Origin of the sequence: Faecalibacterium sp. An121 (assembly GCF_002160915.1) — a bacterium.
GTDB classification, from domain to species: domain Bacteria; phylum Bacillota; class Clostridia; order Oscillospirales; family Ruminococcaceae; genus Faecalibacterium; species Faecalibacterium avium.
Genome location: NZ_NFLM01000018.1, coordinates 1 through 51,221, shown reverse-complemented (window position 1 = coordinate 51,221; position 51,221 = coordinate 1). Strand labels below are relative to the sequence as shown.

At 63.2% G+C, this 51,221-nt stretch carries 50 protein-coding genes; 32 read left to right on the top strand and 18 right to left on the bottom strand.

The features are described 5' to 3' along the window. The first annotated feature begins 847 nt into the window (after nucleotides 1–847). From B5E66_RS09990 to B5E66_RS09975, 4 genes are all read left to right on the top strand, one after another. Nucleotides 848–1,480 (top strand): LexA family protein, encoded by a 633-nt coding sequence (locus tag B5E66_RS09990; RefSeq protein ID WP_087232323.1) that lies wholly within the window; start codon nucleotides 848–850, stop codon nucleotides 1,478–1,480. A 24-nt stretch (nucleotides 1,481–1,504) separates the two neighbouring features. Further along, nucleotides 1,505–2,863: a putative DNA modification/repair radical SAM protein gene (locus B5E66_RS09985; RefSeq protein ID WP_087232320.1), complete on the top strand. Its 1,359-nt coding sequence runs from the start codon at nucleotides 1,505–1,507 to the stop codon at nucleotides 2,861–2,863. Next, complete coding sequence (locus B5E66_RS09980; RefSeq protein ID WP_087232317.1) at nucleotides 2,842–3,609, top strand: TIGR03915 family putative DNA repair protein; 768 nt, start codon at nucleotides 2,842–2,844, stop codon at nucleotides 3,607–3,609. Before B5E66_RS09985 ends, B5E66_RS09980 begins: the two co-directional genes overlap by 22 nt. Nucleotides 3,610–3,675: 66 nt before the next feature. Then, on the top strand, nucleotides 3,676–4,920 hold the full coding sequence (locus B5E66_RS09975) for an aminoacetone oxidase family FAD-binding enzyme (RefSeq protein WP_087232314.1): 1,245 nt from the start codon (nucleotides 3,676–3,678) through the stop codon (nucleotides 4,918–4,920). 88 nt (nucleotides 4,921–5,008) lie between these two features. Here B5E66_RS09975 and tatC read toward each other — a convergent pair whose 3' ends face one another. From tatC to B5E66_RS09955, 4 genes are all read right to left on the bottom strand, one after another. Further along, nucleotides 5,009–5,815 carry a twin-arginine translocase subunit TatC gene (gene tatC, locus B5E66_RS09970; RefSeq protein WP_087232312.1) on the bottom strand — a complete coding sequence of 269 codons (807 nt, stop codon included), beginning with the start codon at nucleotides 5,813–5,815 and terminating at the stop codon, nucleotides 5,009–5,011. Nucleotides 5,816–5,818: 3 nt separating this feature from the next. Beyond that, nucleotides 5,819–6,022, bottom strand: a complete 204-nt coding sequence (locus tag B5E66_RS09965) for a Sec-independent protein translocase subunit TatA/TatB (protein WP_087232308.1) — start codon at nucleotides 6,020–6,022, stop codon at nucleotides 5,819–5,821. A gap of 99 nt (nucleotides 6,023–6,121) precedes the next feature. Continuing rightward, the gene (locus tag B5E66_RS09960; RefSeq protein WP_087232306.1) at nucleotides 6,122–6,658 is read right to left on the bottom strand and encodes a Sec-independent protein translocase subunit TatA/TatB; all 537 of its coding nucleotides are present in this window, start codon (nucleotides 6,656–6,658) and stop codon (nucleotides 6,122–6,124) included. A gap of 492 nt (nucleotides 6,659–7,150) precedes the next feature. Further along, on the bottom strand, nucleotides 7,151–8,209 hold the full coding sequence (locus tag B5E66_RS09955) for a PTS transporter subunit IIC (protein WP_087232303.1): 1,059 nt from the start codon (nucleotides 8,207–8,209) through the stop codon (nucleotides 7,151–7,153). Nucleotides 8,210–8,584: 375 nt separating this feature from the next. On the opposite strand from B5E66_RS09955, the gene B5E66_RS09950 reads away from it, so the two are divergent. Next, a complete protein-coding gene (locus B5E66_RS09950; protein WP_242958149.1) occupies nucleotides 8,585–9,961 on the top strand; it encodes a GH25 family lysozyme in 1,377 nt (458 codons plus the stop codon). A 20-nt stretch (nucleotides 9,962–9,981) separates the two neighbouring features. Continuing rightward, nucleotides 9,982–10,821: an HAD family hydrolase gene (locus B5E66_RS09945; RefSeq protein ID WP_087232297.1), complete on the top strand. Its 840-nt coding sequence runs from the start codon at nucleotides 9,982–9,984 to the stop codon at nucleotides 10,819–10,821. Between the two features lie 108 nt (nucleotides 10,822–10,929). Here B5E66_RS09945 and B5E66_RS09940 read toward each other — a convergent pair whose 3' ends face one another. From B5E66_RS09940 to B5E66_RS09915, 6 genes are all read right to left on the bottom strand, one after another. After that, nucleotides 10,930–11,631, bottom strand: a complete 702-nt coding sequence (locus B5E66_RS09940) for an ABC transporter ATP-binding protein (protein WP_342395001.1) — start codon at nucleotides 11,629–11,631, stop codon at nucleotides 10,930–10,932. 15 nt (nucleotides 11,632–11,646) lie between these two features. Continuing rightward, the gene (locus tag B5E66_RS09935; protein ID WP_087232291.1) at nucleotides 11,647–12,486 is read right to left on the bottom strand and encodes an ABC transporter ATP-binding protein; all 840 of its coding nucleotides are present in this window, start codon (nucleotides 12,484–12,486) and stop codon (nucleotides 11,647–11,649) included. After that, nucleotides 12,479–13,471 (bottom strand): branched-chain amino acid ABC transporter permease, encoded by a 993-nt coding sequence (locus B5E66_RS09930; protein WP_087232332.1) that lies wholly within the window; start codon nucleotides 13,469–13,471, stop codon nucleotides 12,479–12,481. The genes B5E66_RS09935 and B5E66_RS09930 overlap by 8 nt, the downstream gene beginning before the upstream one ends. A gap of 49 nt (nucleotides 13,472–13,520) precedes the next feature. Next, a complete protein-coding gene (locus tag B5E66_RS09925; RefSeq protein WP_087232288.1) occupies nucleotides 13,521–14,399 on the bottom strand; it encodes a branched-chain amino acid ABC transporter permease in 879 nt (292 codons plus the stop codon). 283 nt (nucleotides 14,400–14,682) lie between these two features. Beyond that, complete coding sequence (locus B5E66_RS09920; protein ID WP_087232285.1) at nucleotides 14,683–15,909, bottom strand: ABC transporter substrate-binding protein; 1,227 nt, start codon at nucleotides 15,907–15,909, stop codon at nucleotides 14,683–14,685. Nucleotides 15,910–16,144: 235 nt separating this feature from the next. Next, nucleotides 16,145–17,542, bottom strand: a complete 1,398-nt coding sequence (locus B5E66_RS09915) for an MATE family efflux transporter (RefSeq protein WP_087232282.1) — start codon at nucleotides 17,540–17,542, stop codon at nucleotides 16,145–16,147. A gap of 140 nt (nucleotides 17,543–17,682) precedes the next feature. Between B5E66_RS09915 and B5E66_RS09910 the strand changes: the two genes are divergently transcribed. Next, nucleotides 17,683–18,579, top strand: coding sequence for a LysR family transcriptional regulator (locus B5E66_RS09910; protein WP_087232279.1), 897 nt, complete (start codon nucleotides 17,683–17,685; stop codon nucleotides 18,577–18,579). A gap of 53 nt (nucleotides 18,580–18,632) precedes the next feature. Here the strand turns inward: B5E66_RS09910 and B5E66_RS09905 are convergent, their stop codons facing one another. Further along, on the bottom strand, nucleotides 18,633–19,211 hold the full coding sequence (locus tag B5E66_RS09905) for a hypothetical protein (RefSeq protein ID WP_087232276.1): 579 nt from the start codon (nucleotides 19,209–19,211) through the stop codon (nucleotides 18,633–18,635). Between the two features lie 97 nt (nucleotides 19,212–19,308). Here B5E66_RS09905 and B5E66_RS09900 point away from each other — a divergent pair, with 97 nt between their 5' ends. Further along, nucleotides 19,309–19,872 (top strand): biotin transporter BioY, encoded by a 564-nt coding sequence (locus B5E66_RS09900; protein ID WP_242958148.1) that lies wholly within the window; start codon nucleotides 19,309–19,311, stop codon nucleotides 19,870–19,872. A gap of 45 nt (nucleotides 19,873–19,917) precedes the next feature. Here the strand turns inward: B5E66_RS09900 and argF are convergent, their stop codons facing one another. Together argF and B5E66_RS09890 are read right to left on the bottom strand one after the other, a co-directional pair. Continuing rightward, nucleotides 19,918–20,916 carry an ornithine carbamoyltransferase gene (argF, locus tag B5E66_RS09895; RefSeq protein WP_087232273.1) on the bottom strand — a complete coding sequence of 333 codons (999 nt, stop codon included), beginning with the start codon at nucleotides 20,914–20,916 and terminating at the stop codon, nucleotides 19,918–19,920. A 100-nt stretch (nucleotides 20,917–21,016) separates the two neighbouring features. Then, on the bottom strand, nucleotides 21,017–21,496 hold the full coding sequence (locus B5E66_RS09890; protein WP_087232270.1) for a deoxycytidylate deaminase: 480 nt from the start codon (nucleotides 21,494–21,496) through the stop codon (nucleotides 21,017–21,019). A 327-nt stretch (nucleotides 21,497–21,823) separates the two neighbouring features. On the opposite strand from B5E66_RS09890, the gene B5E66_RS09885 reads away from it, so the two are divergent. The 3 genes from B5E66_RS09885 (at nucleotide 21,824) to lysS (ending at nucleotide 26,793) form a co-directional block, all read left to right on the top strand. Further along, nucleotides 21,824–23,908 (top strand): elongation factor G, encoded by a 2,085-nt coding sequence (locus B5E66_RS09885; RefSeq protein ID WP_087232267.1) that lies wholly within the window; start codon nucleotides 21,824–21,826, stop codon nucleotides 23,906–23,908. Between the two features lie 396 nt (nucleotides 23,909–24,304). Further along, on the top strand, nucleotides 24,305–24,787 hold the full coding sequence (gene greA, locus B5E66_RS09880) for a transcription elongation factor GreA (protein ID WP_087232264.1): 483 nt from the start codon (nucleotides 24,305–24,307) through the stop codon (nucleotides 24,785–24,787). Between the two features lie 20 nt (nucleotides 24,788–24,807). Then, entirely contained in the window at nucleotides 24,808–26,793 is a 1,986-nt protein-coding gene (gene lysS, locus B5E66_RS09875; protein ID WP_087232260.1) for a lysine--tRNA ligase, read from the top strand. Nucleotides 26,794–26,864: 71 nt separating this feature from the next. Here lysS and B5E66_RS09870 read toward each other — a convergent pair whose 3' ends face one another. Further along, on the bottom strand, nucleotides 26,865–27,383 hold the full coding sequence (locus B5E66_RS09870; protein WP_087232257.1) for a GNAT family N-acetyltransferase: 519 nt from the start codon (nucleotides 27,381–27,383) through the stop codon (nucleotides 26,865–26,867). Nucleotides 27,384–27,878: 495 nt separating this feature from the next. Here B5E66_RS09870 and B5E66_RS09865 point away from each other — a divergent pair, with 495 nt between their 5' ends. The 7 genes from B5E66_RS09865 to B5E66_RS09835 all read left to right on the top strand — a co-directional run bounded on the left by B5E66_RS09865 (nucleotide 27,879) and on the right by B5E66_RS09835 (nucleotide 37,092). Beyond that, nucleotides 27,879–29,096, top strand: a complete 1,218-nt coding sequence (locus tag B5E66_RS09865; protein WP_087232254.1) for an ABC transporter substrate-binding protein — start codon at nucleotides 27,879–27,881, stop codon at nucleotides 29,094–29,096. A gap of 90 nt (nucleotides 29,097–29,186) precedes the next feature. Continuing rightward, nucleotides 29,187–30,062 carry a branched-chain amino acid ABC transporter permease gene (locus B5E66_RS09860; protein ID WP_087232251.1) on the top strand — a complete coding sequence of 292 codons (876 nt, stop codon included), beginning with the start codon at nucleotides 29,187–29,189 and terminating at the stop codon, nucleotides 30,060–30,062. 10 nt (nucleotides 30,063–30,072) lie between these two features. After that, nucleotides 30,073–31,467, top strand: coding sequence for a branched-chain amino acid ABC transporter permease (locus tag B5E66_RS09855; protein ID WP_087232248.1), 1,395 nt, complete (start codon nucleotides 30,073–30,075; stop codon nucleotides 31,465–31,467). Then, nucleotides 31,464–32,318, top strand: a complete 855-nt coding sequence (locus B5E66_RS09850) for an ABC transporter ATP-binding protein (protein ID WP_087232245.1) — start codon at nucleotides 31,464–31,466, stop codon at nucleotides 32,316–32,318. Before B5E66_RS09855 ends, B5E66_RS09850 begins: the two co-directional genes overlap by 4 nt. Beyond that, a complete protein-coding gene (locus B5E66_RS09845) occupies nucleotides 32,305–33,012 on the top strand; it encodes an ABC transporter ATP-binding protein (protein WP_087232242.1) in 708 nt (235 codons plus the stop codon). The genes B5E66_RS09850 and B5E66_RS09845 overlap by 14 nt, the downstream gene beginning before the upstream one ends. Before the next feature lie 173 nt (nucleotides 33,013–33,185). After that, nucleotides 33,186–34,658 (top strand): glutamate--tRNA ligase, encoded by a 1,473-nt coding sequence (gltX, locus tag B5E66_RS09840; protein WP_087232239.1) that lies wholly within the window; start codon nucleotides 33,186–33,188, stop codon nucleotides 34,656–34,658. A gap of 181 nt (nucleotides 34,659–34,839) precedes the next feature. Then, nucleotides 34,840–37,092, top strand: a complete 2,253-nt coding sequence (locus tag B5E66_RS09835) for a PP2C family protein-serine/threonine phosphatase (RefSeq protein WP_087232236.1) — start codon at nucleotides 34,840–34,842, stop codon at nucleotides 37,090–37,092. Between the two features lie 135 nt (nucleotides 37,093–37,227). Here the strand turns inward: B5E66_RS09835 and B5E66_RS13525 are convergent, their stop codons facing one another. Continuing rightward, the gene (locus tag B5E66_RS13525; protein ID WP_255396640.1) at nucleotides 37,228–37,356 is read right to left on the bottom strand and encodes a hypothetical protein; all 129 of its coding nucleotides are present in this window, start codon (nucleotides 37,354–37,356) and stop codon (nucleotides 37,228–37,230) included. Between the two features lie 306 nt (nucleotides 37,357–37,662). Here B5E66_RS13525 and B5E66_RS09830 point away from each other — a divergent pair, with 306 nt between their 5' ends. The 7 genes from B5E66_RS09830 (at nucleotide 37,663) to B5E66_RS09800 (ending at nucleotide 43,875) form a co-directional block, all read left to right on the top strand. Further along, nucleotides 37,663–38,985: an RnfABCDGE type electron transport complex subunit C gene (locus tag B5E66_RS09830; protein ID WP_087232233.1), complete on the top strand. Its 1,323-nt coding sequence runs from the start codon at nucleotides 37,663–37,665 to the stop codon at nucleotides 38,983–38,985. A 2-nt stretch (nucleotides 38,986–38,987) separates the two neighbouring features. After that, complete coding sequence (locus tag B5E66_RS09825) at nucleotides 38,988–39,950, top strand: RnfABCDGE type electron transport complex subunit D (protein WP_087232230.1); 963 nt, start codon at nucleotides 38,988–38,990, stop codon at nucleotides 39,948–39,950. After that, nucleotides 39,947–40,510 (top strand): FMN-binding protein, encoded by a 564-nt coding sequence (locus B5E66_RS09820; RefSeq protein ID WP_087232227.1) that lies wholly within the window; start codon nucleotides 39,947–39,949, stop codon nucleotides 40,508–40,510. Before B5E66_RS09825 ends, B5E66_RS09820 begins: the two co-directional genes overlap by 4 nt. A 15-nt stretch (nucleotides 40,511–40,525) precedes the next feature. Beyond that, nucleotides 40,526–41,203 carry an electron transport complex subunit RsxE gene (gene rsxE / locus B5E66_RS09815; protein WP_087232223.1) on the top strand — a complete coding sequence of 226 codons (678 nt, stop codon included), beginning with the start codon at nucleotides 40,526–40,528 and terminating at the stop codon, nucleotides 41,201–41,203. Then, nucleotides 41,200–41,832, top strand: a complete 633-nt coding sequence (locus B5E66_RS09810; protein ID WP_087232220.1) for an electron transport complex protein RnfA — start codon at nucleotides 41,200–41,202, stop codon at nucleotides 41,830–41,832. The genes rsxE and B5E66_RS09810 overlap by 4 nt, the downstream gene beginning before the upstream one ends. A 16-nt stretch (nucleotides 41,833–41,848) precedes the next feature. Further along, a complete protein-coding gene (locus B5E66_RS09805; protein WP_087232217.1) occupies nucleotides 41,849–42,649 on the top strand; it encodes an RnfABCDGE type electron transport complex subunit B in 801 nt (266 codons plus the stop codon). A 77-nt stretch (nucleotides 42,650–42,726) separates the two neighbouring features. After that, a complete protein-coding gene (locus B5E66_RS09800) occupies nucleotides 42,727–43,875 on the top strand; it encodes an MFS transporter (protein ID WP_087232214.1) in 1,149 nt (382 codons plus the stop codon). On the opposite strand, the gene B5E66_RS09795 is transcribed toward B5E66_RS09800, so the two are convergent. After that, the gene (locus tag B5E66_RS09795; RefSeq protein ID WP_087232211.1) at nucleotides 43,872–44,513 is read right to left on the bottom strand and encodes an epoxyqueuosine reductase QueH; all 642 of its coding nucleotides are present in this window, start codon (nucleotides 44,511–44,513) and stop codon (nucleotides 43,872–43,874) included. The genes B5E66_RS09800 and B5E66_RS09795 overlap by 4 nt on opposite strands. Before the next feature lie 66 nt (nucleotides 44,514–44,579). Between B5E66_RS09795 and B5E66_RS09790 the strand changes: the two genes are divergently transcribed. The 6 genes from B5E66_RS09790 (at nucleotide 44,580) to B5E66_RS09765 (ending at nucleotide 49,908) form a co-directional block, all read left to right on the top strand. Then, a complete protein-coding gene (locus tag B5E66_RS09790) occupies nucleotides 44,580–44,804 on the top strand; it encodes a DUF896 domain-containing protein (protein WP_087232208.1) in 225 nt (74 codons plus the stop codon). Nucleotides 44,805–44,968: 164 nt separating this feature from the next. Continuing rightward, on the top strand, nucleotides 44,969–46,261 hold the full coding sequence (locus B5E66_RS09785; RefSeq protein ID WP_087232205.1) for an adenylosuccinate synthase: 1,293 nt from the start codon (nucleotides 44,969–44,971) through the stop codon (nucleotides 46,259–46,261). A gap of 37 nt (nucleotides 46,262–46,298) precedes the next feature. Continuing rightward, nucleotides 46,299–47,201, top strand: a complete 903-nt coding sequence (locus B5E66_RS09780) for a DegV family protein (RefSeq protein WP_087232202.1) — start codon at nucleotides 46,299–46,301, stop codon at nucleotides 47,199–47,201. A gap of 222 nt (nucleotides 47,202–47,423) precedes the next feature. Continuing rightward, the gene (locus tag B5E66_RS09775) at nucleotides 47,424–48,323 is read left to right on the top strand and encodes a transporter substrate-binding domain-containing protein (protein WP_087232199.1); all 900 of its coding nucleotides are present in this window, start codon (nucleotides 47,424–47,426) and stop codon (nucleotides 48,321–48,323) included. Between the two features lie 27 nt (nucleotides 48,324–48,350). After that, the gene (locus B5E66_RS09770) at nucleotides 48,351–49,175 is read left to right on the top strand and encodes an amino acid ABC transporter permease (RefSeq protein ID WP_087232195.1); all 825 of its coding nucleotides are present in this window, start codon (nucleotides 48,351–48,353) and stop codon (nucleotides 49,173–49,175) included. Beyond that, on the top strand, nucleotides 49,168–49,908 hold the full coding sequence (locus B5E66_RS09765; protein ID WP_087232192.1) for an amino acid ABC transporter ATP-binding protein: 741 nt from the start codon (nucleotides 49,168–49,170) through the stop codon (nucleotides 49,906–49,908). The genes B5E66_RS09770 and B5E66_RS09765 overlap by 8 nt, the downstream gene beginning before the upstream one ends. A 69-nt stretch (nucleotides 49,909–49,977) precedes the next feature. Here B5E66_RS09765 and B5E66_RS09760 read toward each other — a convergent pair whose 3' ends face one another. Next, nucleotides 49,978–50,313 carry a winged helix-turn-helix transcriptional regulator gene (locus B5E66_RS09760; RefSeq protein WP_087232189.1) on the bottom strand — a complete coding sequence of 112 codons (336 nt, stop codon included), beginning with the start codon at nucleotides 50,311–50,313 and terminating at the stop codon, nucleotides 49,978–49,980. Nucleotides 50,314–50,439: 126 nt separating this feature from the next. Here B5E66_RS09760 and B5E66_RS09755 point away from each other — a divergent pair, with 126 nt between their 5' ends. Then, nucleotides 50,440–51,012: a flavin reductase family protein gene (locus tag B5E66_RS09755; RefSeq protein ID WP_087232186.1), complete on the top strand. Its 573-nt coding sequence runs from the start codon at nucleotides 50,440–50,442 to the stop codon at nucleotides 51,010–51,012. Here B5E66_RS09755 and B5E66_RS13240 read toward each other — a convergent pair. After that, on the bottom strand, nucleotides 50,999–51,221 hold a 223-nt coding region (locus B5E66_RS13240; RefSeq protein ID WP_206393063.1), incomplete at its 5' end, for a hypothetical protein. The two genes, B5E66_RS09755 and B5E66_RS13240, sit on opposite strands and share 14 nt — an antisense overlap.

The window sequence follows — 51,221 nt, the reverse complement described above, 5'->3', positions numbered from 1 at the left end:
AACACCCATCCGATGTGGCGGCAAAGAGGAATAGAACCATATTCCTTCTGTTGTTGATCGCACCAAAACAAAAGAACTTTTGCGTCACGAAAGATAGGGTCCCTCTGCGGGGGCTGGCCGTTTGGCCGGCCCTCGCATTGTTTTTGCACTCTGACTAAAATTTGCGGACGATATTTGGTGCTCTGCACAAACTTTGGCCTGGGACACAGGAATGGCTTGCAAAATACGGGAAAATCTGTATCATGATAGATGTATACAAGCTGATGGGCTGTTTTGCCCTGTCCAAAAATTCTGTTTCTCCTGGAAGCAGGTAAAAACACAAACCCCGCCCCTTTCCGGCCAAGCCGGAGAGAGGCGGGGCGTTTTATTAAGAAGCCGCCTGCAAAGGGTCTTGGCTGCCAGTGGCGGAGCGGGGGGCCGGCTGGACTGGCTGTCTGGCTTTCGGGCGGACCGATGCCGGGCGGCGGGCGGAATGTTCTGCACGCTGCTCCATGGCCCATGCCGCACGGATGGCCTGCACCCCTCCGTAACAGAGAGCACAAGCCAAAGGCAAAGAAATGCTGCCTTCCGCAAAAGCGCCCAGGGCCAGCATCATGCCCAGGCCAATGGTCAGAACGAGGGATTTCCAAAACAGGCACTTCATATCGTTGGGACCTCCTCCAGGTGGTTTCACAACCGAAAAGACAACCGCAGGTTGTTTGCTTGCCTCCATGATAAACCAAAATTTGGTGGATGTCAAGAGGAAATACAACTTTTTTTCTCATTTTCGATGAAATACACTTTACAGAAACACTTTTTGGTTGTATAATGGAAATAACAAAAACCGGTTGTAAAGGGGCGTTCCGATATGTCATTTTCTGAGCTGTTGAAGCAGTGCCGCAAGCAGCATGGCATCAGCCAGGCCGAGCTGGCCAGCCGCCTGGGGGTCACCCAGCAGGCCGTAGGCAAGTGGGAGAGCGGCAAATCCTCTCCCGACCCGGCCACGGTGGCGCAGATCGCGGAGATCCTGGGCACCACGGCGGACTATCTGCTGGGGCTGTACCGCCCCACCGCCGATCTGACCGAGACCGAGAGCCGTTTTTTTGGCGGCTATGCCGAGAGCCTGATCCCGGTGATCGGCACCGTCAAGGCCGGCTATGGCGCGCTGGCCTTTGAGGAGGACTACGGGAAAGAATACGCGCGGGTCAAGGACCCGGCCAATTACTTTTATCTGGTGGTGCGGGGAGATAGCATGGAACCCCGCATCCAGGACGGCGATCTGGCCCTGGTCCACCGTCAGGATACCCTGGAGAGCGGGGACCTGGGGGTCATCATTTACGGCGATGAGGGCGAAGGCACCCTCAAGCGTTATATCCAGCGGGGAAACAGCGTGGTGCTCCAGCCGTTCAACCCCAATTACAGCGAGCTGGTCATCAAAGGCGAGGACCTGAACCGGCTCCACATCGCGGGGCGCGTGGTGGAGACCAAGACCAAGTGGTGAGCGCCCCCGGGAGGGCATTTTGGGATGGAACAGTCGGTGATGGAAAAGCTGACCATATTGGCCGACAGTGCGAAATATGATGTGGCCTGCACCTCCAGCGGGTCGGGCCGCGGGGGCCGTGCCGGACATTTGGGCAGCTGCTATGCGCCCGGATGCTGCCACAGCTTTACCGCCGACGGGCGTTGCATCAGTCTGCTGAAGGTGCTGATGAGCAACTGCTGTGCCTTCGACTGTGCCTACTGCGTCAACCGGCGCAGCAACGACCTGCCCCGGGCGACCTTCACCCCGAGGGAGCTGGCCGACCTGACCATCGAGTTCTACCGCCGCAATTATATCGAGGGGCTGTTCCTGTCCAGCGCCGTGGTGGGCACCCCCGACTATACCACCGAGCGGATGCTGGAGGTGCTGCGCCTGCTGCGGCATCGCTACCATTTCAATGGCTATATCCATGCCAAGGCCATCCCGGGTGCCAGCCCTGAGCTGATCGCCCAGCTGGGATGCCTGGCCGACCGTCTCAGCGTCAACATCGAGCTGCCCAGTGAAGGCAGTCTGAAACGGCTGGCCCCTGACAAGGGCCGGTCTTCGATCCTGCGCCCTATGGGCCAGATCGCCGCCGCTGCCGCTGCCAGCCGTCAGGAGGTGGCGCTCTATCGCCATGCGCCCGCCTTTGCCCCTGCGGGCCAGAGCACCCAGATGATCGTGGGGGCCACCCCCGAGAGTGACTACCAGATCCTGCGGCTGACCCAGGGCCTGTACCAGAAATACAGCCTCAAACGGGTGTTTTTCTCGGCCTACATCCCGGTGGCGGAGGACAGCCGTCTGCCCGCCCTGGAGACCAAGCCCCCCTTGCTGCGGGAACACCGGCTGTACCAGGCCGACTGGCTGCTGCGGTTCTATCACTTCCGGGCGGAGGAGATCCTGGACGAAGGCAGCCCCAATTTCAGCCCCTACCTGGACCCCAAATGCGGCTGGGCCCTGCGCCATCTGGAGCAGTTTCCGGTGGACGTCAACCGCGCCCCCTATGAGATGCTGCTGCGGGTGCCCGGCATCGGGGTCAAGAGCGCCCAGCGCATCCGCACTGCCCGCCGCCAGAGCGCGCTTGGTCTGGACGAGCTCAAACAGATGGGCGTGGTGCTCAAGCGCGCCCAATATTTTATCGTATGCAGAGGGTTTACCGGGGCCAGAGGTGGCTGCGGCAGCCAGCGGCGTCAGCAGATCGCCCAGGCTCTGGTGGACCCTCAGGTGTTCAATGGGGGATGTGAACAGCTGAGCCTGTTCAGCGCCCCCGCCGTCCAGCAGCTGGCCGCCGGTGGGATGCAGCCCCGCCTGGCCGGCCGTCTTGTACAGGAGGAGGCAGTCCGATGTCTGGCAAAAGCCCTGTGAGGCAGGCCGATCTGATCTACGGCTACGACGGCACCCTGGCGGGCTTTTACAGCTGCGTGTTTGAGAGCTTTGTCCACCGCGAGATCCCCTTTGCCATCTGGGCGCCCGAAGACGAGCAGCCCGCCCTCTGTCCGGTGCGGCAGATCCCCACCGACCCCGACCGGGCAGCCCGGGTGCGCCGGGCGGTGCGGTCCAAGCTGTCTGCCGGCCAGACGGTGGAGGTGGGCTTTTTGTCGGGGCAGGAGGAGAAAGAGCTGATCCTGCTCCGCTTTTTACACTATGGGTTCGGGGCCGGGCCGGGGGCGCTCCATCAGCTGGGCCGTCCCGAGGTGGCCGATGCCTGCCGTCTGTCCCGCCAGGTGCTGTGGGAAGTGGAAAAATGGCAGGGCTTTGTCCGCTTTGAGGAAAGCGGCGGGATGCTGGGCGCAGTGATCCACCCCAAAAACCATGTGCTGCCCCTGCTGGGCCGCCATTTTTGCAGCCGGATGCCCGAGGAAGCCTTCCTGATCTACGACGCGGTCCACCGGGAAGCGCTGGTGCATCAGCAGGGCCAGGCCCGCATCCTCAGGCTGAGCGCCCCGCTGGACCTGCCCCGGCCCAGCCAGAAGGAAAGCGATTACCAGCGGCTGTGGAAACGATTTTATGACACGCTGGCCATCGACCAGCGGCGGAACGAGCGCTGCCGGCGCACCCACTGCCCCAAACGGTTCTGGGCCGATATGACCGAACTGCGGGATCCGCGCTGACCCCTTTGCGCCGGCCGCCGCGGTATGGTATACTTGCCCTGTACCATAGACACAGGAGGGGAGAAGATGAGAGAGATCCTGGTGCTGGGCGGGGGTGCTTCGGGGCTGGCGGCCGCCATCGCTGCGGCCCAGACCGGCGGGCCCGGGGCGAAAGTCACCCTGGTGGAGCAGAACGCCGCCCCCGGCAAAAAGCTGCTGGCCACCGGCAATGGCCGCTGCAATTTCGACAACGCTGCCAGCAGCGATCCGGCGCGGTACTTCACCGCAGCCCCCGCCGCGCTCCAAAAACTGCTGGCCTCCATCGACGGAGCCGGGCTGTCTGCCTGGTGGCAGGAGCTGGGCCTGGTGTCCCGTGCGGATGAGACCGGCAGGCTGTATCCCTACTCCAACCAGGCCGCCGATCTCACCGGTCTGCTGGTGCGCTGGCTGAATGCCCTGGGTGTGGACCGGCGCGCTGCCCGGGTGCTGGAGCTGGGGCAGAAGGGGGGCGGCTATGCCGTCCGTGTGGAGGCGGCAGGCCAAAAGCAGCTGCTGACGGCCGGACGGGTGATCTGTGCGCTGGGCGGCAGCGCCGGGCCGCAGTTTGGGACCGGCGGTTTTGGACCCGCCCTGGCGGGCCGGTGCGGCGGCCGGGTCGAGCCTCTGTACCCCTGTCTGACCCCTCTGCGCTGCGGCGACCCGGTCCTGATGCAGAGGCTGTCGGGGCTTCGCGCCCGGGGCGCCGTCACCCTGCTGGAGGATGGACGGTCCCTGGCCCGGGAGGAAGGGGAGATCCAGTTCACCAACTACGGGCTGTCGGGCATCTGCGTCATGCAGCTGTCGGGGCTGCTGGCCCCCGGACGGGGCCCAAAAAAGCCCGCTGTGGCGCTGGACTTATTCCCAACTGTAGAAACGCGTGAGTTTATTACCGCATTTGCCCGCAGGGCGGGTCATCTGCCCGACAGCCAGGCCTTTTGGCAGGGCCTGCTGGATGGGCGGCTGGGCGCCGCCCTCTGGGCTGCGGCAGGGTTGACAGGCCGCGCTCCCGCCCAGGTGGATGCCCGGGGCTGGCAGGCCCTGGCGGAGGTCTGCAAGGGCTGGCGCTTTGAAGACCCTGCCCCCTGCGGATGGAAGCAGGCCCAGACCACCGGGGGCGGCCTGTCGCTGGAGGAGCTGGAGCCGGATTTCCAGTTCAAGGGGTGCCCGGGGCTTTACTTTGTGGGGGAGACGCTGGACTGCGCGGGCAGCTGCGGCGGTTTCAACCTGCACTGGGCCTTTGGCTCCGGACTGGTGGCGGGCCGCGCTGCCGCCCGGCAGGCCCGGAAACGATAAAAGGACAACAAAAAAGCCCGGTCAGACCGGCGGCCGCAGCCGCTCCTGACAGGGCTTTTTCATGTATTCGTTTGCGGGCTGGGAAGGCTCAGGCTTCTTTCTCGTCCTCCTCGTCTTCGTCCTCGTCGTCCTCCATGGCATCCTGATGCTTCTTGTAGAAGATCTTGCACAGGAAGGTACTGATGATGTACAGCAGGCACATGGGCAGAGCCACCATGGTCTGGGAGACAACGTCGGGCGGGGTGATGACGGCCGCCACAAAGAAGATCAGAACGACCATGACGCCCCGGGCGCTCTTCATCAGAGAGGGGCTGACAATGCCCATCCGGGACAGGACCACCACCACCAGCGGCATCTCAAAGACGGCGCCGAAGATCAGGAAGATGGTGATACAGAAGCTGACATAGCTGGCGATACTGGTGGTCTGGACGATGTAGTCGGCGCCTTCCAGGCTCGCCATGAAGTTGAGCATGAAGGGCAGGGAGACGAAGTAGGCGAACAGTACACCCACCACGAACAGCCCCAGGCCCATCACCAGCACCAGGCCGAAGAAGAAGCTCTCCGTCTTTTTCAGGCCCGGCTTTGCAAAGGCATAAATATGATAGGCGATGAAGGGGATATCGACGATCAGCGCGGCGATCAGGGCTACCCGGAAATACTGGATCAGCTTTTCCTGGGGATCGATGGAGATGAACTCGAACGACCCCGACGCCATGGCTGTCAGGACGTTGATCAGCTGGTCGGCAACGGCCAGGAAACCAAGAAAGGCCACAGCGTACAACACCGCACAGAATACCACGCGGTTGCGCAGTTCTTTCAGGTGGCCGCCCAGCGTCATGCTGCCGTCGGGGCCCATCGCCTCAGCGCCTTTTCTGTGCTTAAATAGTGTGGCCACAAATTACTCCTCGTTGCTCTTGCTGCTGTCGGTCTTGGTCTCAGCGCTGCTGGTCTTGGGCTCTGTGTCGTCCTCGTCCTCAATGCCTTCCTTGAAGCCCTTCATGGTCTTGCCGAACATCTTGCCCAGCTTGGGCAGGTTCTTGGGTCCAAAGATGATCAGGACAACGATGAGGATCATCAACAATTCAGTAGGTCCGATACGCATAATTTGTTACTCCTTTTACATTGCCGGGCTTCGGGCCCGTCTTTACTTGACTTGATCTACACAGCCGCGCGGGCGGCTTGCTGCATGGTTGGGGGCCCGTCAGACCGTCTGGGCGGTCTGTTCTGCATCGACCTTGGGGGCGGCTTCAGCCTTGGGGGCGGCAGGCTCTTCAGGCGCTGCTTCCTCGGCGGGGGCTGCGGCCTCGGCCGGCTGGGCTGCCTCCTCGGCGGGAGCCGCGGCGGCTGCGGCGGGCGCTGCAGCGGGGGCGGCAGGGGCCTCCTCGCTCAGTTCCTCCAGCTCCTCCACAGGCTCCTCGGCGGCGGACGCCTTGGCCTCGGCCTCTTCCTTGCTGGTCTTGCCGATGCCGGCAAAGCTCTTGGTCACATCCTTGACACTGTTGTCAAAGTCCTTCTTGATGTCCGTCAGGGGCGAGATGGCCTCCTTGATGGGCTGCTGGATCTCGTTGAGGGGCTCGACGATGTTCTCCTGGATGTCTTTGGATGCGGTGCTGGTGTACTGGCGCAGTTCACGCAGCATCTTGCCCAGCTTGCGCGCGTATTCGGGCAGCTGGCTGGGCCCGATGAACACGAACGCCACGATCACAACGAGGATCAGCTCGGTAATTCCGATCTTCATGGGTTTACACGATTCCTTTCCGTCTCCTGGCCGGCCAGAACCGGCTGCTATGACTGCATATTGGACGCTCCGCCTGTGCCGCAGCGGGCAGTTGTGCCCCGGCCAAATTGCGGACAGGGCAAGTATACCATATTCCGCTGCGGTTGACCAGATGTTTTACCCGGCTAACAGATAAAATTTCTGCCTTTTTGGGTCAAAAAACTGCTTTTTGGGGCCTTGCAGGAGCTCCATTGCTTTTGTACCAAAAAAATAGAGACGAAATATGAGGCAATTATGAATTTTTTATGAATAATAGGATATGATATCTTTTTGGCCTTTTGGACAGGGCAGCGGAAACGGCAGCGTGCCGCCTTTGAAAATAGCGCAAACAAGCATGATTTTCCTGGATCGGCAGCAAAAAACCGCCCGGCGCCAAGGCCGGACGGCGGAAAGCAGAACGTTCACGGATTTATACGTAAAGTTTAAACTAATGCACTGAATACAAATAGACCCTCAGTCCAGCTTCAGGTCTCCCTCTTTGATCCAGCCCAGACGGCGCTCGGCCTCACAGAACAGGACGCTGAGCACGGCGGGCAGCACCAGGCACAGCAGGGCCATGGCCGCCCAGTCCATGGGGGTGATGCCGGCTTTGACCCCGGCGGCCACATCGTTGACCCAGCCGGTGTACACCCCGATGGGGCCCACCAGGCCGCAGGTCCCCATCCCCGAGGAGACGGCGGCGCCGTTCATCTCAAAGCGGAACAGACAGGTGGCCATGGGGCCGGTGATGGCGCTGGCCAGTGTGGGCGCGATCCAGATGCGGGGGTTGCGGACGATGTTGCCCATCTGCAGCATACTGGTGCCCAGACCCTGGCTGACCAGGCCCCCCACGCCGTTTTCTTTGAAGCTCATCACCGCAAAGCCCACCATCTGGGCGCAGCAGCCGGCCACAGCCGCGCCGCCGGCCAGGCCGGTCAGGCCCAAGGCGGCGCAAATGGCCGCCGAGGAGATGGGCAGGGTAAGGGCCACGCCCACGATGACCGACACCAGTACGCCCATTACAAAGGGGGACTGCTCGGTGGCCCACATGATCAGGCTGCCCACCCGGTTGGCCGCCGCGCCGATGGGGGCGGCGATGAGCAGCGCCAGGCCGACGCCGGTGAAGATGGTCACCAGGGGGGTGACCAGCAGGTCCACCTTGGTCTCCTTGCTCACCGCCTTGCCCAGCTCGGCCGCCACGATGGCGATGAGCAGCACGGCCAGCGGCCCGCCGGCGCCGCCCAGCTCGTTGGAGGCCCAGCCCACCGTCACCAGGCTGAACAGCACAAAGTTGGGCGCGTGCAGGGCGTAGCCGATGGCGCAGGCCATGGCCGGGCCGCTCATGGCCGAGGCATACCCGCCGATGGTCACCAGCATGGGGATGCCCAGCTGCTGGCCCAGGGTGTTGAGGATGGTGCCGATCAGCAGGCTGGCAAACAGGCCCTGGGCCATGGCGCCCAGCGCTTCGATCAGGTAACGCTGGGGGGTGATGACGATGTCTTTGCGTTTTAAGAAATTTTTTACATTTTCCATCTGAATACCGCCTTTCCGCTCAAAAGCCCCCGCAGGGGGCGTACAAATGCCGACATTGGGTGCCACACAGTATACCATACAGGTGTCAAGACAGCAAGGGCGGCGGCATATTTTGGCAGATAGCACAGAATTTTACCCGATTGGGTGCAATGATTCTGCCCGGTAAAGCGTGTTGTACACAGTGACCGGCAGACTGCCTGCGCGCCAGGGCTGCCGGGGCAAGAAATACCCCAGCGCATTCTGTCGGAAAGATTGACGGCAGAGCGCATTCTGGTGTATACTTAAAACAAATCTGGATGTATGGAGGCTGAGCGAGACGGAATGAAACGGAAGATTTCGACCTTGTTTTCAAAAAAAGCAGGAAGGAGCCGCGACGTGGGACAATGCGTGGCAGCGGCGGTCATCGCTCTGACCCTCACGGTCACCGGCGCCGCAGGCTATGCGGCCGCTGTTTTTGAACCCCAGACGGCCCTTCTGGTGGAGCCGGGAGTGGTGGATCGGGAAGAAGAAAAATTCCCCGCCCTGGCGGCAAAGCAGTCGGTCCTGCAGCCCCTCCCCGAGGCAGACCCCGCCCAGGAGCAGACGGAGCAGCAGGAGCAGCCGGAAGCCCCGGCCCAGACCGAGGCTCCGGTCCAGCAGCCCGCAGCCGGGACGGAACAGCCCGCAGCGGAGCAGGCCGAGACCCCTGTCCCGGAACAGCCGGCCCAGCCGGAAGCCCCGCAGCCTGCGGCCCCGACCGAGATGCCTGCGGCCCTGCCCCAGGCCGGTCTGGATGAGGAAAACGGGATGGGCGATGCGGTCTGGCAGCAGATGACCCCCGAACTGGCCGCCGAGGACCCTCTGGCCGCCCGGTATGAGGCGATCACTCCCGACGCCAACGGGTCCATCACCCTGACCCCCGACCAGTTCAGCGCCATGCTGGAGAACCAGAGCATCGACTGGGACGAGGAAAACTGCCTGACCTGGCTGTTCGACTGGCTGTTTGGCTGGCTGTTCCCCCAGCGGGAAGCTCCGGCCTATACAGGCTGGCACACCGAGGGCGGCAAGACCTATTACTACGACGCCGCCACCCATCAGCCCCTCACCGGCCTGCAGACCATCGACGACAAGATCTATTACTTTGACGCCGACGGCGTCCGCCAGGACAACGTGACCTTTGGCATCGACGTGTCCCGCTACCAGCAGAATGTGGACTGGAATAAGGTCAAGGACGCGGGCGCTTCCTTTGCCATCATCCGCATCGGCTACCGCGGCTATGGCAGCGGCGCGCTGGTGCTGGATTCGATGTTTGAAAACCACTTTGCCGGGGCCAAGGCGGCGGGCCTGAAGGTGGGCGTCTACATCTTCAGCCAGGCCATCAATGAGGACGAGGCCCGGGAAGAAGCCTTTGCCTGCGCCTATGTGCTCAATGGCCGCAGCCTGGATTATCCCGTTTATTTTGACAGCGAGTACAGTACATCCTCTCATACCGGCCGGGCCGACAACCTTTCCAAGGCAGAGCGCACCGCCTGCGCGGTGGCCTTCTGCGAGGAGCTGAAAAAGTACGGCTATGAGCCGGGCGTCTATGCCTCCACCAGCTGGTTCCAGAACCATCTGGAGCTGTCCGCTTTGCAGGGCTACCGGATCTGGAACGCACACTACGGCGTCAGTGCCCCCAGCATCGACTGCGATATGTGGCAGGGCAGCTGCACCGGCAAGCTGAGCGGCGTCAGCAGCAGCGGCGTCGATCTGAACATCAGCTATATGGGCTGAGCGCAAAAGAGGTATATGCTATGGAGCGGGATCACATCGGCCTCATCGCATCGGATATGGATTACACCCTGCTGGACGAAAACGGGCGCCTGCCCCAGGATTTTGCCCGGCTGGTGCTGGAACTGGAGCAGGAGGGCGTCTATTTTGCCGCGGCCAGCGGCCGCCCCCTCTATACCCTGGAGGATATGTTCCCCGACCTGCGGGGCCATATCGCCCTGATCGGGGACAACGGCGGGGTGATCCGCTGGCGGGGCCGGGATATCTTCCAGTCCCGGATGCCCGGAGCGGATTACCGGGAGATGGCCGCCGCCACCCGGGAAGCAGGGGACATCGGGGTGCTGTGCGGGCTGGACACCGCCTATGTGGAGCGGCAGTACCAGCAGTACGCCCGGGTGTTCTCCCAATTCTATACCCGTGTGGCCTATGTGGACGACCTGACCGTCCTGGATGTGCCCGCCGACAAATACACCATCTACCTGCCCAGAGGGGACTCCCAGGCAGCGTACGACAAGCACTACGGCAGGCTGTTCGGACAGCGGTTCTCGGTGGCGGTGGCCGGTCCCAACTGGGTGGACATCATGAACCGGGGCGTGGACAAGGGCGCTGCCCTGCGGGCCCTGGGCCGCAGCCTGGGGCTGACGGGCGCCAACCTGATGGCCTTTGGAGATACCTACAACGACGCCGAAATGCTGTGCACCGCCAAATACGGCTTTTTGATGACCAACGGAAGCCAGGACCTGCGGGCCCGGGTGGCCTTCCTGGCGCCGCCCCATTGGGACCAGGGCGTGGTGCAGATCATGCGCCAGGTGCTGGACCAGGGCGGGTGGGTGTCCCCCGGCGATTTCACCCCCGCCCACTGACAACAAGATGCGCAAAAAAGCTCCTGCCCACAAGGGCGGGAGCTTTTGCTGTATTTGCAGTGCAAGCAAGGGGAAGGATGCGCCCGCGCGGGATGACGCGGGGAAGGGTCAGCCGCCCAGGTAGGCGGTGCGGACCTTTTCGTTGGTCAGAAGCTCGGAGCCGGTGCCCTCCATCACGATGCGGCCGGTCTCCAGCACATAGGCCCGGTCGGCGATGGACAGGGCCATCTGGGCGTTCTGCTCCACCAGCAGGATGGTCATGCCCTGCTTATGGACGTCCTGGATGATGTCGAAGATCTCCTGCACCAGCAGGGGGGACAGGCCCATGGAAGGCTCGTCCAGCATCAGCATGGAGGCGTTGCTCATCAGGGCGCGGCCCATGGCCAGCATCTGCTGCTCGCCGCCGGACAGGGTGCCGGCCATCTGGCGGCGGCGCTCCTTCAGGCGGGGGAACAGGGTGAACACCTTCTCCATATTGGGCGCGATGGAGCTGCGCTCCTGGGTGTAGCCGCCCATCTCCAGATTTTCTTCCACCGTCATGTGCAGAAAGACGTGGCGTCCTTCGGGCACCTGGGCCAGGCCGGCCTGCACGATCTTGTGGGCGCGCATCCCGGTGATGTTCTGGCCCTTGTAGGTGATGGTGCCGGCCTTGGGATGCAGCAGCCCCGAGATGGTCTTGAGGTTGGTGGACTTGCCTGCGCCGTTGGCGCCGATCAGGGTGACGATCTCCCCTTCGTCAACGTGGAAGGAGATATCCTTGATGGCGTGGATGGCGCCGTAATAGACGTTGATGCCCTCCACGTTCAGCATTGTCTGTGCCATTGCTCAGCCCTCCTTCTTGCCCAGGTAAGCCTCGATGACCTGGGGATTGCTGCGGATCTCGTCGGGGGTGCCCTTGGCGATGACCCGGCCGAAGTTCAGCACCGCAATGCCCTCGCAGATGCCCATGACCAGGTTCATGTCGTGCTCGATCAGCAGGATGGCAATGTCGAACTCATCTCGGATGCGGCGGATGACTTCCATCAGCTCGGCGGTCTCGGAGGGATTCATGCCGGCGGCCGGCTCGTCCAGCAGCAGCAGCTTGGGACGGGTGGCCAGGGCCCGGATGATCTCCAGCCGGCGCTGGGCGCCGTAGGGCAGGCTGCCCGCCTGCTTGCCGGCCAGGTCGGACATATGGAAGATGTTCAACAGCTCGATGGCCTCGTCGGTGGTCTTTTTCTCCTGCTTCCAGTAGCTGGGCAGGCGCAGCAGGGCCTCGGGCAGACGGTAGTTCATCGACTGGTGCAGGCCCACCTTGACGTTGTCGATGACGGTCAGATCCTTGAACAGGCGGATGTTCTGGAAGGTGCGGGCCACGCCCATCCGGTTGACCTGGAAGGTCTTTTTGCCGGCGGTGGGCACACCGTCCAGCAGGATGGAACCCCGGCTGGGCTGGTAGACGTTGGTCAGAAGGTTGAAGACGGTGGTCTTGCCCGCGCCGTTGGGGCCGATCAGGCCGGTGATCTCGTTGCGGCCGATCATCAGGTTGAAGTCGTCCACAGCGGTCAGGCCGCCGAAGTCGATGCCCAGGCCCCGCACATCCAGCACGGGGCGTTTGTCCTTGTCGCGGTCGGTCAGAAAGCCGCCCGACGGAATGCTGTGCAGGCTGGTTTTAAATTCACTCATGGGGTGTTTCCTCCTTGGCGCTGCGCCCGCTGAAACTGAGAGCCTTGCTGATCAGGCGGCTGAGGGAGAAATCGTAGCTGCCCAGCAGTCCGCCCGGACGGAAGATCATCATGAAGATCAGCACCACCGAATACAGCACCATGCGGTAATCCGCAAAGCTGCGCAGGGCCTCGGGCAGGATGGTCAGCACGGTGGCGGACAGGATGGAACCCAGCATCGAGCCCATGCCGCCCAGCACCACCATGACCAGGATCTCGATGGACTTCATAAAGTCGAAGTTGGCGGGGTCCAGCACGCCGATGTAGCAGGCGTACAGACCGCCGGCCAGGCCGGCAAAGGCCGCCGAGAAGGAGAACGCCATCACCTTGTAATAGGTGGTCTGGATGCCGCAGCTCTCGGCTGCGATCTCGTTGTCGCGGATGGCCAGCACGGCGCGGCCGTGGCGGCTCTTGAGCATGGTGTGGATGAAAAAGCAGGTGAGCACCACGCACAGGAACACCGACAGCAGGTCGGAATACTTGGGGATGTTCTTGAGGCCCTTGGCGCCGTAAAAGAGCGAAAAGCCAAGGACGTTGTCGATGTTGTTGAGGGTGATGCGGATGATCTCGCCAAAGCCCAGCGTCAGGATGGCCAGGTAGTCGCCGCTCAGACGCAGGGCCGGGATGCCGATCAGGATGCCGAACACACAGGCCATGGCGGCGCCCAGGGCCAGGCCCGCCGCAAAGGCCACCGGCTCAGGCAGGGTGCTGTATTTGGTGAACAGGGCGCAGGTGTAGGCGCCCACCGCCATAAAGCCGGCGTGGCCCAGGGGCAGCTGCCCCAGATAGCCGGTGGCCACGTTGAGCGAGACGGCCAGGATGACGTTGATGCCCACCAGCAGCAGCACCTGGTTCTGGTAGGTGCTGAGCATATTCTGGCTGACCAGCTGCAAACCCAGGAACACCAGCACCACCAGCACGGTGTTGATGATGTAGCGCACCGGCATTTTCAGCGCGCGGTATTTTGCTTTTGCTTTGCTCACAGTGGATACCCCCTTAAACCTTTTCCTGCACCTTGCGGCCCAGCAGGCCGGTGGGTTTGACCAGCAGCACGATGATCAGGATCGCAAAGGTGACGGCATCCCGCCAGGCCGACAGGCCGATGGCGGAGACGAAGCTTTCGCACAGGCCGATGGCGATGCCGCCGATCATGGCCCCGGGGATGGAACCGATGCCGCCCAGCACCGCGGCCACAAAGGCTTTCAGGCCCAGCATGGAACCCATGGTGGGGGTGGCCTGGGGATAGCTGCAGCAGTACAGCACCGAGCCGATGCCCGCCAGGGCGGAGCCCACCGCAAAGGTGAAGGAGATGGTGCTGTTGACGTTGACGCCCATCAGGCGGGCGGCGTCCATGTCCTCCGAGACGGCCCGCATAGCCTTGCCCAGCTTGGTCTGCTGCACCAGGGCGCTCAGCACGATCATGGACACCACCGTCACCACCAGCGTCAGGATGGTGGTCAGGCTGATGTTGACGGTGCCGATCTGGAACACCTGGTTGGGGAAATAGGAGGGGATCACCTTAGCGCCCGAGCCCAGGATCAGCTCGGCGGTGTACTCCAGGAAGAAGGACACGCCGATGGCGGTGATCAGCAAAGACAGGCGGGGCGCATTGCGCAAAGGCGTGTAGGCGATCTTTTCGATCACCACGCCCAGCAGAGTACAGGTGATGATGGAGGCGCAGACAGCGGTCACGGGACCGAGGCCCAGCTGGTTCATGACGAACCAGGACATATACGCGCCCACCATGATGATATCGCCATGGGCAAAGTTCAGCAGCAGGATGATGCCGTACACCATGCTGTAGCCCAGTGCGATCAGCGCATAGATGCTGCCCAGCGAAAGGCCGTTGATCAGCTGGCTAAAAAACACTGTCATGGTAGCAGTTCCTTTCTTTTTGACATCGGCACTGCCGGTGCAATAAAAGGCGGAGACCATCCGAGCATCTGAGCCAATGTCCGAGCGGTCTCCGCACTATCCGTTTTTTATTGCTCCGCAGTATTCCGCAATAAAAACACCAGGGAGGATCCAAAACAGGCCGGACCGTTTGCTTTCCCGGCAAAGCGGGACAGCGCCCGGGCCTTTTCAGATACGCCCTGCCAAAACGCACACCACCAGGGTGCAGGCCGCCCCGGCGGAGGGGCAGGCCAGGGGCCGGCGCTTAATACTGCTCCACGAAGACGGCCTCGCCGTTCTCGAAGGACAGGATGGCGGCGGTCTTGACGGGGTCGTTGTGGTCGTCGAAGGTGAAGGTGCCGGTGACGCCCTCGATCTCGCCGCCCTTGATGCCATCGATGACAGCCTGCTTGTACTCGTCCGAGGCGGGCTCCAGGCCGGCTTCCTCAGCGGCCTGCAGGCCGTAGCAGACGGTCATGGCAGCATCGTAGCCCAGGGGCGCAAAGCCGTTGGGGTAGCTCTCGCCGTACTCGGCCTCGTATGCGCTCTCAAAGTCGGGGTTGGAGCCGGTGGCGTAGTTGGCGCAGAAGTAGCAGTCCGCCAGCTGGTCCGCAGTGGCGTACTGGGTGACGCCGTCCCAGCCATCGCCGCCCAGGAAGGGGACGGTCAGGCCGACGCTTTCGGCCTGGGCCAGGATCTGGCCCACATCCTCGTAGTAGTTGGGGCAGTAGACCACTTCGGGGTTGGCTGCCAGGATGGTGGTCAGCTGGGTGCGGAAGTCCACGTCGCCTGCAGAGTAGGTCTCGGAGGCCACGATCTCACCGCCGTTGGCAGCGAATTCGGCCTCAAAGTTGGTAGCCAGGCCCTCGTTGTAGTCGGCGCCGATCTGGTAGATGACGGCTGCGCGGGTGTAGCCCAGCTTATCGGTGGCGTAATCGCCCATCTTGACGCCCTGGAAGGGGTCGGTGAAGGTGGTGCGGAACACGTTGGAATAGACCGTGTCGGTCTCGGCGTCGTAGGTGACGGCCTCGGCGGTGGCGGAGGCGGTGACCATAGGCATATTGTAATCCTGGGTGGCAGCCACGACAGCCAGGGTGGGGGTGGTGGTGACGTCGCCGATCAGAGCGGTGATGCCCTGGTCCACCATCTGGGTGAAGCAGTTGACCGCCTGGGTGGCGTCGCCCTGCTCGTCCATCTGGACCACTTCCACCTGCTTGCCGTTGATGCCGCCGGCTTCATTGATCTGCTTGATGTACAGGTTGGCGCCGTTGGCCACGGCAATGCCGTACACCGACACATCGCCGGTCAGGGGAGCCAGCAGGCCCACCTTGATGGTGTCGCCCGAAGCGGAGCCAGAAGCTGCGCCCGAAGTGGCGGTAGATGCAGCAGTGCCTGTGGAGCTGGACGAGGAACCGCAGGCGCTCAGTGCGCCCACTGCGGCAGCAGCGCCCACAACAGCCAGGAACTGACGGCGGGAAATGCTCTTTTTCATTCTCATATCCTTCTTTCTTGCTTGCTTCTTACATCGACTGAAATGATAAGAGCAAGGGAGCCCCTTCTCCCATTGAAGCTCCCTTGCTTTGTTATAGTATAATAAACTGCTATCACCAATTCAATTCACAAACCAGACATACATTCTTCATGCATGAGAGTTTTTTATTGTGAACTTTAACAAATTTCACCTATAAGTTTCCTTCCGAGGAGGACCTCTGCCAGGGGATCTGCGGTCAGGCTTCCTCCTCTGCCAGGGCGCCCGAAACGGGGCCTGCCGCCTCCAGCAGGGGCTGTGCGGCGGCGTTTTTGGCCCGGCCGATGGCCTTGAGGCAGAAGGTGAGGGACAGGGCGGTGCCCACGGCCCAGCCGATGGGCCAGGACAGCCAGATGCCGTCGGAGCCCAGGGCGGTGGCGGACAGCGTCACGGCCAGCACCACCCGCAGAATGAGGTCTGCAAAGGTGGAGATCATGAACTGGACCATCAGCGCGCAGCCCCGCAGTACGCCGTCGGATACCAGCTTGACCGACACCAGGAAGTAGAAGGGCGCCACCACCCGCAGAAAGAGGATGCCGGTGTCGATGGCGGTGCTGGTGGGCTGGTCCATGAACAGGTACAGCAGCTGCCGGCCGCCAAAGAAGTAGGCCGCGGCCAGGGGGACGCACAGGGCCCACACCAGCTTGATGCCGGCGGCGTAGCCCTGGCGCATCCGCTCGGGCTTGCCTGCGCCCAGGTTCTGGCTGGTGTAGTTGGAGATGCCGTTGGCCAGGGTGGTGAACGAGGTGATGACCAGGTTGTTCAGCTTGACGGAGGCGGAGTAGCCTGCGATGACGCTGGCCCCGAAGCTGTTGACCACGCTCTGGATGACGATGTTGCCCACCGAGATGAAGCTCTGCTGCAAAATGCTGGGGACCGCGATGACGGCGATCTTGCCCAGCATCCCCCAGGAGAACAGGGCGGGGCGGCTCTGGGTGGAGATGCCCTTCATCCGGCGCGCCACCGCCCACAGGGCCAGCACACAGCTGACCCCCTGGCACAGGAAGGTGGCCCAGGCCACGCCGGCCACCCCCATCTGGAAGGTGGTGACAAAGAAGATATCCATGAAGATGTTGCTGATGGAGGAGGCCGCCAGGAACAGGAAGGGGGTCTTGCTGTCGCCCAGGGCCGAGAAGATGCCGGTGGCTACGTTGTAGAAGAACATGAAGGGAAGGCCCAGGATATAGATGTCCAGGTACAAAGCCGAGTCCGCCATGATCTCGGCGGGGGTGTTGATCAGGCGCAGCAGCGCGTCGCATCCCGTCAGGCCCACCGCCATCAGAAGGGCCGTGAGCACCGCACAGCCGATGAGGGAGGTGGTGACGGCGGTCTTCATGTCCTCGTACTGCCGGGCCCCGAAAAACCGGGACACGATCACCGAACAGCCGATGTTGCACCCAAAGGCGAAGGCGATGAAGATCAGGGTGATCTCATAGCTGTTGCCCACGGCGGCCAGGGCCGCCTCGCCCACGAATTTGCCTGCCACCAGGCTGTCGGCGATGTTGTACAGCTGCTGGAATACGATGCTGCCGAACATGGGCAGGCAGAATTTCCACAGGACGGTGGAAGGCTTGCCCACGGTGAGATCTTTGTTCACGGGTGATTCCTCCTTACAGTTGCCGCAGAGCGCTTGTTGTAATTTATGCCGAAAGATAGTATACTTTTTTGTACGGCATAAGTAAAATATATGTTTTATATGCAAACCATATGGATTTGAAATGAAAGGAGGCGCGCCCTGTGCCGGTGCCCTACGACTATTACCGCATTTTCTATTATGTGGCCAAATACAGCAGCTTCACCCATGCCGCAGCGGCGCTGCATGGCAGTCAGCCCAACGTCACCCGGACCATCAACCTGCTGGAGCAGGAACTGGGCTGCCGTCTGTTCGAGCGCAGCCACCGCGGGGTGGCCCTGACCCCGGAAGGGGAGCGGCTGTTCGCCCATGTGAAGATCATGCAGGAGCAGATGCAGGCCGCCGAATACGAACTGTCCAGCCGCCGCAGCCTGCACAGCGGCCAGGTGGCCATCGGCGCCAGTGAGACGGCCCTGCACGGGCTGCTGCTGCCGGTGCTGCGGGATTTCAAGCGCCGGTATCCGGGGGTGCGCCTGCAGATCACCAACCATTCCACCCCCCAGGCCATTGGGGCTTTGCGCTCGGGCCTGGTGGAACTGGCGGTGGTGTGTACCTCCTGCGGGGAGGTGGCGCCGCCCCTGTCGGAACGCCGGCTGCGCCCCTTCCGGGATGTGCTGGTGGCCGGCCCGGACTATGCATACCTGCTGGATAGCCCTCTTACCTATGTACAGCTGGCCCGTCTGCCCCTGATCGGCCTGGGGCCGGACAGCTCCACCTACGGGTTTTACGCCCAGCTGTTTGCCGAACATGAGGCCGAGCTGCGCCCCGACGTCCAGACGGCCACCACCGACCAGATCCTGCCGCTGGTGCGGTATGGGCTGGGGCTGGGCTTTGTGCCCGAGGACTTTGCCCGGGAGGCCCTGGCCAAACAGGAAGTGATCCAGCTGGAGCTGGCCGACCCGCCGCCCCAGCGGTATATCAGTCTGGTGAAGGACAAGACCCGCCCGCTGAGCGTGGCCGCCATCGAGATGGAGCGGATGCTGCGGGAGGCCTCGGGCTGAGCCGGATACAGAAAAACCCGCTCCCTGTACGGGGGCGGGAGGTGCGCCGGGATTCAGCGCCACAGTTTCTGCCAGCGGGCGGCCTGGGCCTGGACCCAGCGGTCCAGCAGCGGGTGGCTGACCCAGGTTTTGCCGTGGGTCTGGTCGATCAGGCGCCGGGCCAGGGTCCGGGGGCTGGCGTCGGCCAGGCCGGGGGCGTCAGGGCCGAGAGCCAGGGTGAGGGCCATCGAACAGTCGGGCCAGGGCGGGGCCGCCTCATCCGAAGGCCAGAGGAAAGGGGGAAGCAGTCGCACCCCGCAGGTGGAGCGCGATCCCTCCTGGGTGAGCATCAGGGCCGAGGGCACCCCGGCAGGGGTGCAGCGCAGTTCGGCGTACAGCACCCGCAGCCGCCCGGGGTCCAGCAGCCGGACAAACCCTTCCCGGGGCGTGGGGGACAGGCTGACCCAGTCCCGGGCCTCCTCGGGGTCGATGGGCCAGGCCGGCGGGTCAAACCGGGCGTACAGCCCCGGCAGTCCGAACGTCTCGGCGCCGGACAGCCCTTCCAGCAGCAATGTATAAAATTCGGTCATGGGGTGCCCCGGATCGGGCTGTCCCAGCCCAAAGTCGGGACGGGTCATCTTGCCGCCGCCCATACATCATCCCTCCCTGAAGCAGTTGACTTTGGCGCCCGCAGCTTTTATACTGGGACGCAGGAATGAAAGAAGCATACCTGAAAAGGAGGCCTTGCCTATGAAACGTCTGACCGGGAAACAACCGAGCGCCGCTCAGCTGACCATTGCCGCCCTGATGGCGGCTGTCATGTGTGTGCTGGGGCCGGTGTCGGTGCCCATCGGGCCCATCCCCATCGCTATGGCCAACCTGGTGGTGGGCCTGGCTGCCTGGCTGCTGGGCGCCCGCCTGGCCGCCGCCAGCGTGGCGGTCTACCTGCTGCTGGGCGCCGTGGGGATGCCGGTGTTCGCCGGGTATGGCGCAGGAGCCGCTGTGCTGTTCGGACCCACCGGCGGCTACCTGATCGGCTATCTGGCCATGGCCCTGGTGGGCGGCTGGGCCGTGGAGCGCACCGGGGGCCGGCCTGTGCTGTCGGGGCTGGGTCTGGCGGCAGGTGTGGCCGTGAGCTACGCCTTTGGCACCGCCTGGTTCATCGTCCAGATGGGCTGCACCCTGCCCTATGCGCTGGGGGTGTGCGTGGTGCCCTTCATCCCCTTCGACCTGGCCAAGGTGGCTCTGGCCTCGGCCGCGGGCAGCCTGCTGCGCCGCCGCCTGGCGGACGCGGGCCTGCTGCACCACAACTGAAAACGCCGCACAAGAGGGCCGCAGCCGGAAGCTGCGGCCCTTGTTTTATGCGCCGGTGTAGCCCAGGGTCGCGGCCATCACCGCTTTGATGGTGTGCATCCGGTTCTCGGCCTCGTCAAAGACGATGCTCTGGTGGCCTTCGAATACGTCGTCGGTCACTTCCATGGCGTCCCGGCCAAACCGCTGGCCCATCTCACGGCCCACGGTGGTCTTGTGGTCGTGGAAAGCGGGCAGACAGTGCATGAACACCGCCTGGGGCCCGGCGATCTCCATCAGCCGGGCGTTGATCTGGTAGGGAGCCAGATCCTCGATCCGCTGGGCCCAGACCTCCACCGGCTCGCCCATCGAGACCCACACATCGGTGTAGAGCACCTGGGCGCCCCGGGCGGCGGCTGCGGGGTCCTCCTCAAAGCGGAGGGTGGCCCCGGTCTGGGCGGCGATGGCCTCGCACTGGGCCACCAGGGCGGGATCGGGCCAGTATTTCTTGGGGGCGCAGGCGGTGAAGTGGAGCCCCATCTTGGCGCAGCCCACCATCAGGCTGTTGCCCATGTTGTAGCGGGCATCCCCGAAATAGACGAAGCGGATCCCCGCCAGGTGGCCGAAGTGCTCCTGGATGGTGAGGAAGTCGGCCAGGATCTGGGTGGGATGGAACTCATTGGTCAGGCCGTTCCACACCGGGACCCCGGCGCAGCGGGCCAGCTCCTCCACGATCTCCTGGCCATAGCCCCGGTACTCGATGCCGTCGAACATCCGGCCCAGCACCCGGGCGGTGTCCGCGATGGACTCCTTTTTGCCGATCTGGCTGCTGGCGGGGTCCAGATAGGTCACCTGCATCCCCAGATCGTGGGCGGCGACCTCAAAGCTGCACCGGGTGCGGGTGGACGTCTTTTCGAAAATGAGGGCGATGTTTTTGCCCCGCAGCCCGTCGTGGGGGACGCCGGCCTTCTTTTTGGCCTTGAGACTGGCGGCCAGCTCCAGCAAAGCGCCGATCTCGGCGGGGGTGTAATCCAGCAGCTTCAGAAAACTGCGGCCTTTGAAATCCATAGGAAATTCCCCTTTCTGCATATATTACGCGTGCATCGAAATGAGGTTGCATAAATATGCAATCATTATAGCGGCGCGCCGCCCCGGTGTCAAGAGCGGCTCAGAGGGTGAAGCACACCGTGCGGCCGCTGGGTGTATAGCGGGTCAGCTTGACGCCGGCCTTTTGCAGCATGAAGCGGGCCGCCACGCTGGAGTCGCTGTCGTGGTACTTGTCCCCGTAATAGACGATCTCGGCGATGCCCGACTGGATGATGGCCTTGGCGCATTCGTTGCAGGGGAAAAGGGTGACGTAGATGCGGGCCCCCTTGAGGTTGTTGTGGGCGCTGTTGAGGATGGCATTCAGTTCGGCGTGGCAGACGTACATATATTTGGTGTCCAGGGGCTGGCCCTCCCGGTCCCAGGGCATCAGGTCGTCATCGCAGCCAATGGGCATCCCGTTGTAGCCCAGGGACAGGATCTTGTTTTCGGGGCTGACGATGCAGGCCCCCACCTGGCTGTTGGGGTCTTTGGAGCGCATCGAGGAGAGGATGGCGATGCCCATGAAGTATTCGTCCCAGTTGATGTAATCCTTGCGTTTCATATGGTACGGGGCAGGTGCGGTTTGTGCCCCGGCCCTCCTTTCTAAAAACCTTTGTCCGGCCGCGCAAAACGGCGACCTGTCTGTTCGGACGCACCCCGGCCCCCGGCGGGGCGGGGGATGGTGCAAGGATATTATACCGTAACAGCGTGAAAAACACAATGCGCGCCGCCCCTGCTGACAAAGTGCACAAAACCTGGCCGGGAAGTTTGGCGGGGCAAAAACGGAACAAAACATTTAAAACGCTGCAAAAATGTGTTATTATCTTTGTAAAATATGCCACAAAAGCGGAGAAATGTTCCGCCGGGCGGAAATGAGGGAGACCGTTTTATGAAATACGCAAGCAACAATATCCGCAACATCTTGATTGCAGGCCATGCCGGCAGCGGCAAGACGACGCTGGCCGAGGCACTGGTCTATTTTTCGGGCGCTTCCGAGCGGATGGGCCGCGTGGAAGACGGGACCACCATCTCCGACTTCGACCCCGAGGAGGCCAAGCGCAAGGCCAGCCTGTCTGCGTCGGTGGTGCCGGTGGAGTACGGCGGCATCAAATACAACCTGATCGATGCGCCGGGCCTGTTTGACTTTGAGGCAGGGGAGTACGAGGGCATCCGCGCCGCCGAGAGCGTGCTGGTCTGCGTGTCGGGCCGCAGCGGCGTCACGGTGGGCGCCGAGAAGGCATTCCAGCTGGCCCGCAAGAACCACAAGGCCACCATGGTGTTCGTGTCCAAGTCGGACCTGGAGCATTCCAACTACTTCCAGATCCTGGAGGATATGAAGATCAAGTTCGGTTCCAGCATCTGCCCCTGCGTGGTGCCCGCCCGTCTGGACGACGGCACCCCGGTCTACATCAACCTGTTCAGCCAGAAGGCCTTCAAGTATGAGGCCGGCAAGCAGATCCAGGTGGACCTGCCCGATATCGGCCACCGGTTCCAGGGCCTGATCGAGGCCATGAGCGAAGCCATCGCCGAGACCGACGATGAGCTGATGGAAAAGTTCTTCGGCGGCGAGCCCTTTACCACCGAGGAGATCGTGGAAGGGATGCGCAAGGGCGTCAAGGACGGCCTGATCACCCCCGTATTCTGCGGCAGTGCCGTGAACCTGCAGGCGCTGGATATGCTGTTGTTCAATATGGACAAGCTGCTGCCCAGCCCGGCCCATGCCGAGGCCATCCCTGCCGAGAACGCCGACGGCGATGTGGTGGACCTCCACTGCGATGCGGCCGAGCCCACCGCAGCCTATGTGTTCAAGACCGTGGCAGACCCCTTTGTGGGCAAACTGAGCTATCTGCGTGTGATCAGCGGCCGGGTGACCGCAGGCATCAGCCTGGTGAACGCCCGCACCGGCGACACCGAAAAACTGGGCAAGCCCCTGTTCATCTGCGGCAAGAAGCAGTCGGACGCCGATGAGATCGGCGCAGGCGATATCGGCGCGGTGGCCAAGATGGTCAGCGCCCGCACCGGCGACACCCTGTGCGACCCTGCCCGGGTGGTCAAGCTGGAGGCGCCGGTCTTCCCCAAACCCAGCTTCTTTATGGCGGTGACGGTGGCCAAGAAGGGCGACGAGGGCAAGATCAGCAGCGCCCTGGCCCGCCTGATGGAAGAAGATCCCACCCTGAGCTATGAGAACAACGCCGAGATCCATCAGCAGATCATCGGCGGCCTGGGTGAGCAGCACCTGGATGTGGTGAAGGCCAAACTGAAGAACAAGTTCGGTGTGGAAGTGGGCCTGGAAGCGCCCCGCATCGCTTACCGTGAGTCCATCCGCAAGCCGGTGCAGAAGCAGGGCCGCCACAAGAAGCAGACCGGCGGCCACGGCCAGTTCGGCGACGTCATCATCAAATTCGAGCCCTGCCAGGGGGATGACATCCAGTTTGAGGAGAACGTCTTTGGCGGATCGGTGCCCAAGAACTTCTTCCCCGCGGTGGAAAAGGGCGTCCGTCTGGCAGCTGAAAAGGGCATCCTGGCGGGCTATCCCATGGTGGGCCTGAAGGCCACCCTGCTGGACGGCAGCTATCACCCGGTGGACTCCTCCGAAATGGCCTTTATCATGGCGGCCAAGCTGGCTTACAAGGCGGCCATGCCCGAGGCGGGCCCGGTGATCCTGGAGCCCATCTACACCGTCCGCGCCCATGTGCCCGGGGACAACACCGGCGACGTGATGGGCGATGTGACCAAGCGCCGCGGCCGTGTGCTGGGCATGGAGCCGGATGAGGACGGCCTGCAGACCATCATTGCCGAAGTGCCGCTGGCCGAACTGACCACCTTCACTACCTTCATCCGGCAGGCGACCCAGGGCCGGGGCTGGTTCGAACAGGAGTTCGTGCGGTACGAGGTGCTGCCTGAGAACCTGGTGCCCGCTGTGGTGGAAGCCGCACGCAAACTGGGCAACCTGGACGAGAGCGCCGACGACTGAATCGGACGGCGGCCGGGCCTGAGGGGGCCTGCGGGCGCGGCTGCGCGGCAAACAGAATAAGACACCAGCTTATGGACCCTGCCGGAATCTCCCTCTGCCGGCGGGGTCCTTTTTCGCCTGGCTGCGCGGTGTTTTGGTTGACATCCCCGAAGGTTGCTATTATAATAGAGGAGTTAGTGCGTATCGGAAAGCCCACAATGCTGGATCTTTTGCCGGGAAAGCGCAGGTGCAGGGCGCCGGAGCGCCGCGGATCTGCCGCTTGGGCAAAAGGGGACAGGGGTTGGGAGCGTTCGGATACGCCCATAGAGTGCGGGCGGCATGGCCCGCGCCCCGATGGAGCAAGCTCTGCAAGCGGCGTTTGGCCGCATAATTGAACGATAAGGAGAGATACGATCCATGGCACAGGAAATCGTAATGTCCGCTGCCGGCCTCAAGGCTGTGCAGGAGGAACTGGAATACCTCAAGACGGTGCGCCGCAAGGAGCTGGCGGAGGAGATCAAGGAAGCCCGCAGCCACGGCGACCTGTCCGAGAACAGCGAGTACGACGAAGCCAAGAACACCCAGGGTCTGGTGGAGAACCGCATCACCGAGCTGGAGCAGATGATCAAGAACGTCCGCGTGATCGACGAAAGCGAGCTGAGCGTGGACACCGTCTCGGTGGGCACCCACGTCACCATCCAGATGGAGGACGAGGACCCCGAGGAGTACGACATCGTGGGCCGCACCGAGGCGGACCCCTTCAACGGCAAGATCAGCGATGAGAGCCCCGTGGGCCACGCCCTGCTGGGCAAGGCCGTGGGCGAGCAGGCCGAAGTGCTGCTGCCGGCCGGCCACACCGTGATGTACAAGGTGCTGGCCATCACCCACAGCAAGGGCTGAGACGGGCGCAGGAGGTAGGAATGGAAGAGATCAAGACAAACACGGGGGCTTTGGCCGAGAGCGAGCAGGTGCAGGTGCGCCGCCAGAAGCTGGCTGACCTGCGGGCCGCCGGCTGCGACCCCTTTGCCCTCACCAAGTTCCCGCAGGACGCCTATTCGGCCGACCTGAAGGAGGAGTATGCCGCCCTGCCCAACGAGACCGACGCCGGCCGCACCGTTGCTTTGGCCGGCCGGATGATGTCCAAGCGGGTGATGGGCAAGGCCAGCTTTGCCCACCTGCGGGATGCCAAGGGGGACATCCAGCTGTACGTCCGCCGGGACGAGCTGGGGGACGAGTCCTACGCCGCCTTCAAAAAGCTGGACCTGGGCGACATCATCGGGGTGCGGGGCGAGGTGTTCCGCACCAAGACCGGTGAGCTGAGCGTCCGGGTCACCGAGCTGACCCTGCTGGCCAAGAGCCTGCGCCCCCTGCCCGAGAAGTTCCACGGCCTGACCGACACCGAGATGCGGTACCGTCAGCGCTATGTGGACCTGATCGCCAACCCCGATGTGAAGGACACCTTCACCAAGCGCAGCCTGATTTTGAAGGAGATCCGGGCCTATCTGGACGAGAAGGGATTCCTGGAAGTGGATACCCCCATCCTGACCCCCTTTGAGATCGGCGCGTCGGCACGGCCCTTCATCACCCATCACAACACCCTGAATATGGATATGGTGCTGCGCATCGAGACTGAGCTGTACCTCAAGCGGCTGGTGGTGGGCGGCATGGACCGGGTGTACGAAGTGGGCCGCATCTTCCGCAACGAGGGGATGGACCCCAAGCACAACCCCGAGTTCACCTCCATCGAGCTGTACCAGGCCTTCACCGACTATCACGGGATGATGGACCTGGTGGAGGAGCTGTATAAGCGGCTGGCCCAGAAGATCTGCGGCAGCCTGGTGATCAGCTACCAGGGCAACCAGATCGATATGGGCCACTGGGAGCGGCTGACCATGGTGGATGCGGTCAAGAAGTATTCCGGGGTGGACTACCACGACTGGAAGACCGACGCCGACGCCATCGCCGCCGCCAAGGCCCACAATGTGGACCTGCCCGAGGTGCCCACCCGCGGCTCCATCCTGGCGGAATTTTTTGACGCCTTTGTGGAGGATAAGCTGATCCAGCCTACCTTCATCTATGACTATCCGGTGGAGATCAGCCCCCTGGCCAAGCGCAAGCCCGACGACCCCGCCTTCACCGAGCGGTTCGAGTATTTCATCGACTGCACCGAGTACGGCAACGCCTTCAGCGAGCTGAACGATCCCATCGACCAGAAGGAGCGGTTCGAGCGCCAGGTGGCCGAGCGCAAGGCCCTGGAGCCCGGCTGCAAGGCCCAGGTGGACTACGACTACATCAACGCTCTGGAGTACGGCCTGCCCCCCACGGGCGGCCTGGGCTTTGGCGTTGACCGTCTGGTGATGCTGCTGACCGACTCGGCTTCCATCCGGGACGTGCTGCTGTTCCCCACCATGAAGCCGCTGGACGCCCCCAAGCAGGCCGAACAGGCCTCCGAGGCAAAGGAGCAGCCCCAGCAGGCTGCCGAGCCCGCCCCGGTGCAGGAGGCCATCCCCACCCCTCTGGTCCAGACCATCGACTGGTCCAAGGTGGAGATCGAGCCCCTGTTTGAGGATATGGTGGACTTCGAGACCTTCTCCAAGTCCGACTTCCGCGCCGTCAAGATCAAGGCCTGCAGCGCAGTGCCCAAGAGCAAAAAGCTGCTGCAATTCACCCTGGACGACGGTTCGGGGACCGACCGCACCATCCTCAGCGGTATCCACGCCTATTATGAGCCTGAGCAGCTGGTGGGCAGGACGGCCATCGCCATCACCAACCTGCCGCCCCGCAAGATGATGGGCATCGATTCCTGCGGGATGCTGATCTCGGCGGTCTACCACGAGCAGGGCGCAGAGCGCCTGCACCTGCTGCTGGTGGATGACCGCATCCCCGCCGGCGCCAAGCTGTACTGAGCCGGCATGCCAGCGTAAAACTGAACGAAAAGGCCCCGCCCTTCGCTAGGGAAGGCGGGGCCTTTTGGCGTTCACAGGTGCTTTTCCAGCAGGACCAGCTGTACCCCCTCCAGCCCGTTGAAGGTGCAGGGGACGATGGCCGCTTCGGTATAGCCCAGGCGGCGGTACAAGGCCCGGGCGGGCAGGTTGCGGGCATTGGTGTCCATTCGCAGGCAGGTGCAGCTGTGGGCTCTGGCCCAGGCCTCGTAATAGGCCACGAAGGCCCGGCCATAGCCGCGGCCCTTGGCGGCAGGGTCGATCACCAGCGTGTGCAGCACCATCACCTGGCTGTCGGGGGCCTGCCAGCGCCAGGGCGCCCCGGCATACACGTCCACCTGCCGCTGGTTGAGGATGGCCGCTCCCACCACGGCGCCGCTTTCCTCCGCCACGAACAGCTCCCCGCGGGCCAGGGCGTCCCGGGCGGTATCCGGGGTGGGGTAGATCCCGCGCACCCAGCCGGTGGTGGTGCGCCCGGCCTCCTCCTCGCTGTGTATGGATGCATAAATATTCGATATATTTTGTATATCATCGGGCGTTGCTGGGCGTATCATGTATTTTACTCCTTTTTATCTTTATATGATTGAAGTATAACCCCTTGCGCTGCGGTTGTCCAGAGGAGTGCGCATGGGTGCATATCTTTCGCAAGTGAGGACACAAAACTGAAAAACTTTCAATCATTCAAAAATGGGCTTGCATTTTTGGTCAAAACGTGTAAAATAAAATCACGCAGACAGAGAGGTCTGGCCCCCGCAAAAAGGGGCCGGGCCTCTTTTTTGCTGCTGTGTGTCCTTGCTGAAAATACACTTTTGTGTAAAAGTCGGTCTTTTGCGCACAGGTTTTGCCTGTTTTACTCAGAAATCCCATCGGATGGGATGCATATTCTGTGGATATTTGCACTTGCTTTTTTTCACAGGATGTTTATAATAGTGATATCGCAGCAAGAACACCTGTATTCTTGATACGGACACCGGCTCTGCCGGGAACACGCAAAAGCGCCGCTGCGGGTCTGTACGGGCAGCGGCGCCAGACAAGAGGGAGGAAACATTATGAAATCCAAACGCTTTGTAGCGCTGGCCTCGGCGGCCGCTCTGTGCGCCGCCATGCTGGGGGGCTGCGGCTCCTCGTCCACGACCGCGACTGCCGGCAGCACGGCCGCAGGCAGCACCGCTTCGGGGGACAAGGTGGTCAAGATCGGCGTCTTTGAGCCCTCCACCGGCGACTCTGCCTCGGGCGGCAAAAAAGAGATGCTGGGCATGCAGTACGCCAACGCTGAGACCCCCACCGTTGAGATCGGCGGCGAGACCTACCAGGTCGAGCTGGTCTACGCCGACAACGGTTCTTCCACCGACAAGGCCCCTTCCGCCGCCGCCGAGCTGGTCAGCCAGGGCGTGTCCCTGGTGCTGGGCAGCTATGGTTCGGGCGTTTCGATCGCGGGCGGCCCCGTGTTTGACGACGCGGGCCTGGCCGCCGTGGGCGTCACCTGCACCAACCCCAACGTCACCGCAGGCAACGACTACTACTTCCGCATCTGTTTCCTGGACCCCTTCCAGGGCACGGTGCTGGCCAACTTTGCCAAGGACAAGTTTGACGCCAAAGTGGCCTACTGCCTGGGCGAGACCGGCAACGAGTACGACCAGGGCCTGATCGCCTACTTCACCCAGGCCTTTGAGGCCGCGGGCGGCACGGTGGTCACCGCGTCTTTCCCCACCAACAACTCCGACTTCAGCACCTACCTGAACCAGGCCAAGAACGAGGGTGCCGACGTCATCTTCACCCCCGTGTCCATCGCCTACTCTACCCAGATCATCCAGCAGGCTGCGGCCCTGGGCATCGAAGCCCCCTTCCTGGGCTCGGATACCCTGGATGACAACATGGTGCTGGCGGCTGCCGAGGGCACCGATATCCAGCTGTATGTCTCCACCTTCTATCAGGAGGGCGGCAACGCGGCTTTCGATGAGGGCATCAAGGCTTACATCAACGAGAACGCCGAAGCCATGACCAACAACGGCGGCAACGACACCATCGCGGCGGTCACCGCCATGGGCTACGATGCCTATTATGTGGCTCTGGAGGCCCTGAAGGCCGCCGGCAGCACCGATCCCGCAGCGGTCAAGGCGGCCCTGCCCGGCGTCACGTACGACGGCGTGTCCGGCCACATCGCCTTTGACGAGGTGGGCGACGCCATCCGCGACACCGCCTACATCAAGCACTCCACCAACGACGGCGCATGGGAGCTGGAGACCCAGCAGACCGTGGCCCAGTAACACCCAACCACACAGGTATGCAAGGTTTGGCGGGAGCCCAGCGGCCCCCGCCAATCCATTTGCACCACTGCCCCCGGAGGATGCAACCTTATGGAATACTTTATCTCGATCCTGTTGTCCGGCATAGCGGTGGGCGGCCAGTACGCCCTGATCGCCATCGGCTATACCATGGTGTATGGGATCCTGCGGCTGATCAACTTTGCCCACGGCGACGTCTTTATGGTGGCGGGCCTGGCAGGGGTGTATCTGGCCACATGGATGCCTCTGTATCTGGCCCTGCCCCTGGTGCTGGTGCTGACGGTGGCTTTGGGCTTCGTCATCGAGCGGGTGGCTTACAAGCCCCTGCGCACCGCCCCTCGTATGTCGGTGATGATCTCGGCCATCGGCGTCAGCTACCTGCTGCAAAATACCGCCACCTATGTCACCGGCGGCCAGCCCATGAGCTATCCCACCATCCCGTTTTTGTCCGACACCATCACCATTGCGGGCACCCCCACCCGGTGGGCGGTGCTGCTGACCCCCTTCCTGGTGCTGGCCCTGGTGCTGATCCTGACCCAGCTGATCGACCGCACCAAAGTGGGCATGGCCATGCGGGCGGTGGCCAAGGATTTTGAGACCAGCGAGCTGATGGGCATCAAGATCAACCAGGTCATCTCGGCCACCTTCATCATCGGGTCGGCCCTGGCGGCGGTGGGCTCGATGCTCTACTTCACCAACTATCCCTCCATCACCCCCACCGCCGGCGCCATGCCGGGCCTGAAAGCCTTTGTGGCGGCAGTGTTCGGGGGCATTGGCTCCATCCCGGGGGCCGTCATCGGCGCGTTCCTCATCGGCATCTGCGAAAATCTGGTCAAGAGCACCCAGTTCACCGTCTTTTCGGATGCCATCACCTTCGCGCTGCTCATCGTGATCCTCGTCTTCAAGCCGACCGGCCTGTTCGGTGAAAAGGCGACCGACAAAGTATAAGGAGGCCCCCATGAAAAAGAAAACTGCGGTCAGCTGGGGCGCTCTGGCGGGGGTGGCGGCCTTTCTGGCCCTGATCATCCTGCTGGAGAACATCACCGCCCTGGTGCCCGGCGCGCCCCGGGTGCTGCTGCCCACCAGCCAGCTGTTCACCGTCCTGAAGAAAGGGGCGGTCTACTCCCTGGTGGTGGTATCCATGAACCTTTTGAACGGCTTCACCGGCCTGTTCAGCCTGGGCCAGGCAGGCTTTATGCTGCTGGGGGCCTATACCTACGCCATCCTCACCGTCCCCGTGGACCAGAAAGACACCGTCTACTACCTGTTCGGCGGGTCGGCGGTCAAGTTCTCCCTGCAGGACACCTTCGGGCTGCTGTTCGGCACCACCGGAGTGGGCGGCGCCGTCAGCATGGTGCTGGGGGTGCTGGTGGGCATCGTGCTGGCGGGCCTGGTGGCCGCCGTCTTTGCCTACCTGATCGGCCTGCCGGTGCTGCGCCTCAAGAGCGACTATCTGGCCATCGCCACCCTGGGCTTTGCCGAGATCCTGCGCGCGGTGTTCCAGTGGCAGCCCCTGGGCCCCATCACCAACGGCGCCAATATGCTCAAGAGTTTCCCCACCTTTTCGGATTTCAACATCGAAAACGCCTCGGGCCAGGTGGTGCTGCGCCTGTCCGCCTTTGTGCCCATGCTGGTGGCGGCGGTCTGCATCGGCATCATCGTGCTGCTGATCAATTCCTCCTATGGGCGCGCCTTCAAGGCCATCCGGGAGGACGAGGTGGCCGCCGAGGCCATGGGCATCAACCTGGCCCGGCACAAGATGCTGTCCTTCTGCATCTCCTCCTTCTTTGCGGGGGTAGGCGGCGCGCTGTTCGCCATGTATGCCGCCAACGCCCAGGCCAAGGTGTTCACCTCCACCATGACCTATGAGCTGCTGCTCATCGTGGTGATCGGCGGCATCGGCTCGGTGTCCGGCTCGGTGATCGCCACCTTCCTGTATGTGGCGTGCAGCGAGTGGTGGCTCCGCTTTCTGGATTCCGAGCAGGTGTTCGCCGCGCCGGCATCCCCCGGACGGATCGCCTTCATCGCGGTGTTTGCGGCGGCGGTCATCCTGGCGGCGGTGCTGGCCATCCGCGCCATCCGCAAAAAGGAGGGCCATACCCTGACCCAGGAACTGCCGGTGTGGATCGTAGCCCTGCTGCTGCTGGGCTGGCTGGTCTACTTCGTCATCAGCCGGTCGCTGCAGCTGCCTCTGCTGCGCAACGGTTTCCGGATGGTAGTGTTCTCGGTCATCATCATGATCGTGGTGCTGTTCTTCCGGCGGGGCATCATGGGGGACCGTGAGCTGCCGGCTGTGATGCGCAGCTGGAAGCGCCGGGCTGCCCGGGCCAAAGGGAAGGAGGCTGGCAAATGAGCGAGCGCAAGAATATCCTCCATGTGGAGAACGTGACCATGCAGTTCGGCGGCGTGGTGGCCATGAACAACCTCTCGATGGATGTGGATGAGGGCCAGATCGTGGCCCTCATCGGCCCCAACGGCGCCGGCAAGACCACCGCGTTCAACTGTATCACCGGCGTGTATGAGCCCACCAACGGCAAGATCGATTTCTGCGGCCAGCCTCTGGTGGAGAACTACCCCCAGGGCAAGATGGACAAGGCCTATCTGGGCCAGAACAAGGGCAAATACACCCACAGGCTCAACCCCACACCCGACCGGATCACCCACCGGGGCATTGCGCGCACCTTCCAGAACATCCGGCTGTTCGGGGCCCTGACCGTTTTTGAGAATGTCCTGATCGCAAAGCATATGCGGGCCAAACAGAACTTCCTGTCCGCCACCTTCCGGCTGAACGCCAGGGAGGAGGCCCGGATGCGGGCCGAGGCCATGGCCCTGCTGGAGGAGCAGGGGCTGGCCCATCTGAAGGACGAGACGGCGTCCAGCCTGCCCTACGGCCTGCAGCGCCGGCTGGAGATCGCCCGGGCCCTGGCCACCCAGCCCAAACTGCTGCTGCTGGATGAGCCGGCTGCGGGCATGAACCCCCAGGAGACCCAGGAACTGACCGACTTCATCCGTCAGATCCGGGACAAGTACCATCTGACCGTCCTGATGATCGAACACCATATGGATCTGGTGATGCAGATCTCGGACAAGATCTATGTGCTGGACTTTGGCAAGCTGATCGCCCAGGGTACGCCCGAGCAGATCAGCAGCGATCAGCGCGTCATCGACGCGTATCTGGGGGTGGCCGACGATGCTGAGGATTGACGATTTATATGTGAGCTACGGCGGCATCGAGGCCGTCAAGGGGATCTCCTTCAAGGTGGAGGAGGGCCAGATCGTGACCCTGATCGGGGCCAACGGCGCGGGCAAATCCACCACCCTGCGCTCCATCTCGGGGCTGGTCAAGGCAAAGAGCGGCCGGGTGCATTTCCAGGGCGAGGACCTGACCGGCCTGCCTCCCGACCAGATCGTCTCGAAAGGCCTGACGCTGGTGCCCGAAGGGCGGCACGTGTTCCCCGACCTGACCGTGCTGGAAAACCTGAAGATCGGCGCCTACCTGCGCAAAGACAGACTGGAAGGGGACCTGGAGTGGATCTATGAGCTGTTCCCTCGTTTGAAAGAGCGTTCCTGGCAGGCGGCGGGCACCCTGTCGGGCGGCGAACAGCAGATGCTGGCGGTGGGCCGCGCCCTGATGGCCCGCCCCAAGCTGATCATGATGGACGAGCCCTCCCTGGGCCTGGCGCCGCTGGTGGTCAAGGGCATTTTTGAGATCATCAAGGAGATCAACCGCAAGGGGGTCACCGTGCTGCTCATCGAGCAGAACGCCAACATGGCCCTGCAGATCGCGGATGTGGGCTATGTGATGGAGACCGGCCGCATCACCCTGAAGGGCACCGGCAAGGAACTGCTGGCCAACGAGGCGGTCCGCAAAGCCTATCTGGGCGCCCACGCCAAATAAAAATGCAAGCCTCCGCAGACAGCTGCGGGGGCTTTTTGGTTTGGGGCGGGCCGGGCGGTGCGGTTAGATGCCGATTGACATTTCCCTTCAGAGTGGGTAATATAATACCTGTATTTTGCCACAGCGTCCTTTTTGCGGCCGGGCCGCGGGACGTGACGATAAGGAGAGGTTTCATGGAAAAGAAAGTACGCACCCGCTTTGCCCCGTCCCCCACGGGGTATATGCACGTGGGCAATCTGCGCACGGCGCTGTATGCCTACCTGACCGCCAAGCATGAGGACGGCACCTTCATCCTGCGCATCGAGGACACCGACCAGGAGCGCTATGTGGACGGCGCGGTGGACATCATCTACAATACCTGCCGGGAGGCCGGCCTTGTGTGGGACGAGGGCCCCGACATCGGCGGCCCGGTGGGCCCCTACGTCCAGAGCGAGCGGATGGGCCTGTTCAAGCAGTATGCCGAACAGCTGGTGGCCGACGGCAAAGCCTACTACTGCTTCTGCACCCCCCAGCGGCTGGACGCCCTCCACGCCGAGCAGCGGGCCAGGGGAGAGATGACCCATTACGACGGCTGCTGCCGCGACCTGCCCGCCGAGGAGGTCAGGGCGCGGCTGGCCGCAGGGGAACCCTACGTCATCCGGCAGAAGATCCCCCGCACCGGCGTCACCGCCTTTGACGATCTGGTCTATGGCCACATCGAGGTGAACAACAGCGAGATGGATGACCAGATCCTGATCAAGAGCGACGGGATGCCCACCTACAACTTTGCCAACGTGGTGGACGACCACCTGATGGGCATTACCCATGTGATCCGGGGAAGCGAATACCTGTCCTCCACCCCCAAATACAACCTCCTGTACCAGGCGTTCGGCTGGGATATCCCCCAGTATATCCACTGCCCTCCGGTGATGAAGGACGCCCAGCACAAGCTGTCCAAGCGCAACGGGGACGCCAGCTACCAGGACCTCATCGCCAAGGGCTGCCTGCCCCAGGCCATCCTGAACTATATCTGCCTGCTGGGCTGGAGCCCCAAAGGGGAGTACGCCGAGCGGGAGATCTACTCCCTGCCTGAGCTGGTGCAGATCTGGGACCCCGCAGGCATCTCCAAGTCCCCGGCCATCTTCGATCCCCTCAAGCTGCGGGCCATCAACGCGGAGTACATCCGCCGCCTGACCCCCGAGGAGTTCCGCCGGAAGGCAGACCCCTGGCTGGACGAGGCCATCCACTGCCCGGTGGACCGGGATCTGCTGTGCGCCAACCTCCAGCCCCGCTGCGAGCTGCTCAGCGATATCCCCCAGCAGGTGGATTTCTTTGACCGGCTGCCCGACTACGATCTGTCCCTTTACACCAACAAGAAGCAGAAGACTACCCCTGCATCCGCCCTGGAGGCGCTGCAGGCGCTGGAACTGCTGCTCAGCGACGAGGGCACCGATTACGCCGACCGGGACGGCCTGTTTGACGCCTGCAAGGCCCTGGCCGAGCGGATGGAGCACAAGAACGGCTGGCTGCTGTACCCGCTGGGCATCGCCCTGTCGGGCAAGCAGCGCACCCCCGGCGGCGGGGTGGATCTGGCCTGCATGATGGGCCGTGAAAAGACGGTGGAGCGCCTGCGCGAAGCCATCGGACGTCTGTCCGCCGCCCAGTAACCGCGTCCCCCCAAAAAGAAACACGCCCCCGTATCCGGTCTTTTTTGGACGGTGCGGGGGTGTTTTTATAACCTTTTGGGCCTTTGGGCCGACACCGCCAAAAGCGGCAAATTGCGCGCGGCCCCCCTGCTAGGATATGCACACAGGCATCATCCTAGAACAAGGAACAGGGGGCGCAAGCATGGAAAAAAGCATGACAGGCTGGGCCGCCGGCGAGCGGCAGACATTGTGGCACAAGGCGGGACTGCGCCGGACGGCGCGGCAGCTGTACGGGCTGGCCGCCGGGCTGGCAGGGGGCTGGGCGGCGCTGTATGGGCAGCTGTCCCCGCTGGGCCTGGCTCTGACGCTGGGCCTGCCCGAGGATTGTTTTGCGGCCTGTGGGGCGGGGGCGGTACTGGCCCTGCTGGCTCGTGGGCTGGGGGTGCGGGCGGTCTGCCTGCTGTGCGCCGTGGGCGGCGCGGTGGTGGCCCGGTGGCTGTGGCCCCGGTCTTTCTGGGCGGGAGCGGCTGCGGGGGCCGGGCTGCTGCTGGGCAGCGCCTACTGCCTGCGGATGTACATAGGCGGGGACGGCCTGCTGTTCGCGGGGGCCGAGGCGGTACTGGGGGTGCTGCTGGGGTATCTGGTGCGCCGGTTCCCGGCGGCCGGACCGGGGCCCGGACAGATGGTGCTGGCCTTCACGGGAGCGGCGGCTCTGGGGTCTCTGTCCCTGGGCCCGGTGAATCTGGGGCTTGCCGCCGGGGTGCTGGTCACCCTGGTGCTGGCCTGCCGGGGCGGGGCACAGTCCCTGCTGGCCCTGGCGGGGTCTGCGGCGGCGGGGCTGTGCTGTGCCGATGCCGCTCTGGCCTGTGCCGCTGTGGGCCTGTGCTGCGGTTCGGCCCTGGGACTGCTGGCCCAAGGGGACAGGCTGGTCTGCGCGGCCCTGTATGGGGGCGGGGCGCTGACGGGCATTTTGGCCTCGGGTCCCCCTGGGACCGCCTTTGGATTTCTGGGGGCCCTGGCGGTGGGCGCCGGGGCGTATCTGGCCCTGCCGCGGCGGTGGCTGCTGCCACAGCCCGCCCAGCCGGAGCAGGATGAGGCTGCCCGGCCCCGGCTGTCTGTCGCGGCGGCCCGGCTGAACACCGCCGCCGAGAGCCTGGCCTCCCTGGCGGACACGGTCAACCAGGTGTGGGAGGGACTGCCCCGCCGCCAGGAGGGATTCCGCTGGGTCATCGACGCCGCCCATGACAGTCTGTGCGCCAACTGCGGCCGCAGGGACGCCTGCTGGCAGGAGGAGTACGCTGTCACCATGGCGGGGTTTGAGGCTTTGCGCCCCATTCTGGAGGAGAACCAGCAGATTGACCCGCAGGACCTGCCGGGGCAGCTGGCCCGGTGCATCCATCCGGCGGCCCTGTCGGGGGCCATGACCCGGGCCTTTGCCCTGTACAAGAGCCGGCAGGAGGCCCGCATCCACACCGACGCCATGCGTGCCGCCCTCACCGAGCAGTACAGCGCGGTGGCCCAGGCGCTGGGGGTGCTGGGGGATCAGCTGGCCAGCCCCGGCAGCCCTGAACCTTATAAGTCGGGGCGTGTGGCGGATTTCTTCACCTCGCTGGGGCTGTCCCCGGTGGAGTGTTCGGTCACCCTGGACAGCCTGGGCCGCACCCGGGCGGCGGTCACTTTGCCCAGGGCCCGCTTCAGCCAAAAGGAACTGGCCACTCTGGCGGGGGAGGTGGGCCGGCTGTGCCGCCGCAGCTTCGATCCGCCCCAAAAACTCAGCTGCCGGCAGGTGACCACCCTCCTGTTCACCGAAAAACCGCCCCTGCGGGCTTTGTTCGGGTGGGCGTCCGCCCCGGCCCGGGGGGAGGTGTCGGGGGACGCGGTGCAGCAGTTCTGCAGCCCCACCGCCGCCCAGATGATCCTCTGCGACGGGATGGGCACGGGACGCCCGGCGGCGGTGGAGGGGAGCCTGGCCGCCGAACTGACCGGGCGGCTGCTGCGGGCGGGCTTTACCGCCGAGCTGACCGCCCGTCTGGTGAACGTGGCCCTGGCCCTGGACAGCCGGGAGGAAGGGGGCGCGACTCTGGATCTGCTCAGCGTGGACCTGTACACCGGGACGGCCCGGATCTACAAGGCAGGGGCGGCGCCCGGCTTTCTGGTACATGAGGGGAAGGCGTGCACGGTGGGGGAGGCCGGCCTGCCCATGGGCGTGCTGGGGGAGGTGAACGGTCAAAGCCAGATGGCACGCCTTGGCTCCGGGGATCTGGCGGTGTTGGTGTCCGACGGGCTTTTGGTGGACGGTCCCGGCTGGGTGCTCAAGCAGCTGGAGCTGTCCGCCGCCGCCAAAGACCCGCCCGACGCGGTGGCCCGCACCCTGGTGGAGACGGCCCGGGCCCGGGCGGCTTCCGGCCGCCCCGACGACATCACCGCCGCCGTGCTGCGCCTGGAGAAAAATTAGTTCGACCCGCCTGCCGCGTCAAACAAAGCGGCGCACCGGGCAAAGCGGATGCACAGAGGACGGTGATGCTGCGGATAGAAAAAAGGGCCTGCCGGGCGCTTGCTTGCACCCGGCGGGCCCTTTCGGCGTTTTTTGTCAGTTGTCCCCGGCGTCATAAATACGGACGTAGTGCGGCGCATTTTTGGCCTGACACAACAGCAGCAGCGCCGTTGCGGCAAGGGCGGCCGCGGTGAGGGCAACGAGCATCGCTTTGAGAACTTTCATGTCTGGACCTCCTTATGGGGCGGGCGGCAGAACATCGGCCCGCCATGGCTTTGTTATTCATATAGTATAGCATACCCGGGCCCTGTTGGCAAACCCGCATCTCCCCGAAAAATGGATGGATTAGGATATACTAACGTTATGAAATTTTCACTTTCGGACATTTTTTAGCTTATTTGGCGTTGACTTCAATCCGGGAAATGATACAATAAAATATATCAGCAAGCAGCAGCCGCAGCGCCCAGTGCTTTTTTGCCGGCACAGGAGGCAGCTCTGCGGCCCAAAGCAGAATGGGGGATTGTATAGTTCATGTTGAACAAGCTGAAACGTGCGGCGCTTGGCGCGCATACGCCGCATGACAAAGCGACCGCTGCAAGCAAGCCTGTCCCGATGCCCCTGCCCGCGCAGGTGCGCATCCTGATGAGCCAGCATATCGGCGCCCCGGCCAAGGCCGTTGTCAAAAAGGGCGACAAGGTGTGTGTGGGCACCCTGATCGGGGAAGCCGCAGGCGTCGTCTCGGCCAATATCCACTCCAGCGTGTCGGGCACCGTCACCGCAGTGGAGCCCTTCCGCCTGGCCAACGGCAAGGCGTGCGATGCAGTGGTCATCCAGACCGACGGCCAGCAGACGGTGGACCCTGCCGTCCAGCCGCCCAAAGTCACCGACAAGGCCAGTTTCCTGGCGGCGGTCCGCGCCAGCGGCCTGGTGGGCCTGGGAGGCGCAGGCTTCCCCACCGATGTCAAACTGCAGCCCAAGTGCCCGGTGGACACGCTGCTGATCAATGCGTCGGAGTGCGAAGTCTGGCTGACCAGCGACACCCAGGAGATGCTTACCAGCTCTGACGATATCGTCCGGGGCATCCAGGCGGTGCTGCAGTACACCGGTATTCCCCGGTGCATCATCGGCATCGAGAAGAACAAGCCTGAGTGCATCGACCTGCTGTGCCAGAAGACCGAAGGCCTGTCCAATGTGGACGTCAAGCCGCTGCCCAGCGTCTACGGCACCGGCAGCGAACTGATCCTGATCGAGAAGTGCCTGGGCCGGGAAGTGCCCCACGGGGGCCTGCCCGCCGACGCCGGCGCCATCGTCATGAATGTGACCTCGGTCAGTATGCTGGGCAAATACCTGGCCACCGGTATGCCGGTGGTGGAGCGGATCGTCACGGTGGACGGCGACGCCTGCGCCAAGCCGCAGAACCTGATCGTGCCAGTGGGCACGCCCTACCAGGATATCATCCAGGCCGCCGGCCTCAAGCCGGAGGTCACCCTGGGCAAGGTCATCGCCGGCGGCGCCATGATGGGCCCCGCCGTGGAGGATCTGAGCTATCCCACCACCAAGACCACCGGCGGCCTGATCCTGCTCAGCCAGGTCAGCGCCGCCCAGCCCGCAGCCGAGCCCTGCATCCGCTGCGGCCGCTGCATCGAGTACTGCCCCATGGGCCTGGCTCCGGTGGAGGTCAACACCGCCTATGCCGCCCGTGATGTGGAGGAGCTGGGCAAGCTGCACGTGGATTACTGCTTCAACTGCGGCTCCTGCGCCTTCGTCTGCCCGGCCAAGCGTCCCTGCACCCAGATGATGAGCCTGGCCAAGGAATACTATCTCAGTGAGATCAAAAAAGGAGGCAATAAGTAACCATGGATACAAAGCTTATTGTTTCGGCCTCCCCCCATGTGCGCTCGGATGAGACCACCCGCAGCCTGATGGCCAACGTGATCGTGGCCCTGTGCCCGGTGGTGGTGGCCTCGGCGGTCATTTTTGGCCTGCGGGCGCTGCTGGTCACCGCCTTCTCGGTGGTGGTGTGCGTGGCGCTGGAGTGGCTGTACTGCAAGCTGCTCAAGCGGCCCAACCCCATCGGGGACCTGTCCGCGGTGGTCACCGGCATCATCCTGGCCATGAACGTGCCCGTGGGGATGCCCCTGGGCCAGCTGGCGGTGGGCTGTGTGGCAGCCATCCTCATCACCAAGCAGCTGTTCGGCGGCATCGGCATGAACTTTGCCAACCCCGCCCTGGTGGGCCGCATCGTGCTGTTCGTCAGCTTTGCCTCTGAGATGAACGCCTGGGTCTATCCCGACGCGGCAGTGGACCAGCTGGCCAGCGCCACCCCCCTGCAGGTGGCCGATCCCGCCCGCCTGAACCTGTTCGACCTGTTCATGGGCATCCACGGCGGCGTCCTGGGCGAGACCTGCGCCCTGGCCATCCTGCTGGGCTTTGTCTACCTGGTGGTCACCCGGACCATCAGCCCCGCCATCCCGCTGAGCTATGTGGGCAGTATGTTCCTGTTCTACCTCATCGCCACCCAGAGCCTCCACGAGAGCCTTGTGGAGGTGCTCAGCGGCGGTCTGCTGTTCGGCGCGGTGTTCATGGCCACCGACTATGTCACCAGCCCCTTCACTCTGAAGGGCAAGCTGCTGTACGGCGTCTGCCTGGGCCTTGTCACCTTTGCCATCCGCTACTGGGGCAGCTACACCGAGGGCGTGTCCTTCGCGCTGCTGTTCATGAACCTGTGGGTGCCCTTCATCAATGACGCCACCCGCCAGACTCCCTATGGCTACGTCAAGTCCGCCAAGAAGGCAGGGAAGGAGGCTGCTTCCAAATGAGCAACGCTGCAAAGTCTGCAAACTCCAATTGGGAGAGCACCGTCAAACCCATCCTGGTGCTGACGGTCAGCTCGCTGGTGGTCAGCCTGCTGCTGGCCCTGGTCAACTCGGTCACCGCGCCGGTCATCGAGGCCAACCAGAAAGCTGACACCCTGGCGGCTTATGTCCAGGTCATCCCCACCGTCTCGGATGCCACCGAGCTGGAGGAGATCACCGACTACACCACCCCCGGCGTCAGCGGCGCCGTGCGTGCGCCCGACGGTTCCATTGCCGTCCAGGCGGGGGAGACCGGCTACAACGGCGGCCTGGTGAACGTCATCATGGGCTTTGACACCGCCGGCACCGTCACCGGCATCTATGTGGACGCTTCCAGCCAGACCGCCGGCATCGGCGACCGTGTGGCAGCGGCTGACTTCCTGACCCAGTTCGAGGGGATGGACGGCACCGCCAACATCGCCAAGGGCCAGGGCTATGACGGCATCAGCGGCGCCACCTATTCGTCCGACGCCCTGTTTGCGGCCATCAACGACTGCATCAACTGCTACAACGAACTTGCATAAAGGAGGCTGGTAAGAATGGCACAGGAAGAAAAAGTCTCCAAGGTAAGCATCCTTACCAATGGCATCATCAAGGAGAACCCGGTCCTCCGGCTGGTTCTGGGCACCTGCTCCACGTTGGCCATCACCACTGCGGTGTCCAACGCCATCGGCATGGGGGTCGCGTTCACCTTCGTTTTGATCTGTTCCAACGTCATCATCGCGCTGCTGCGCAATGTCATCCCCGCAAAGGTGCATCTGCCCTGCTACATCGTCATCATCGCGGGCTTCGTCACCATCGTCCAGATGGTCATGCAGGCTTACACCAAGAGCCTGTATGACGCTTTGGGCGTGTTCATCCCTCTGATCGTGGTCAACTGCATCATCCTGGGCCGCGCCGAGATGTTCGCCTGCAAGAACACCGTGGTGGACTCGGCCCTGGACGGCGTGGGCATGGGCATCGGCTACACCCTGACGGTGGTGCTGATGGCCACCATCCGCGAGATCCTGGGCAGCGGCACCTGGCTGGGCTTCCAGGTGATGCCCGAGGGCTTTGTCACCATCGGCATCATGACCCAGGCCCCCGGCGCCTTCCTCTGCTTCGGTCTGCTGATGGGCCTTTGCGTCTGGGTGGAGGACAAGCTGGATGCCCGCATCGAGCGCAAGGTGGGCTGCCAGCCCATCAAGGATTTGCAGGAAGGAGAGGATAAGGAATGATCGTCAAACTTGCGGCCATCTTCTTCAGCATGATCCTGGTGAACAACTATGTGCTGGTGAAGTTCCTTGGCATCTGCCCGTTCCTGGGCGTTTCCAAAAAGCTGGACTCGGCGCTGGGTATGTCGGGCGCCGTCATCTTCGTCATGTTCATGTCGACCCTGGTCACCTTCCCCATCCAGATCTTTGTGCTGGATCCGGCAGGGCTGGGCTATTTGCAGACCATCGTCTTCATCCTGGTCATCGCGGTGCTGGTGCAGTTCATCGAGATGTTCCTCAAAAAGTATGTGGTGTCGCTGTATAACGCCCTGGGCGTTTATCTGCCCCTGATCACCACCAACTGCTGCGTGCTGGGCGTCACCATCCTGGTCATCGACGACTACGGCGCCGATGTGGCCACCCTGGGCTTTGTCCCCGCCTTCATCGAGGCGCTGGTGTGCGCGGTGGGCTCCGGCGTGGGCTTTATGCTGGCCATGTGCCTGTTCAGCGGCGTGCGCAAGCGTGTGGAAGTGTGCGACGCGCCCGGCCCCCTGAAGGGCCTGCCCATCACCCTGATCGCGGCGGCGATCACCAGCCTGTCCTTCATGGGCTTTGGCGGCATCGTCGAGAACCTGTTCAACGTCACGCTGTAAGGGAGGAGGAAACGGAATGAGTATCGTATTGGCTGTTGTCCTCTGTACCGTCGTGGGCGCTCTGGGCGCGGTGATCCTGGTTGCTGCATCCAAGTTCATGGCCGTGGAGGAGGACCCCCGCATCGAGCAGGTGACGGGCTGTCTGGCCGGCGCCAACTGCGGCGGCTGCGGCTACGCAGGCTGCGCCGACTATGCCAAGGCCATCGTGATGGACGGCGTCCCCTGCGACCGGTGCGCCCCCGGCGGCCCCAAAGCTGCCGCCGCCATCGGCAAGATCATGGGCGCCGAGGTGTCCGCCACCGTCAAAAAGGCGGTGGTCCAGTGCCAGGGCAGCCGGGACAACTGCAAGCCCAGCTATGAATACAAGGGAATCCAGAGCTGCGCGGCTGCGGCCGGGCTGTATGGCGGACCCAAGGACTGCTCCTTTGCCTGTGCGGGCCTGGGCGACTGCGTCAAGGCCTGTAAGTTCGACGCCATCCATGTGGTCAATGGAGTGGCGGTGGTGGACCAGGACAAGTGCACCGGCTGCGGCGCCTGTGCAGCCGTCTGCCCCAAGCATGTCATCATGATCCAGGATGCCGGCCCCGACAAGCCGGTGGTCATGTGCTCCAACTGCGACCGCGGCCCGGTGGCCATGAAGGAATGCGCCACCGCCTGCATCGCCTGCGGTATGTGCCAGCGCAACTGCCCGGCGGACGCCATCCACGTCACCGACAACCTGGCCCGCATCGACTATACCAAGTGCACCGGCTGCGGCACCTGCGTGGCCAAGTGCCCCAAGAAGATCATCACCTACCCTCTCAAAAAGAACGGGTAAGGCACAACGACACAACGCCCCGCAGGTGGTCCGGCAGCGCCGGCCCCTGCGGGGCTTTTTTGAGTGAGGTTAGGGTTATGAACCAGCAACAGCTTTTGGCCCGGCGGCGCAGCGCAGGCTTTGCGGCCTTTTTCTTCAGCGGCATCTGCGCCATTTCCAGCGGGGTGGTGGTCAGCCTGCTGCAGGAGCAGTATGGCTTTGCCTACGGCGTCACGGGCACCCTGCTCTCCCTGATGAGCCTGGGCAACCTGGCGGCGGGCTTTGTGTCGGGGGTGCTGCCCGGCGTCCTCGGGATGAAGCCCAGCGTCCTGCTCCTGTCCCTGGGATACCTGGTGGGTTACGGCCTGATGGGCTTTACGGGAGCGGTGCCCCTGCTGGCGGTGGGCTTTTTCCTGGCGGGCTGCGCCAAGGGCCAGGTGATCAACACCTGCACGGTCCTGGTGGGCAACAGCAGCTCCGACCGCACCCGCGGCATGAACATCATGCACAGCTGCTATGCCTGCGGGGCGCTGCTGTGCCCCTTCCTGATCGCGGCGGCAGCCCGGGCAGGGGACAAGGCCCCCCTGTTGCTGCTGGCCATCCTGGGCGGGCTGCTGTGGGCGGTGTTCGCCCTCACCCCCATGGAGGAGGCCGGCGGCAAAAAGGGAGGCGGACGGATCGACTGGAGCTTTCTGCGCAGCGCCCGGTTCTGGCTGCTGGTAGGGCTGATCTTCTGCCAGAACGCCGCTGAGACCAGCGTCACCGGGTGGATGGTCACCTACTTCAAGGACAGCGGCATCATCGCCGGGGCCCTCAGCACCTACACCGTCACGGTGATGTGGGGGGCTACCCTGATCGCCCGGATGCTGATCGCCTTTGTGTTCCCCTTCCGAAACCCGCGCAGGGCCATGGTGGGGATGGGCGCCGGGTGCATCGTCACCTATCTGGGCCTGATGCTGGCCCGCAGCCAGACCCCGGCCATCCTGCTGCTGTTCCTGTTCGCCTTTGCCATGGCGGGGATGAACCCCACGGCAGTGGCGGCGGCAGGCCGGATGACCACCGTCACCAGCATTGCCATCCTGCTGCCGGCGGCCAGCCTGGGCGCCATCGTCATGCCCTGGATCATCGGGGTGGTGGCCGAGTACGCGGGCCTCACCGCGGGCATGGCCTCCAACATCGTGCCCTGTGTGGGGATGCTGGTGTTTGCGGTGCTGGTGGCCCGCCTGCCCGAGGAAGAAAACGCCTAATCCTCCCCGACCCTGGCGTCCCGCTCTGCCTGGGACTGCCGGGCGCTGAAGATGCAGCCGCAGTAATCCTGGCGGTACAGTCCGTATTCGGCTGACAGCTGCAAGGAGCGCAGGTAGCCGTTCTTCTTTTTGAAGTCGGAGGGCAGGTGGGGCACCCCGTATTCGGCGGCCAGCTCCTGCCCGATTTGGTTGATCCGGGCGGCGTCCTTGTGGGGGCTGATGGACAGGGTGGTGGTGAACCAGTCGAAGCCGTGCTGGGCCGCATATTGGGCAGCCCGGCGCATCCGCAGCCTGTAACAGGCGGTGCAGCGGCGGCCCCGCTCGGGCTCGTCCTCCAGGCCCCGGGCGGCCTCGTAGAATTCCCGGGGGTCGTAGCGGTCCTCCACCACCGTCACCCCCAGAGGATGGGCCTGCGCCACGAACCGCTCCAGCTCCTGTTCCCGCCGGTGGTATTCGGCGTCGGGCCAGATGTTGGGGTTGTAGTACAGAATGGTGATCTCGAAGTGCTGGCACAGCTGCTCCAGCACCGCGCTGGAACAGGGCCCGCAGCAGGCGTGGAGAAGGAGCCGGGGCCGCCGGCCGTCCAGCCGGCGCAGCACAGCGTCCATCTCCCGGGCATAATTGGGTACATTGGGCATTGCAATCTCACCTCGACCAACAGTATAACACAAGCGCCCCCCGGGCGCAAAGGAGGCTTACACCCCATGACACAGGAAAAGATCGCCCGCATCAACCAGCTGGCCCGCAAGAGCAAGACCCCCGCGGGGCTGACCGAGGCGGAAAAGGCCGAACAGCAGGCGCTGCGGCAGGAATACCTGGCGGAGATCCGCAGATCCTTCCGGGCCCAGCTGGAGAACACCATGATCCAGGAGCCGGACGGCACGCTGCACCATCTGCCCCGCCGCCCGGGCCCGGAAAACAAAAACTGACCCCCGCCTTTGTGGAACCTGCGGCTTGCTTTGCGACGGCAGGCATGATACAATAAAACTGTATGTGCAGGCACTGCCTGCGCTGCGATGTGTTCAGGGCAGCGTATCCCGGGCAAGGTGCACGGAAAAGGCTGCTCTTTGGATCAATAAAGAGGTCATCGATTATGCTTACTGCAATCACAGGGATCAACTGGGGCGACGAGGGCAAGGGCCGTATGGTGGACCTGCTCAGCCAGGATTATGACATCGTGGTGCGCTACCAGGGCGGCAACAACGCCGGCCATACCGTCAAGAACGAGCGGGGCAAGTTCGTTCTGAACCTGCTGCCCTCGGGCATCCTGCGCCCGGACGTGGTGTGCGTCATGGGCAACGGTATGGTCATCGACCCCCACCACCTGGACGGCGAGATCGCCAGCCTGCGGGAGAAGGGCATCGCCATCTCCCCGGCCAACCTCAAGATCTCCGACCGCGCCACCATCACCATGCCCTACCACGTCCTGCAGGACGGCCTGGAGGAGGCCCGCCTGTCCAAGACCGGCGCGCAGTTCGGCTCCACCAAGCGGGGCATCGCCTATGTCTACGGCGACAAATATATGAAAAAGACCCTGCGCATGGGGGATCTGCTCCATCTGGACGACTCGGTGCACAAGCGCCTGGTCACCATGGTGGACTCCAAAAACCTGGTGATGGAGGGCAGCTACGGCGCCCAGCCCATCCGCGTGGACGAGATGTGGGACTGGCTGCAAAAGTACGCCGCCATCTTTAAGGACTATATCTGCGATGCGGGGGCTTACCTGGACGAGGCCGACCAGGCCGGCAAGAAGATCCTGTTCGAGGCCCAGCTGGGCGCGCTGCGGGACGTGGATTTCGGCATCTACCCCTACACCACCTCCTCCAACGTCATCGGCGCCTACGCCCCCATCGGTGCAGGCATCCCGGGCCGCAAGCTGGACAAGTCCATCGGCATCATGAAAGCCTATTCCTCCTGCGTGGGGGACGGTCCCTTTGCCGCCGAGCTGGCCATGACCGAGGAGGAGATGCACCAGCTGCGGGAGGCCGGCCATGAGTACGGCGCAGCCACCGGGCGTCCCCGCCGGGTGGGCCCTGTGGATCTGGTGGCCAGCCGCTACGGCGTGTCCTGCCAGGGCTGCGATGAGGTGGCCCTGACCCTGCTGGACGTGCTGGACTACATGGAGACGGTGCCGGTGATCACCGCCTACACCCTGGAGGACGGCAGCACCACCACCCGTTTCCCCATGGGCAAGGCGCTGGATACCGCACGGCCTGTGGTGGAGCGGATGCCGGGCTGGCACTGCGACATCACCGGCGCACGCCGCTGGGAGGATCTGCCCGTCCAGGCCCAGGACTACATCCTCTATCTGGAAAAAGCCATCGGCTGCAAGATCACCTATATCTCGGTGGGCGCTGAGCGGGAAGCTTGCATCCACCGCACCTGAGACGACCCACCCTGGACGGGAGAATGGGGGGACCATCATGTTCGATATCATTACTGACAGCGCCTGCGACCTGCCCCGGGAGGAGATCGTCCGCCTGGACGTGACGGTGGTGCCGTTCTATGTCTCCACCGACGGCCAGACCTACCTGAAAGAAGGGGAGGAGATGCCGGTGCGGGACTTCTACCAGTTCATGGTGGACCAGCCCGCCGTCCTGCCCAAGACCAGCCTGCCCTCCCTGGAGGACTTTGAAAAGGTCTTTCGGCCCCGGGCGGCAGCGGGCCGGCCGGTTTTGTGCCTGTGCTTTACCGGCAAGATGAGCGGCGGCGTGGGCAGTGCCCGCAACGCCCGCCAGCTGGTGCTGGAGGATTACCCCGACGCGGTCATCGAGGTGGTGGACACCGCCGCGGCCACCGTCAGCGAGGGCGCCACGGTGGAGAATGCCGCCGCCATGCGGGACGCCGGCTGCACCCTGGCCGACACCCTGACCTGGCTGGAGGGCACCCGCCCCACCAACCAGATCTTCTTCACGGTGGGCAACCTGGACTATCTGATCAAGGGAGGGCGGATCGGCAAGGTGACCGGCCGCGCAGCCAACCTGCTCAACGTCAAGCCCATGATCCACTTTGCCGAGGGGGAGATCTTCTCGGGCGGGATGGCCCGGGGCCGCCAAAAGAGCATGGAAAAGGCCATCGAACAGCTTTTGGGCTATCTGGCCGAGCGCAACGCCGACCCCGATGACTACCGCATCATTGTGGGCTATGGCTACGATGTGGAGGAGGGCAGGCGGTTCTGGATGCAGCTGCGCGCCGCCCTGCGGGCCCGGTATCCGGACAGCAGCTGTGAAGTGGGCCTGCTGCAGATCGGGGCCACCATCGCCGTCCACACCGGACCCTATCCCCTGGGCGTGGGGGTCATGCGCCGCTGGAAACCCCGTTCCTGACCGAAAAAGGGGAGGGCAGGGGGCAGGAATGCATCTCCTACTTGACAAATCCCCTTCCTATGAATAAAATAGCATCATGGCCGCAGCGGCGCGGCGGGCGACGCGGCGCCGGACTGCTGCTTTGAACGCAAGCCTCTGGACCCGGTATCCCCCACGGATGCCGGGTCTTTTGTGGCAGCTTTTTACCTTATAGAAGGGTTTTTGGGAAAAGGAGTATCCAACATGAGACTGAACAAGATCCTTGCCCTGGCTTTGTCCGCCGTGATGGCGGCCAGCCTGGCAGCCTGCGGCGGCAGCTCCTCCGCAGTTTCTTCCACTGCTTCCAGCGCGGCCGGCGCATCCGCCGGCGCCCCCGACGGGGACGGCGACCCCACCACCCTGACGGTGGCCATGGAGTGCGCCTACGCGCCTTACAACTGGACCCAGCCCACCGACGCCAACGGCGCGGTGCAGATCCGGGGCGCCAGCGATTATGCCTATGGCTACGATGTGATGATGGCCAAGAAGATCGCCGAGGCCCTGGGTCAGGATATCCAGATCGTCAAGCTGGACTGGGACAGCCTGATCCCCGCCGTCATGACCGGGGATGTGGACTGCGTCATCGCGGGCCAGTCCATCACTTCCGAGCGGGCCAAGCAGGTGGATTTCTCGGACCCCTACTACTATGCATCCATCGTGACCCTGGTCAAGAAGGACAGCCCCTACGCCTCGGCTGCCAGCGTGGCAGACCTGGCCGGCGCCACCTGCACCAGCCAGCTGGGCACCATCTGGTATGACATCTGCCTGCCTCAGATCCAGGATGCCAACATCCTGCCCGCCCAGGAGACCGCCCCGGCCATGCTGGTGGCCCTGGACAGCGGCGCCTGCGACATCGTGGTCACCGACCGGCCCACCGGCCAGGCCGCCCTGGAAGCCTACCCCGACTTTGTGATGCTGGAGTTTGGCGGCGGGGAGAACGACTTCCAGGTCAGCGAGGAGGAGATCAACATCGGCATCTCCATGAAGCAGGGCAACACCGCCCTCAAGGACGCCATCAACGAAGTGCTGGCCACCATGACCACCGACGACTACAACGCCATGATGGATGAGGCCATCAGCGTCCAGCCGCTGAGCCAGCAGTAACATTACCTGCCGTAAAGGAGCACCCCCATGTACGCATTTATCCGTGAATGTGCCTCCATTTTGCAGCAGTACGGCCCCTCCTATCTGCGGGGCGCGGGCACTACGCTGCTGCTGGCTTTGGTGGGCACCCTCTTTGGCTGCCTGATCGGCTTTGCGGTGGGCACCCTGCAGACCATCCCCATCGACCCCCGGCGGGACCCCCTGTACAAGCGCATCCCCCTGCGCCTGCTGCGGGTGGTGCTGCGGTGCTATGTGGAGCTGTTCCGCGGTACCCCCATGATGATCCAGGCCGTCTTTATCTATTATGGCATGATGAGCGTCTTCAACGTCCATCTGGAAATGTGGTCCGCAGGCTTCCTGATCGTGTCCATCAACACCGGCGCCTATATGGCTGAGACGGTGCGGGGCGGCATCGTCTCCATCGACCCCGGCCAGACCGAGGGCGCCATGGCCATCGGTATGCGGCACTGGCAGACCATGATCCATGTCATCATGCCTCAGGCCCTGCGCAACATCGTGCCCCAGATCGGCAACAACTTCATCATCAACATCAAGGATACCTCGGTGCTGTCTGTCATCTCCATCACCGACCTGTTCTTTGTGCACAAGAGCGTGGTGGGCGCCCTGTATACCTACTTTGAGAGCGCCACCATCGTCATGCTGATCTATCTGACCATGACACTGCTGTCCAGCTGGCTGCTGCGTATGTGGGAGAAAAAGCTGGACGGGCCTCAGAACTACGACCTGAACACCACCGACACCCTGGCCTATACCAGCGGGATGTACAACGCCCCGGAGCCCGACCATGCCTCCCAGAATCTTGATATGAAGGAGGGCGCCAGCCATGTCTGAGCCTATCATCCAGGTACGCCACCTGTCCAAGAGCTTTGGCACCCATGTGGTGCTGCGGGACGTGGATTTCACCGTCAGCCCCGGGGACGTCACCTGCGTCATCGGCGCGTCCGGCTCGGGCAAAAGCACCCTGCTGCGGTGCATCAACCTGCTGGAGACCCCCACTGCGGGGCAGATCCTGTTCCACGGGCAGGATATCATGGAGCGCAAGTTCGACCCTTCGGCCTACCGGGCCCGGGTGGGGATGGTGTTCCAGAGCTTCAACCTGTTCAATAATATGACGGTGCTGGAAAACTGCACCGCCGGGCTGCGGTATGTGCTGCACCAGGACAAGGAGACCGCCCGCCGCACCGCCATGGACAACCTCGAAAAGGTGGGCATGGCGCCCTACATCCATGCGCGGCCCCGGCAGCTGTCGGGCGGGCAGAAGCAGCGTGTGGCCATTGCCCGCGCCCTGTCCATGCAGCCCGAAGTGCTGCTGTTCGACGAGCCTACCAGCGCCCTCGACCCCCAGATGGTGGGCGAAGTGCTGGCGGTCATGCGCAAGCTGGCGGCTGCCGGCCTGACCATGATCGTGGTGACCCACGAGATGGCCTTTGCTCGGGACGTCTCCAGCCATGTGGTGTACATGGCCGACGGCGTCATCGCCGAAGAAGGCAGCCCTGCCGACATTTTTGAAAACCCCAAAAATCCCAAGACGGCCGAGTTCCTCAGCCGCTTCCGGGAGAGATGACCGGTACATAGACAGAAAGCCTCCGCTTTGTCCCAGGGACAGGCGGAGGCTTTTGGTTTTCAGTCCGGGTCAGGGGAGACGGTTCTGGTTGCCCCAGCTGCACATGGCGTCCAGGATGGGGATGAGAGAGCGTCCCCGCTCGGTCAGGCTGTATTCCACCTTGGGCGGGATCTGGGGATACTCCTCCCGGTGGATCAAGCCGTCGGCTTCCAGCTCTTTCAGGGTAGCGCTGAGGGTCTTGTAGGAGATGGTGCGGATGTACTTCTTGAGCTGGTTGAACCGCACCGTCCCGTATGCCATCAGGGCATAGAGGATGAACATTTTGTATTTGCCCTGGATCAGGGACATGGTGTAGCTAAAGCCGGTCTGCTCGAGGTCGGCGTCTTGAATGCAGCAGGGACCCATGGGACACTTTCCTTTCAGTTAGTATTGCACCTGAAAGTGCGTACTTGTTTTTAGGCGTATGTATGCTATCATTATAGTGCAAGCGGCGGGGAAAAGTCAATCCGCCGGAAAAAGGAGGTTGCAATTATGATGAAAGATTTCGGAGTCAGGCCCTATCTCTACCCCATGCCCACCTATATGATCGGCACCTACAACGAGGACGATACGGTGGATGTGATGATGATGGCCTGGGGCGGCATCTGCGCCGAGGACATGGTGGCTCTCAACCTGGACAGCGGCCATAAGACGGCGGCAAATCTGGAGACACGCAAAGCGTTTACCCTGTCTGTGCCGGGCGTGGACACCATGGCGGCCTCTGACTACCTGGGCATCGTGTCGGGCAACAAGGTGCCGGACAAATTTGCCCGCAGCGGGCTGCACGCGGTCAAGAGCCAGCGTGTGGATGCGCCGGTCATCACCGAGTACCCCCTGACGCTGGAGTGCCAGGTGGTGGAGATGCAGCAGCAGCCCTACGGTCTGCGGGTGCTGGGTCGGATCGTCAATGTGATGGCGGACGAAAAGGTACTGGACAGCGACGGCAGGATCGATGCCGCCAAGCTGAACGCCTTTGCATTCGACCAGATGCGCAACGGTTACTATGCCATGGGCCAGCACCTGGATCAGGCCTGGCACGCCGGCGCGCCCCTCATGAAAGACTGACCGGGATACCTGACCGGAACCAGCCGAAAAGCGCACGCGAAAGCGTGCGCTTTTCGTTTGCCCCAAACTCCTCCTGCCCCAAAGTTAGAGATTTCAAACTAAAGAAAATAAAGAAAAAAAGGGAAAATTTGAAATTGGGTCTTGACACCGGGGGGGGTATGTTATGATAGGCACACAAAGGAAAGGACCTTCCTTTGAACCTGTTTTGG

Excerpts from the sequence above, each read along its gene's own strand:
- greA (WP_087232264.1), top strand. The coding sequence starts at position 24,305 with ATGGCACAGGAAATCGTAATGTCCGCTGCCGGCCTCAAGGCTGTGCAG.
- B5E66_RS09755 (WP_087232186.1), top strand. The coding sequence starts at position 50,440 with ATGATGAAAGATTTCGGAGTCAGGCCCTATCTCTACCCCATGCCCACC.
- B5E66_RS09900 (WP_242958148.1), top strand. The coding sequence starts at position 19,309 with ATGAAACGTCTGACCGGGAAACAACCGAGCGCCGCTCAGCTGACCATT.
- B5E66_RS09960 (WP_087232306.1), bottom strand. The coding sequence starts at position 6,658 with ATGAAGATCGGAATTACCGAGCTGATCCTCGTTGTGATCGTGGCGTTC.
- lysS (WP_087232260.1), top strand. The coding sequence starts at position 24,808 with ATGGAAGAGATCAAGACAAACACGGGGGCTTTGGCCGAGAGCGAGCAG.
- B5E66_RS09825 (WP_087232230.1), top strand. The coding sequence starts at position 38,988 with ATGGATACAAAGCTTATTGTTTCGGCCTCCCCCCATGTGCGCTCGGAT.
- B5E66_RS09920 (WP_087232285.1), bottom strand. The coding sequence starts at position 15,909 with ATGAAAAAGAGCATTTCCCGCCGTCAGTTCCTGGCTGTTGTGGGCGCT.
- B5E66_RS09820 (WP_087232227.1), top strand. The coding sequence starts at position 39,947 with ATGAGCAACGCTGCAAAGTCTGCAAACTCCAATTGGGAGAGCACCGTC.
- B5E66_RS09770 (WP_087232195.1), top strand. The coding sequence starts at position 48,351 with ATGTACGCATTTATCCGTGAATGTGCCTCCATTTTGCAGCAGTACGGC.
- B5E66_RS09850 (WP_087232245.1), top strand. The coding sequence starts at position 31,464 with ATGAGCGAGCGCAAGAATATCCTCCATGTGGAGAACGTGACCATGCAG.
- B5E66_RS09940 (WP_342395001.1), bottom strand. The coding sequence starts at position 11,631 with ATGCTGAACGTGGAGGGCATCAACGTCTATTACGGCGCCATCCACGCC.
- gltX (WP_087232239.1), top strand. The coding sequence starts at position 33,186 with ATGGAAAAGAAAGTACGCACCCGCTTTGCCCCGTCCCCCACGGGGTAT.
- B5E66_RS09890 (WP_087232270.1), bottom strand. The coding sequence starts at position 21,496 with ATGAAACGCAAGGATTACATCAACTGGGACGAATACTTCATGGGCATC.
- B5E66_RS09905 (WP_087232276.1), bottom strand. The coding sequence starts at position 19,211 with ATGGGCGGCGGCAAGATGACCCGTCCCGACTTTGGGCTGGGACAGCCC.
- B5E66_RS09810 (WP_087232220.1), top strand. The coding sequence starts at position 41,200 with ATGATCGTCAAACTTGCGGCCATCTTCTTCAGCATGATCCTGGTGAAC.
- B5E66_RS09835 (WP_087232236.1), top strand. The coding sequence starts at position 34,840 with ATGGAAAAAAGCATGACAGGCTGGGCCGCCGGCGAGCGGCAGACATTG.
- B5E66_RS09980 (WP_087232317.1), top strand. The coding sequence starts at position 2,842 with ATGTCTGGCAAAAGCCCTGTGAGGCAGGCCGATCTGATCTACGGCTAC.
- B5E66_RS09765 (WP_087232192.1), top strand. The coding sequence starts at position 49,168 with ATGTCTGAGCCTATCATCCAGGTACGCCACCTGTCCAAGAGCTTTGGC.
- B5E66_RS09830 (WP_087232233.1), top strand. The coding sequence starts at position 37,663 with ATGTTGAACAAGCTGAAACGTGCGGCGCTTGGCGCGCATACGCCGCAT.
- B5E66_RS09785 (WP_087232205.1), top strand. The coding sequence starts at position 44,969 with ATGCTTACTGCAATCACAGGGATCAACTGGGGCGACGAGGGCAAGGGC.
- B5E66_RS09955 (WP_087232303.1), bottom strand. The coding sequence starts at position 8,209 with ATGGAAAATGTAAAAAATTTCTTAAAACGCAAAGACATCGTCATCACC.
- B5E66_RS09925 (WP_087232288.1), bottom strand. The coding sequence starts at position 14,399 with ATGACAGTGTTTTTTAGCCAGCTGATCAACGGCCTTTCGCTGGGCAGC.
- B5E66_RS09990 (WP_087232323.1), top strand. The coding sequence starts at position 848 with ATGTCATTTTCTGAGCTGTTGAAGCAGTGCCGCAAGCAGCATGGCATC.
- B5E66_RS09935 (WP_087232291.1), bottom strand. The coding sequence starts at position 12,486 with ATGAGTGAATTTAAAACCAGCCTGCACAGCATTCCGTCGGGCGGCTTT.
- B5E66_RS09865 (WP_087232254.1), top strand. The coding sequence starts at position 27,879 with ATGAAATCCAAACGCTTTGTAGCGCTGGCCTCGGCGGCCGCTCTGTGC.
- B5E66_RS09760 (WP_087232189.1), bottom strand. The coding sequence starts at position 50,313 with ATGGGTCCCTGCTGCATTCAAGACGCCGACCTCGAGCAGACCGGCTTT.
- B5E66_RS09800 (WP_087232214.1), top strand. The coding sequence starts at position 42,727 with ATGAACCAGCAACAGCTTTTGGCCCGGCGGCGCAGCGCAGGCTTTGCG.
- B5E66_RS09945 (WP_087232297.1), top strand. The coding sequence starts at position 9,982 with ATGGAGCGGGATCACATCGGCCTCATCGCATCGGATATGGATTACACC.
- argF (WP_087232273.1), bottom strand. The coding sequence starts at position 20,916 with ATGGATTTCAAAGGCCGCAGTTTTCTGAAGCTGCTGGATTACACCCCC.
- B5E66_RS09930 (WP_087232332.1), bottom strand. The coding sequence starts at position 13,471 with ATGCCGGTGCGCTACATCATCAACACCGTGCTGGTGGTGCTGGTGTTC.
- B5E66_RS09780 (WP_087232202.1), top strand. The coding sequence starts at position 46,299 with ATGTTCGATATCATTACTGACAGCGCCTGCGACCTGCCCCGGGAGGAG.
- B5E66_RS09775 (WP_087232199.1), top strand. The coding sequence starts at position 47,424 with ATGAGACTGAACAAGATCCTTGCCCTGGCTTTGTCCGCCGTGATGGCG.
- B5E66_RS13525 (WP_255396640.1), bottom strand. The coding sequence starts at position 37,356 with ATGAAAGTTCTCAAAGCGATGCTCGTTGCCCTCACCGCGGCCGCCCTT.
- B5E66_RS09790 (WP_087232208.1), top strand. The coding sequence starts at position 44,580 with ATGACACAGGAAAAGATCGCCCGCATCAACCAGCTGGCCCGCAAGAGC.
- B5E66_RS09855 (WP_087232248.1), top strand. The coding sequence starts at position 30,073 with ATGAAAAAGAAAACTGCGGTCAGCTGGGGCGCTCTGGCGGGGGTGGCG.
- rsxE (WP_087232223.1), top strand. The coding sequence starts at position 40,526 with ATGGCACAGGAAGAAAAAGTCTCCAAGGTAAGCATCCTTACCAATGGC.
- B5E66_RS09965 (WP_087232308.1), bottom strand. The coding sequence starts at position 6,022 with ATGCGTATCGGACCTACTGAATTGTTGATGATCCTCATCGTTGTCCTG.
- B5E66_RS09870 (WP_087232257.1), bottom strand. The coding sequence starts at position 27,383 with ATGATACGCCCAGCAACGCCCGATGATATACAAAATATATCGAATATT.
- B5E66_RS09805 (WP_087232217.1), top strand. The coding sequence starts at position 41,849 with ATGAGTATCGTATTGGCTGTTGTCCTCTGTACCGTCGTGGGCGCTCTG.
- B5E66_RS09845 (WP_087232242.1), top strand. The coding sequence starts at position 32,305 with ATGCTGAGGATTGACGATTTATATGTGAGCTACGGCGGCATCGAGGCC.
- B5E66_RS09860 (WP_087232251.1), top strand. The coding sequence starts at position 29,187 with ATGGAATACTTTATCTCGATCCTGTTGTCCGGCATAGCGGTGGGCGGC.
- B5E66_RS09985 (WP_087232320.1), top strand. The coding sequence starts at position 1,505 with ATGGAACAGTCGGTGATGGAAAAGCTGACCATATTGGCCGACAGTGCG.
- B5E66_RS09795 (WP_087232211.1), bottom strand. The coding sequence starts at position 44,513 with ATGCCCAATGTACCCAATTATGCCCGGGAGATGGACGCTGTGCTGCGC.
- B5E66_RS09885 (WP_087232267.1), top strand. The coding sequence starts at position 21,824 with ATGAAATACGCAAGCAACAATATCCGCAACATCTTGATTGCAGGCCAT.
- B5E66_RS09975 (WP_087232314.1), top strand. The coding sequence starts at position 3,676 with ATGAGAGAGATCCTGGTGCTGGGCGGGGGTGCTTCGGGGCTGGCGGCC.